Annotated in this window: 34 protein-coding genes, 2 tRNA genes and 1 CRISPR repeat array (1 of these 37 running past the window's edge); of the genes, 31 read left to right on the forward strand and 5 right to left on the reverse strand. The window is 63.5% G+C overall.

The annotated features are described in order from the left end of the window. The 11 genes from V6584_RS01270 to rplA form a co-directional block, all read left to right on the forward strand. Window positions 1–958, forward strand: the 3' end of a protein-coding gene (locus V6584_RS01270; protein WP_340468640.1) for an Rne/Rng family ribonuclease. Its footprint begins 2,030 nt before the window's first position; the window shows 958 of its 2,988 coding nt (coding positions 2,031–2,988); the start codon falls outside the window, past its left edge; the stop codon is at window positions 956–958. A gap of 153 nt (window positions 959–1,111) precedes the next feature. Beyond that, window positions 1,112–1,420 carry a 50S ribosomal protein L21 gene (rplU, locus tag V6584_RS01275; protein ID WP_340468641.1) on the forward strand — a complete coding sequence of 103 codons (309 nt, stop codon included), beginning with the start codon at window positions 1,112–1,114 and terminating at the stop codon, window positions 1,418–1,420. Window positions 1,421–1,454: 34 nt separating this feature from the next. Beyond that, window positions 1,455–1,706, forward strand: coding sequence for a 50S ribosomal protein L27 (rpmA, locus tag V6584_RS01280; RefSeq protein WP_340468642.1), 252 nt, complete (start codon window positions 1,455–1,457; stop codon window positions 1,704–1,706). A 245-nt stretch (window positions 1,707–1,951) separates the two neighbouring features. Next, on the forward strand, window positions 1,952–3,751 hold the full coding sequence (locus V6584_RS01285; RefSeq protein ID WP_340468643.1) for a glycoside hydrolase family 2 protein: 1,800 nt from the start codon (window positions 1,952–1,954) through the stop codon (window positions 3,749–3,751). Window positions 3,752–3,817: 66 nt separating this feature from the next. Continuing rightward, the gene (obgE, locus tag V6584_RS01290) at window positions 3,818–5,491 is read left to right on the forward strand and encodes a GTPase ObgE (protein WP_340468644.1); all 1,674 of its coding nucleotides are present in this window, start codon (window positions 3,818–3,820) and stop codon (window positions 5,489–5,491) included. A gap of 105 nt (window positions 5,492–5,596) precedes the next feature. After that, on the forward strand, window positions 5,597–6,805 hold the full coding sequence (locus tag V6584_RS01295) for a pyridoxal phosphate-dependent aminotransferase (RefSeq protein WP_340468645.1): 1,209 nt from the start codon (window positions 5,597–5,599) through the stop codon (window positions 6,803–6,805). A gap of 159 nt (window positions 6,806–6,964) precedes the next feature. After that, window positions 6,965–7,040 (forward strand) — tRNA-Trp (locus tag V6584_RS01300). A gap of 41 nt (window positions 7,041–7,081) precedes the next feature. Further along, window positions 7,082–7,312, forward strand: coding sequence for a preprotein translocase subunit SecE (secE, locus tag V6584_RS01305; protein WP_340468646.1), 231 nt, complete (start codon window positions 7,082–7,084; stop codon window positions 7,310–7,312). A gap of 95 nt (window positions 7,313–7,407) precedes the next feature. Next, on the forward strand, window positions 7,408–8,253 hold the full coding sequence (nusG, locus tag V6584_RS01310; protein WP_404802615.1) for a transcription termination/antitermination protein NusG: 846 nt from the start codon (window positions 7,408–7,410) through the stop codon (window positions 8,251–8,253). A 134-nt stretch (window positions 8,254–8,387) separates the two neighbouring features. After that, window positions 8,388–8,819: a 50S ribosomal protein L11 gene (gene rplK, locus V6584_RS01315; protein ID WP_340468647.1), complete on the forward strand. Its 432-nt coding sequence runs from the start codon at window positions 8,388–8,390 to the stop codon at window positions 8,817–8,819. Window positions 8,820–8,880: 61 nt separating this feature from the next. After that, complete coding sequence (gene rplA, locus V6584_RS01320) at window positions 8,881–9,570, forward strand: 50S ribosomal protein L1 (protein WP_340468648.1); 690 nt, start codon at window positions 8,881–8,883, stop codon at window positions 9,568–9,570. A 304-nt stretch (window positions 9,571–9,874) separates the two neighbouring features. Here the strand turns inward: rplA and V6584_RS01325 are convergent, their stop codons facing one another. Further along, entirely contained in the window at window positions 9,875–11,371 is a 1,497-nt protein-coding gene (locus V6584_RS01325) for a PucR family transcriptional regulator (RefSeq protein WP_340486118.1), read from the reverse strand. Window positions 11,372–11,381: 10 nt separating this feature from the next. Further along, window positions 11,382–13,460: a DUF6020 family protein gene (locus V6584_RS01330; protein WP_340468650.1), complete on the reverse strand. Its 2,079-nt coding sequence runs from the start codon at window positions 13,458–13,460 to the stop codon at window positions 11,382–11,384. Between the two features lie 208 nt (window positions 13,461–13,668). Between V6584_RS01330 and V6584_RS01335 the strand changes: the two genes are divergently transcribed. From V6584_RS01335 to V6584_RS01360, 6 genes are all read left to right on the forward strand, one after another. After that, complete coding sequence (locus tag V6584_RS01335; RefSeq protein ID WP_340468651.1) at window positions 13,669–14,829, forward strand: biotin--[acetyl-CoA-carboxylase] ligase; 1,161 nt, start codon at window positions 13,669–13,671, stop codon at window positions 14,827–14,829. Between the two features lie 80 nt (window positions 14,830–14,909). Further along, a complete protein-coding gene (locus V6584_RS01340) occupies window positions 14,910–16,853 on the forward strand; it encodes an acetyl/propionyl/methylcrotonyl-CoA carboxylase subunit alpha (RefSeq protein WP_340468652.1) in 1,944 nt (647 codons plus the stop codon). A gap of 8 nt (window positions 16,854–16,861) precedes the next feature. Further along, window positions 16,862–18,448 carry an acyl-CoA carboxylase subunit beta gene (locus V6584_RS01345; protein WP_340469688.1) on the forward strand — a complete coding sequence of 529 codons (1,587 nt, stop codon included), beginning with the start codon at window positions 16,862–16,864 and terminating at the stop codon, window positions 18,446–18,448. A 148-nt stretch (window positions 18,449–18,596) separates the two neighbouring features. Further along, window positions 18,597–27,986, forward strand: coding sequence for a fatty acid synthase subunit beta domain-containing protein (locus tag V6584_RS01350; RefSeq protein WP_340468653.1), 9,390 nt, complete (start codon window positions 18,597–18,599; stop codon window positions 27,984–27,986). Window positions 27,987–28,270: 284 nt separating this feature from the next. Then, window positions 28,271–28,618, forward strand: a complete 348-nt coding sequence (locus tag V6584_RS01355; protein ID WP_340468654.1) for a hypothetical protein — start codon at window positions 28,271–28,273, stop codon at window positions 28,616–28,618. A gap of 333 nt (window positions 28,619–28,951) precedes the next feature. After that, a complete protein-coding gene (locus V6584_RS01360) occupies window positions 28,952–29,245 on the forward strand; it encodes a hypothetical protein (RefSeq protein ID WP_340486120.1) in 294 nt (97 codons plus the stop codon). Window positions 29,246–29,454: 209 nt separating this feature from the next. On the opposite strand, the gene V6584_RS01365 is transcribed toward V6584_RS01360, so the two are convergent. Both V6584_RS01365 and V6584_RS01370 read right to left on the reverse strand, forming a co-directional pair. Next, complete coding sequence (locus tag V6584_RS01365) at window positions 29,455–30,174, reverse strand: response regulator transcription factor (RefSeq protein WP_404802580.1); 720 nt, start codon at window positions 30,172–30,174, stop codon at window positions 29,455–29,457. A 222-nt stretch (window positions 30,175–30,396) separates the two neighbouring features. Then, window positions 30,397–31,752 (reverse strand): sensor histidine kinase, encoded by a 1,356-nt coding sequence (locus V6584_RS01370; protein ID WP_340468656.1) that lies wholly within the window; start codon window positions 31,750–31,752, stop codon window positions 30,397–30,399. 452 nt (window positions 31,753–32,204) lie between these two features. Here V6584_RS01370 and V6584_RS01375 point away from each other — a divergent pair, with 452 nt between their 5' ends. Then, entirely contained in the window at window positions 32,205–33,158 is a 954-nt protein-coding gene (locus tag V6584_RS01375; RefSeq protein WP_340468657.1) for a DUF4190 domain-containing protein, read from the forward strand. 297 nt (window positions 33,159–33,455) lie between these two features. Continuing rightward, window positions 33,456–34,088 carry a 4'-phosphopantetheinyl transferase superfamily protein gene (locus tag V6584_RS01380; RefSeq protein WP_340486121.1) on the forward strand — a complete coding sequence of 211 codons (633 nt, stop codon included), beginning with the start codon at window positions 33,456–33,458 and terminating at the stop codon, window positions 34,086–34,088. A gap of 154 nt (window positions 34,089–34,242) precedes the next feature. After that, window positions 34,243–36,163: direct repeats of the CRISPR family, unit length 29 nt; unit sequence GTGTTCCCCGCGTAGGCGGGGATGATCCC. Window positions 36,164–36,717: 554 nt separating this feature from the next. On the opposite strand, the gene V6584_RS01385 is transcribed toward V6584_RS01380, so the two are convergent. Next, window positions 36,718–36,791, reverse strand: a tRNA-Gly gene (locus tag V6584_RS01385). A gap of 562 nt (window positions 36,792–37,353) precedes the next feature. Here V6584_RS01385 and V6584_RS01390 point away from each other — a divergent pair. The 12 genes from V6584_RS01390 to V6584_RS01445 all read left to right on the forward strand — a co-directional run bounded on the left by V6584_RS01390 (window position 37,354) and on the right by V6584_RS01445 (window position 53,167). Then, window positions 37,354–40,851 (forward strand): CRISPR-associated endonuclease Cas3'', encoded by a 3,498-nt coding sequence (locus tag V6584_RS01390; protein ID WP_340486123.1) that lies wholly within the window; start codon window positions 37,354–37,356, stop codon window positions 40,849–40,851. A gap of 114 nt (window positions 40,852–40,965) precedes the next feature. Beyond that, complete coding sequence (casA, locus tag V6584_RS01395) at window positions 40,966–42,657, forward strand: type I-E CRISPR-associated protein Cse1/CasA (protein ID WP_340468660.1); 1,692 nt, start codon at window positions 40,966–40,968, stop codon at window positions 42,655–42,657. 34 nt (window positions 42,658–42,691) lie between these two features. After that, window positions 42,692–43,447: a type I-E CRISPR-associated protein Cse2/CasB gene (gene casB / locus V6584_RS01400; protein ID WP_340468661.1), complete on the forward strand. Its 756-nt coding sequence runs from the start codon at window positions 42,692–42,694 to the stop codon at window positions 43,445–43,447. 107 nt (window positions 43,448–43,554) lie between these two features. Next, the gene (cas7e, locus tag V6584_RS01405) at window positions 43,555–44,694 is read left to right on the forward strand and encodes a type I-E CRISPR-associated protein Cas7/Cse4/CasC (RefSeq protein WP_340486125.1); all 1,140 of its coding nucleotides are present in this window, start codon (window positions 43,555–43,557) and stop codon (window positions 44,692–44,694) included. Beyond that, entirely contained in the window at window positions 44,691–45,428 is a 738-nt protein-coding gene (cas5e, locus tag V6584_RS01410) for a type I-E CRISPR-associated protein Cas5/CasD (RefSeq protein ID WP_340468663.1), read from the forward strand. Before cas7e ends, cas5e begins: the two co-directional genes overlap by 4 nt. 9 nt (window positions 45,429–45,437) lie before the next feature. Continuing rightward, window positions 45,438–46,127 (forward strand): type I-E CRISPR-associated protein Cas6/Cse3/CasE, encoded by a 690-nt coding sequence (gene cas6e / locus V6584_RS01415; protein ID WP_340468664.1) that lies wholly within the window; start codon window positions 45,438–45,440, stop codon window positions 46,125–46,127. Between the two features lie 27 nt (window positions 46,128–46,154). Then, window positions 46,155–47,378 carry a type I-E CRISPR-associated endonuclease Cas1e gene (gene cas1e / locus V6584_RS01420; protein WP_340468665.1) on the forward strand — a complete coding sequence of 408 codons (1,224 nt, stop codon included), beginning with the start codon at window positions 46,155–46,157 and terminating at the stop codon, window positions 47,376–47,378. After that, entirely contained in the window at window positions 47,372–47,752 is a 381-nt protein-coding gene (gene cas2e, locus V6584_RS01425; RefSeq protein ID WP_340468666.1) for a type I-E CRISPR-associated endoribonuclease Cas2e, read from the forward strand. Before cas1e ends, cas2e begins: the two co-directional genes overlap by 7 nt. A 191-nt stretch (window positions 47,753–47,943) precedes the next feature. Continuing rightward, on the forward strand, window positions 47,944–48,621 hold the full coding sequence (locus V6584_RS01430; protein WP_340468667.1) for a hypothetical protein: 678 nt from the start codon (window positions 47,944–47,946) through the stop codon (window positions 48,619–48,621). Window positions 48,622–48,831: 210 nt separating this feature from the next. Then, window positions 48,832–49,101, forward strand: a complete 270-nt coding sequence (rpsO, locus tag V6584_RS01435; RefSeq protein ID WP_340468668.1) for a 30S ribosomal protein S15 — start codon at window positions 48,832–48,834, stop codon at window positions 49,099–49,101. A gap of 236 nt (window positions 49,102–49,337) precedes the next feature. After that, complete coding sequence (locus V6584_RS01440) at window positions 49,338–52,187, forward strand: polyribonucleotide nucleotidyltransferase (protein ID WP_340468669.1); 2,850 nt, start codon at window positions 49,338–49,340, stop codon at window positions 52,185–52,187. A 377-nt stretch (window positions 52,188–52,564) separates the two neighbouring features. Beyond that, window positions 52,565–53,167 carry a LemA family protein gene (locus V6584_RS01445; protein ID WP_340469691.1) on the forward strand — a complete coding sequence of 201 codons (603 nt, stop codon included), beginning with the start codon at window positions 52,565–52,567 and terminating at the stop codon, window positions 53,165–53,167. The last annotated feature ends 118 nt before the right edge of the window (window positions 53,168–53,285 follow it).

Here is a 53,285-nt window from a genome sequence, read left to right on the forward strand (position 1 = left end):
CCTCCAGAAGCAGTGGGAGCAGATCGAGGCCAAGCACAAGGAGTTCCTGCACGGCAAGCGCCCCAAGCTCCTCCAGGGGGAGCCGGACGTGGCCATCCGGGTGGTCCGCGACATCTTCAACGACGACTTCAGCCAGCTCATGGTCCAGGGCGACAGGGTCTACGACCGGGTGGAGAACTACCTGGACACCATGGCCCCCGACCTGAAGGACAAACTGGTCAAGTGGGACCCTGCCGAGCACCAGGGCAAGGACGTCTTCGACAAGTGGGGGATCGACAGCCAGCTGCGCAAGGGCATGGAGCGTCAGGTCTACCTGCCCTCCGGCGGCTCCCTGGTCATCGACCGCACCGAGGCCATGACCACGATCGACGTCAACACGGGCCGCTTCATCGGCAAGGGCAAGTCCCTGGAGGAAACCGTCACCAGGTGCAACCTGGAGGCCTCCGAGGAGATAGCCCGCCAGCTGCGTCTTCGCGACATCGGAGGGATGATCATGATCGACTATGTCGACATGGTCATGCCGGCCAACCGAGACCTGGTCCTCCGCCGCCTGGTGGAGTGCCTGGCCAGGGACCGCACCAAGCACCAGGTGGCCGAGGTCACCTCGCTGGGCCTGGTCCAGATGACCCGCAAGCGGGTCGGCCAGGGTCTGGTCGAGGCCTTCTCCGAGGAGTGCCCCACCTGCCATGGGCGCGGGTTCATCCTCCATGACGAGCCCACCATCTCCGCCTCCTATGACGATCCCTATGCAGTCAAGGGCGGAGACCCCTTCGTCAAGACCAACAAGCACGGGCACGGCTCGGCCCCCAAGGAGACCGTGGCCAAGGGATCCACCCCGGCGGTCAAGGCCAAACTGGCCCAGATCGCCGCCGCGGCCCAGGCCGCAGCCGATGATGACGGCAAGCCCGACGGGACCTCCCAGGAGGGTGTCGTCGAGGTTGTCTCCGATGAGGCATAGAGTGGTATTCGTTTTGTCGGAGTGCAAACGCATTTGACGCTGCGATGTGTTTGCTTATATACTAAAGAGCTGGTGTCCGGCCGTCCGCCTACCGCAAGGCGGGAACAAGGTTGCCGGATCCTGTCAGCTTCGGACAACAGGCAAGGTAGGACTATGTACGCGATTGTGAAGGCCGGTGGCCATCAGGAGAAGGTCGAGGTCGGTGACCAGATCACGGTCAACCGTCTCGCTGCCAAGAAGGGCGATACGGTGGAATTCCCGGTCGCGTTGGTGGTCGATGGCGCCAAGGTGACCCTGGCGGCCAAGGACCTGGCCAAGGTCACCGTCAAGGGCGAGGTTGTGGACGACGAGGCCAAGGGCCCCAAGATCAACATCCAGAAGTTCAAGAACAAGACCGGCGTGGCGCGCAGGAAGGGCCACCGTCAGCCGCTGTCCGTGGTCAAGATCACGGCCATCGCCTGAGTGGTCCGGCGGGTCTGAAGGAAAGGAACCAGACATGGCACATAAGAAGGGCGCTTCCAGCTCGCGCAACGGGCGCGATTCGAATCCCCAGTACCTGGGCGTCAAGAAGTTCGGCGGCGAGGCCGTCGTGGCGGGCAACATCATCGTCCGCCAGCGCGGCACCAAGTTCCACCCCGGCCAGAACGTGGGCCTGGGCAAGGACCACACCCTGTACGCCCTGGCAGACGGCAGCGTCAGGTTCGGCGTCCGCCGCGACCGCAAGGTCGTCGACGTGGTCACCGACTGAATCTCCGGTCCGATTTTCGAGGCCATCCCCCGGCGGGGATGGCCTCTTTGCTTATGTGCCGGTAGCAGGATGCCCCTCCGTGCCTGGGAGGTGGGGGGACGGAGGTACGGTCCCCGGTGAGGGGGAACGGGGTGCGCCGTCCGCGGCCGGTCGGCTAGAATCGTCCTGGTTACCCCGGTGGGGCCGGGCGGTCATCCGCCTCCCCGCCGACGCTCGGGGGAGAGTCTGAAGGACGGGGGAGGGCAATGACGGCGGAACGCACGTTCACCACACACGAAATACGCAGGCAGACCTGTCTGGACGGGATATGGGACTTCCAGCCCGTGGCTTTCGACGCCTCCGACGCCAACCCACGCGCCCAGGCGGAGCCCTCATGGCTGACCGGCGACAGGGACCCCCGGCAGGCCCCCTCCTGGCAGGCCGAACCCACCGACCCGTCCCACCCCCTGCCGACCCGGTACACCGAGCAGGCCGTGGTCCCCTCCTGCTGGCAGACCGACGGCAGGCACGCCGGCGCCTACAGGGGCCAAGCCGCCTACCGGCGTGAGGTGGTCATCGACCATCCCTGCAACATACGCCTGGTCTTCAAAGGGGTGAGCCACACGGCCAGGGTCTTCTGGGACGGGGCCCCGGTGGCCTTCCACTACAACGCCTACACGGCATTCGACCTCCTCCTGGCCGGGGTGGCCCCTGGACGGCACCGGCTGGAGGTCCTGGTGGACAACCGCTTCAGCGAGGACTCCCTCCTGCACGTCCCCAACGACTACTTCACCTATGGGGGGATCATCCGCCCCGTCTTCATGGAGGAGGTGCCCGACCTCTATCTGGAGGGGGTGGGGTGCCGGATCCGACACGGGCAAGGAGGGTGGACGGCCCGGATCGAGGTCGAGGTGCGTTCATGCTCACCCCTGCCCCGCACGGCCGACCTGGTCTGCGAGTTGGCCGGGCGGCGGGCGGAGGTCCGGGGGCTCGCCCTGCTGGCCGGGGTCAGGCGGAAACTCTGTCTGCGCATGGACTTCACCGACGGCCAGGTCCTGCCGTGGGACCCGGAGAGCCCAGTCCTCTATCCCCTCAAGGTCACACTGGAGGGGCCGGGGGCGGCAGGGGACGATCTGATCGACCGGGTGGGCTTCCGTACCGTGGGCCTGGTCGGGGGCAGGGTGGGCATCAACGGCCGTCCCGTCCTCCTGCGCGGCGTCAACCGTCATGAGGACCACCCCTCCTTCGGTCCGGCCATCCCCCTGTCGGTGATGGACCAGGATCTGAAGCTCATAGCCGACGCGGGCTGCAACGCCGTCCGGACCAGCCACTACCCCAATGACGAGCGCTTTCTCGACCTCTGCGACGAGAGGGGGATCCTGGTCTGGGAGGAGAGCCATGCCAGGGACGGGGACGAGGCCAGGATCACGAACCCCCTTTTCGTCAGGCAGTCCCTGGACTGCGCAGGGCAGATGGTCCGCCAGCACATGAACCACCCCTCCATCGTCATCTGGGGATGCCTGAACGAGGCCGCCTCCAACCGGCCCGGAGCCGTCGGCGTCTTCCGCAGCCACATGGAGCTCTTCGGCCGGGATGACACCCGCCTGCACACTTTCGCCAGCCGGAACCTGGACGACGACCTCTGCCAGAGGATGGTCGACATCTCCGCCTTCAACATCTATCCGGGCTGGTATGACCGGCGCAGCCCCGAGCAGATGGTTGACGCCATAGCCGGCCGCCTTGACGCCTGCGGACCCGAGGGGCGGCCCCTGATCGTCAGCGAGTTCGGCGGGGACGGCCTGTACGGTCTGCACGACCCGGGCCGTGGGCGTTGGAGCGAGGAGTACCAGGGTGACCTGGTGGCCGATGTGGCGGCCCGCCTCATGGCCCTGCCCCGGGTGGCGGGTCTCTTCGTCTGGCAGTTCTGCGACTGCCGGGTGGACCCGGAGTGGGAGACCGGATGGCCGCAGACCAGGCCTGGTCTGAAGAACACCAAGGGGCTGGTGGACGGGTGGCGCAGGCCCAAGGAGGCATACCGGCGTCTCAAGGACCTCTGGGGCCGCTGAAACGCCGGACGGCCGGTTCAGCTCTCAGTGCCCCATGTCAGGCGGCGTTGAGTACCATGGACCCCTATGAGCGCATTTGTGGATCGAGTCACCATCCATGTCAAAGGTGGCGACGGCGGCAACGGGGCATCCTCCATCCGCCGCGAAAAGTACAAGCCCCTGGCCGGGCCCGACGGGGGAGACGGGGGAGACGGGGGGTCCGTCTACCTCCAGGCCGACCCCAACGCCACAAGCCTTCTGGACTTCCGCTACCTGCCCCACCGCAGTGCGGGGTCAGGGACCATGGGCCTGGGCGGCGACAAGGACGGCAGCCAGGGAGACGACCTGGTCCTGTCGGTGCCCGTAGGCACGGTGGTCTTCAAGGCCATCGGGGCCGAAGGGGAGAGCAAGCATCCCGGCCAGCGCCTGGCCGACCTCAACCACGCCGGCGACCGCTTCATGGCCGCCCAAGGGGGAGTCGGGGGCCTGGGCAACCGTCATCTGGCCAACAGGGCCAGGCGGGCTCCCGGTTTCGCCCTCCTCGGCGAGCCGGGCCAGGAGAGGGACCTTATCCTGGAGCTCAAGTCCATAGCGGATGTGGCCCTGGTCGGCTTCCCCAGTGCCGGCAAATCCAGCCTGATCGCCGCCATGAGTTCGGCCAGGCCCAAGATAGCCGACTACCCCTTCACCACCCTTGTCCCCAATCTGGGCGTCGTGGAGGCCGGCGACCGCCGGTTCACGATGGCGGACGTGCCCGGCCTCATCCCCGGGGCTTCTGAGGGCAAGGGCCTGGGGCTGGAGTTCCTGCGCCACATCGAGCGCACCGAGGTCATAGCGCACGTGATCGACTGCGCCACCTTGGAGCCGGACCGCGACCCTGTGGGGGATTACAAGGCCCTGGAGGCAGAGCTGGCCAAGTACGTGGACAACCTGGAGCTCCCCCTGGGCGTCATCCCCATGGACCACAGGCCACGCGTGGTCATCCTCAACAAATGCGACCTGCCCGAGGCCAGGGAGCTGGCCGAATTCGTCCGTCCTGACTTCGAGGCCATGGGTCTCAAGGTCTTCATGGTCTCCACTGCCTCCCACGAGGGGCTCAAAGAGCTGGGCTTCTACCTGGCCTCCCTGGTCTCCGGCCTGCGCGAGCGCCTGCGGGCCCTGGCCCGGCAGAAGGAGGAGGAACGGGTGGTCATCAGACCCCTCCAATCGAAGGGGGGACGTGGTGACGGGCCCGCCTTCACGGTCGAGCGCCGTCAGGACCAGGCGGGCAACCACTGGTATGTGGTCCGTGGTGACAAACCCGAGCGGTGGGTCCGCCAGACCAACTTCGACAACGAGGAGGCCGTGGGGTACCTGGCCGACCGCCTGGCCGGGCTCGGGGTGGAGGACGCCCTGCGACGCGAGGGGGCCCGTCCGGGCGACGAGGTCCGCATCGGACCGGGCGACCAGGCCGTGGCCTTCGACTGGGACCCCACAATCGCGGCCGGGGCCGAGATGCTGGACGGAACCCCGCGGATCGCCCGTGGCAAGGATATCCGCCTGGAGGACGCCGAAGGCCGTACCAGGAGGCGGACCAACAGCCAGCGCCGGGAGGAGTACCACCGCATGATGGATGCCAAGCAGGCCGTCCGCCAGGTCATGGATCAGGAGCGCCGGGCCGGGCATTGGGCCGATCCGGCCGTGGACGACGACCCCCACGACCAGGAGGGCCTCCTGGGTCGCGGGCAGGATCGTCCGGCCTCGGCAGGCGGGGGAGACTGAAGCCGGTTTCTCCGGGCCGGCACGAAGAGGCCGCCGAAACCGGCGGCTCCCTCCGGGCAGGGTTCCGTTCCTGGCAGGCCACTGGATAGGATGAGGGGTATGAGCATGGCAGACTGGCAGACATTGAGCGACCGCGTGCAATCCGTGGCTCCTAGCGTGACCCTGGCGGTGGATGCCAAGGCCAAGGCCATGAAGGCCGAGGGGGTGGATGTGATCAGCTTCGGGGCGGGGGAACCCAATTTCCCCACCCCCGACCGGATAGCCCAGGCGGCTTCCAGGGCCTGCCTGGATCCCCGCAACCACCGTTACACCCCCACGGCCGGCCTCCCCGAGCTCAAACAGGCCATCGCCGACAAGACCAGGCGCGACAGCGGGTTCGACGTGGACCCCGATCAGGTCGTGGTCACCAACGGTGGCAAACAGGCCGTCTACGAGACCCTCCAGGTCCTTCTCAACCCCGGTGACGAGGTGATCATACCCGCCCCCTACTGGACCAGTTACCCCCAAATGGTCATACTGGCCGGGGGTCGCCCGGTTGAGGTCTTCTCAGGTGCAGGCGACGGATATATGCCCACCGTCGAGAAGTTGGAGGCGGCCCGTACCCCGAGGACCAAGGCAGTCATCATCAACGTCCCCTCCAACCCGACCGGGGCCGTCTGGGGGGCGGACCTGATGGAGGCAGTGGGCCGGTGGGCCCTCGACAACCACATCTGGGTGCTCAGCGACGACATATATGAGCACTTGACTTATGACGGGGCCCGTACCCCCTATATCGGCGCCCTGGTCCCCCCGGTGCGCGACCAGCTGATCATGCTCAACGGGGTGGCCAAGACCTACGCGATGACGGGCTGGCGGGTGGGCTGGCTGATAGCCCCCCTCCCGGTGGCCAAGGCCGCCGGCAAGCTCCAGGGGCATATGACCTCCAATGTCGCTGATGTCAGCCAGCGGGCCGCCCTGGCCGCCCTGGAGGGTCCCATGGACCAGGTCGAAACCATGAGGTCGGCCTTCGACCGCCGACGGGGGGCCATAGTCTCAGCCCTGGCGGCCCTGGAGGGGGTCAGCTGCCCCGTCCCCCGGGGGGCCTTCTACGCCTTCTGTGATGTCAGCGGCCTCCTGGGCCGTCCCCTGGGCCCCTCAGGGAGCCTGTCCGAGACCTCCACCCAACTCTCCGAGCGCCTGCTGGACGAGATCCATGTGGCCGCAGTGCCCGGGGAGGCCTTCGGCGCGCCGGGTCACCTGCGCTTCTCCTACGCCCTGTCGGACGAGGACCTGGCGGAGGGCATGAGGCGGCTGTCCGCCTGGATAGCCGCCTGAGGGCCGGCCTATGCGGGCGGCCGCCGGTGCGGCTGCCCAAGTGACAGGGCCGGGCCGGGTGGACGGAATCCAGGGGATAAGCTAAACTGTCGATTTGGCGGTTTTGCCCTATGCAACCGGCGGTATCGGCCGTCCGGAGTAGTATGGGCATATCCCAATAGGGAAGTGGCGCAATTGGTAGCGCAACGGTCTCCAAAACCGTAGGTTGTGGGTTCGAGTCCCGCCTTCCCTGCCAGGTGGTTTCAGCTGACGGGGCAAGTACAGTGAAGGATGCAAATGGCCAAGGCAAAGGATGACGAGAAGAAGGAACCGAAACCTAACTTCTTCATGCGTATAGGCCTGTTCATCAAGCAGGTGATCGACGAATTGCGCAAGGTGGTGACGCCCACCGGCAAGGAACTCCTGTCCTGGTCCGTGGCCGTGTTCATCTTCGTGCTCCTGCTCATGGTGTTCGTGACGATTCTTGACTTCGGTCTGGGCAAGCTGGTCTTCCTGATTTTCGGGTGACCCCGACCGGACCGTGAAAGTAGAAGGTGGATTGATCGATGAGTGATGATCTGATGGCGGAAGGTCCGGGCGAGGACCGGACCGAGTCATCAACCATGCCTGCAGGGGCAGGGGCCGACGACTCGGTGGAGACCCCCATCGACGAGACCGCCGCCGGACGGATCGAGGCTGGGGCGGAGGACCAGGCGCCCGCAGCCGATGCCCCCGCGCAGGGGGACGGTTCCAATCAGGCCGTCGGGCAGGCCGCCGACGCCGGGCAATCCGAAGACCAGGCGGAATCCGGGCAATCCGAGGATTCCGGTGATCAACCCAGCGAGGAGAAGGATGCCGGCCAGCTGGCCGTGGACGAGTTCTCCAAGAAGCTGCGCACCCTCGAGGGCAAGTGGTATGTCCTGCATACCTACTCCGGCTATGAGAAGAGGGTGAAGGCCAACGTGGAGTCCCGCGTGGCATCCTTCGGCCTCGAGGATCAGGTCTTCCAGGTCGAAATCCCCATGGAGGAGGTCGAGAAGCACACCGACAAGGGCAAGAAGGTCGTGACCCGCGTCCGCGTGCCGGGCTATGTCCTCATCCGCATGTGGCCGGATGAGAACGCCCGCCGAATCGTCCGCGACACCGAGGGCGTCACCGGGTTCGTGGGTCCCAGCAAGGAGCCCGCCCCCCTGACTCGCAAGGAGGTCGTCCAGATGATGGCCCCCATGATAGCCTCCGAGGCATTGAAGGCCGCCGGGGACAAGCCGGAAGCCGCCAAGAAGAGGACCGTCGAGGTCTCCTACGCCGTGGGCGACCAGGTCACCGTCACGGACGGCCCCTTCGCCACCATGGCCGCCGTGGTCTCCGACGTGGAGCCTTCCACCCAGAAGCTGACCGTCCTGGTATCCATCTTCGGCAGGGACACCCCCGTGGAACTCGGCTTCGACCAGGTGGAGAAGATCGCCTGACCCTCCCGCCCGTGTCTTTCGGGCGTGTCATAATTAGGAAGCTTGCGCGGCCCCCGGGCCGCACATGGAAATAGAGGTTGCGGGAGGGGGTCCGTCCCCCGACATGACCGCTTCGTAGAAAGAAGAACCATCATATGGCTCCCAAGAAGAAAGTAACGGCACTCATCAAGGTGCAGATCGAGGCCGGCAAGGCCAACCCCGCCCCGCCGCTGGGTCCGGCCCTGGGTTCACACGGCGTGAACATCATGGACTTCTGCAAGCAGTACAACGAGGCCACCAAGGACAAGATGGGCCAGGTCATCCCCTGCGTCATCACCGTCTACGAGGATCGTTCCTTCACCTTCATCACCAAGACCCCGCCCGCAGCGGACCTCCTGCGCAAGGCGGCCGGTGTGGCCAAGGGTGCCGGGAATCCGCTGACCGACAAGGTCGGTTCCGTGACCAAGGCCCAGGTGCGAGAGATCGCCGAGACCAAGATGGATGACCTGTCGGCCCGCGATGTCGAAGCCGGCATGAAGATCATCGAGGGCACCGCCCGTTCCATGGGCATCACCGTCACCGACTGAAATCGATTGTGTGCGGTAGGGCAACGCTTGCCTGCACCGCGACTGCTGATAGGAGAAGCAGATGACTAAGCGTTCCAAGAAGTACCGCGAGGCGGCCGAGAAGGTCGATCGCACCAACCTCTACACCCCGGAAGAGGCCATCGCCCTGCTCAAGGGCATGCCCAAGAGGGGCTTCGACGAGACCGTCGAGGCGACCTACCGCCTCAGCGTCGACCCCCGCAAGGCCGACCAGCTGGTTCGTGGCACCGTAAGCCTGCCCAACGGGACGGGCAAGACCGTCCGGGTCCTGGTCTTCGCCCGTGGACCCCAGGCGACCGCAGCCGCCGAGGCGGGAGCCGACGAGGTCGGTGACGACGAGCTGGTGACCAAGGTGGCCGGCGGCTATCTGGACTTCGATGCAGTGGTGGCCACCCCCGACATGATGGGCAAGGTCGGCCGCCTGGGCCGCGTGCTCGGCCCCCGTGGCCTCATGCCCAACCCCAAGACCGGCACCGTGACCATGGACGTGGCCAAGGCCGTCACCGAGATCAAGGCCGGCCGTATCGAGTTCCGTGTGGACAAGAACGGGAACCTGAGCTTCCCCGTGGGCAAGGTCTCCTTCGACGAGCAGGCCCTGGAGCAGAACTTCCATGCCGTGGCCGAGGAAATCAAGCGCCTCAAGCCCTCCACCGTGAAGGGCCGCTACATCACCAAGGCCACCCTGACCACGACGATGGGCCCCGGCGTCCCGCTGGATGTCGCCGTCCTGTGACCTAGGACGGACCGGGTCCACCCCCTGGGCGGGCCCGGAAGGCGGAAGACCGTAGACAAAAGGGCGGTCCCGGAACCAACGTTCCGGGACCGCCCTTCTTGCACCCTGAGGGTCTGCGACCCCTGGAGTGCGCATGACTTCCGCCTCAGTCCGGCCTGGGGTCCCGCAAGGGGCCCGTCTGCGCGTGGGGGCCGCCGCCCGGAGGGTGGTGTCCGGAAGGGTGGTCCGGAAGGGGCCAGATGAAGGCTTGTCTGCGCGTGGGGGGCCGCCGGGCCGGACCACCCGGTTGCAGGGGCCCGCAGGCTCAGGCCGGACCGGTCGTCTCATCCCTGTTGGATTCCCGTATGCGGCCAATGGTCAGGGCCGTATGCAGGACGTAAGCCTCGCGGGGATCCGTGGGATCCCATCCGGTCGCCTCCACGGAACGTTTGAGCCGGTACCTGACAGTGTTGGGGTGGACGTTGAGTTTCTTGGCGGTCAGCTCCAGCGACCCCCCCGAGCGCAGGAAGGTGTCGAGCGTGGTCAGGAGGGGGTTGCCGGGGTCCTCGCCCCGCAGGTTCCCATAGACCTCCCGGTAGAGCTGGTCGGCCGCCGCCCGGTCCCCGTTCAGCGCCCTCTCGGGCAGTACCTCGTCGGCATGGATCAGATGTCCCGCCGGCCCGTCGTCCACGGCATCCGCCACCTGGGAGGTGCTCAATGCGGCCCTGATCGTCTCGCTGGCCCCCTGGATGTTCTGCCTGATGGGCCCGCAGCAGACCGGCCTCTTCCGGTCGAAGAAGCGGAGGATGTCGGCGCAGATGTCCTCCGGTCTGCCATTGTGGCCGGGGTTGATCAGGACCACGGTCAGCTCGTCACGGTTGGATATGAGGCATTGCCCCCCGGCCGATTCCAGGGCCCCGCGGATATGCTGCTGGACCAGGCCGGAACCCAGCTGGTCGACATGGGCCAACCTGCCGACGAGGGCGAAGGACCGGTAGTCCAAGGGCCAGCCCAGCATGGAGAGCCTGGCCGATACCCGGTGGTCGGTGATGCCGTCGACCAGATCCTCGACGGCCAGCGTCTCGGTGCGGGCGTTCCAATCCTCCCTGGCCTCGGCCAGGTCGGCATATACGGCGGCTGCCGAGAAGGCCACCTCACGGGCGTAGTAGAGCATGGCCTCCTTGGCGTCCTCCTCCCTGCCGGGGCGGGCGAAAGCGGGGACATTGGCCTCAAGGATGCTGACGATGACCCGGGTGACATCCAAGGCCTGGCGGAGGCTGACGATCCGGGTGAAACCGACGGGGGCTATGTGGAAGAGACCATCGACGACCGGCCTGAGGGTCTCCATTTGGGCATGTGATTTGCCTGCGGAGTAGGTTTCCTCCCATGTGAGGAAGTCATGGACCGCCGTGTCGATGATCTGGTTGAGGATCTTCTTGTTGTGGTCGGTCAGGTCCTTGTACCAGGACAGCTGATCGCCCAGCCGGTCTTCCGCCTGGTGGACGATTCCCCTGATGGGGTCGGGGAGCTGCACCACGGTCCGGCCGGCCGGCTTCTTTGGGGTGCCTGGGGTGCTTGGGGTGCCAGGCCAGGCCTCTGCGTCGATCAGCCGGCCCCTCCCCCTCACCTTGTGGGACTTCACTGCATCCTGTTTGTAATCCGGCCGGTTCCCCCCGCCGTCCGTCGTCAGGGATGGCTCTGATCCGCCCTGGTGCCGATGGTCCGGGACATGGCGGACACCTGTGTCATGGCGGCCCCATCCGCCGTCGCCGCCTCCTCCAAGGACCGGCCGGCCCTTGGAGGGGAATCCCGTTTGACTCATGCCCACCAGCTTAGTGCCGGCCGGCCACCCTCCCAAGCGATTCGCAGCCAGCCAGGGTCTTTCTTCCCCGGACAAGGGAGAGGAGGACGAAACCGACCACAAAGGCGACGGGCAGCATGTGGCGTTCGAAGTTGTTGGCCGGTGACAGGATCATGACGCCCATCATCAGAAGGAGGGGGAACTGGCCGACCAGACCCCTCCAACTGCCTGCGGCCATTTGGGCCCCTATGAGAAGGAGGGCGCATACCACCCAGAAGTTCCCCTTGGCCGGCCAACCCAGGACGGGTATGGCGGTCCATGTCCGGACGAATCCGGCCACGGCGTCCCTCCACCCGTGGCACCAGTGGCCGATGTGGTCGGTGTCATCCTGCACGAACCCGTTGTTCAGGTAGTAGGCCACGGGGACGTATGCGGGGTCGCCCACATCGAAGTATCCATAGCTCTCCGCCATGAAGGCGTCCAGGTATGTCAGGGGGGCCCTCCGACCCACCTCGAGCCAGGCCCTGTCGAGCCGCTTCATGTCTGCGGCGGTCACGGTCTTCCACTTGTAGACGGTGGTTTTCGTTTCAAGCCCGGATGATTTGACCCGGTCCGCCTCGTTCGGCGTGTATTCCTCCCCGGCCGCCCGCAGATCCATGATCGGAGACAGGGCCTGCCGAGCATCTTCGGGGATGGCCGAAGCCTGATCACGTGCCGTCCTGGCCACCTGTTGAAGCTGCAAGCTCCTGCCCTCTATGGGGTCGCCGGGAATCACAAGGCCGGAGTATTCCAACCCGGACAGGGCGCCCTGGAAGGCCGCCAGGGGCAGGAGGAGACAAACCACGTAGGTCTTCCAACGCCGGTGGTCGGTCAGCAGGGCCAGGATGAACTGCACCGCGACGATGTAGACCGCGTACTTGGCGCTCATCAGCATGACGAGGGTGCTCAGGGCGAAGCCCGCCAATGTGGTGAGCCTCGGCCGTCGGCGGCCGTCCGGGGCCCCATCCCCCCTGCTTCCGTCCGCCGGTCTTGGGCCGATGCCGAGTTCGTGCCAGATTCCGAACCACCAGACGAAGGCGAAGGCGAAGAGGGTGGATTTCGTCAGGCTGATCGTGCTGAAGACACTCAACGGGCACACCAGGAAGAAAAGCAGTATCAGGCCGCGTGCCAGGGGGCCGCTGCCACCGGGGGACATCCCGTCCGAGCCCGCTGCGGTGTGGTGCCGGACGCCCCGCACCGCAGCGGCCGCCCTCCCGGTGCCTGCGCTGAGCGGCCGGACGGGAGGGGTGGCGGGGGAGTGGGAGTTGAGAAAGCGATCCGCGGCCGTCCCGCAGCAGAAGGCGGCGAAGAGGAGTTGCATGCCGGCCAGGAGGATGATCCCCCAGTCGCCTGACCCCGTCAACCGTTTGGACAGGAAGATGGTGCCCCCGTACAGGAAGGTGAGGGCTATGTTGTGGTGATCGGTCAGGAAGGTGGGTTCGATGGGCCACAGGTAGCGGGCGGTCGGGTAGACATCCATGGGGGTGAAGCCATCCCGGTAGGGAGGGTGGCCCCCCTCCAACTGGCAGATCCAGGTCGCGAATTCCCGGCTCTGGGAGTTGAGGTCGGCCCCGAAGGCCGCCAGGAGGGTCACATAGATCCAGAGCCAGCCTACGACCAGAACCATGGTGATGGCACGCCAGTCGCCGGTGTGCCTGACGAGGAATCCGCCGAGCGCGTCGAGCCATCCTGGACGGCCCGGCCCCGACCGGCCGTAAAGGCCGGAAACCTCATCCCGCCCTTCACCTCTGCGCCTGCCGGTCTGACGGATGCGGCGGGATGCAAGGCCGCGCAGGGGGAAGGAGGCTCCGCGCATCCACCTGGCGGCGACCAGGGTCAGTGCCAGACAGGCTGCGAAGACCAGCAGGAGGATGGCCCAATTGGATGGGCCGAATTGCCTGATGGAGCCCTCGGAGCGGAAGATGGGCCCAACGGCCGTGCACCAGGCGATCCAGGCGCAGACCAGGCCGTCAGCGGCCCAGCCCACGATTCGGCCCGGTTTCCCGGCCCCTGTCAGGGCCTGGCCACCCACTGCCCCCTCCTGGTTTCCTCTCCCTACGGTTGCTGCCAAACGATGACCTCGCTCTCCTCTTGCCCGGTGGTGGCCGGTGCCGGCCCTCTCGTCGGTCTGATTCTAACCTGTCAGCCATGAGGTTTCCCGGCGGTTGGAGGAAACATACAAAACCGGACGATGCGATTTGTAGGCGGCAGGCTTTGAATGAGGCCCGCAGTGAATTACCTTGGTAGACGTGCCTCATCAGAATACGCAGTGGCGGCCGATGACAGCGACGGCCAGTGTGCTGGCTTCGACGATCGCGGTGCTCGGCACCGTCGATTCGACCAACACGCTTGTGGCGCATGCCATCGCGTCATCACGGTATTCGGATGCCCGGGATCGTGTGGAACACCTCTTTGAAGGGGGAGGCTCCGCTGCCGAAGGGGGGACCGGACCCGTTCCGGTTTCCGGCACATTGGGGATAGCCTATGATTCATCCCGAAAGGAGGCCTCGCAGGCCTCCGGCACGGTCGCATCGAACGAGGGAAGGACCGCGAGTAAGGATGATAGGCGGAGGTCCGGCGCTGGGGACTGTCCGGTACCGTTCAGTGTGGCGGTTTCTGATGTGCAGACCCAGTGCCGTGGCCGTCTCGGACGCGCCTGGTACAACCGTCCCGGCCAGTCCCTCCTGGCTTCATGGGCCTTCGCCGTTCCCACCGGCCTGGCCGAGGATGAGGCCCGTGGCGGCTGGCTGACCATGGCGGCCGGCCTGGCCGTGATCGCAGCCCTGCGCGAGGTGCTCGCCGAGGAGGGTTCCTCCCCTGTGAACAACGACCCCGCCGGGCAGGATGCGGATGACGGGCTCAGGCTCAAATGGCCCAACGATGTCTTCTGCCGGGGGCGCAAGCTGGCCGGCATACTCAACGAATACGTCCCGGTCGATGAAGACTGGTCCGCCCTGGTCGTCGGGGTGGGACTCAACCTCTTCGTCCCCGCCGGTGACCTTCCCACGGATCTGTCCACCTCCCTCCAGCTGCTCTTCGCCCCGCTCGCGCCTTACGGCCAGCTCCGCGACCGCCTGGTGGAGGCCGTCGGGGCCCACCTGTCGCAGGAACTGTCCCCCCTGATCGCCCAGACCGCGCCCGGGGGTGCGGGGGCCTCAGGAGGGGAAGATGCCTTCGAGGCCCTGAGGCGGCGCGTGTTGGAAGTCAGTTGGACCCTGGGCCGGGATGTCAGGGTCCGGCCGGTCAGCGGCCCTGAATTCACGGGGCGTGCGCTTGCCATCAACCCGGACGCCTCCCTCCAGGTCCTTCTGCCGGACGGATCGCAACTGGCGGTGACCACGGGTGACGTGGGTGTCCTGCCCTCCGTAGGGCCCGGGGCGGAGTCCCCGGACGGCAAAGGCCAGGTCTGCGACGGGGGGACGGCGAACAGATCCGACTGAGGTCGGGTGACGGCTGACGGCTGACGGCTGACGGCCATGACGTATCGCAGGTCATATGGGGGGACCGAGAGGGGTAGGGGATGAAGAAGCTGCTGATAGCGAACCGGGGTGAGATCGCCCTCAGGGTCGTGCGGACGGCGCAGGAGATGGGGATATCAACGGTGGCCGTCTACGCCGACCAGGACCGTGACGCCCCTTACGCCCAGATGGCCGACGAGGCATACCTCCTGCCCGGGGACACCAACATCGAGACCTACCTGAACGAGGACCTGATCGTCTCCGTGGCCAAGAGGGCCGGAGCCGATGCCCTCCACCCAGGATACGGCTTCCTCTCGGAGTTCTCTTCCTTCGCCTGCAAGGTCATGGACGCGGGCATCACCTGGGTCGGCCCTGCCCCCCAGGTCCTGGACGAGCTGGGTGACAAGATCTCGGCCTGCAGGGTGGCCGAGAGGGCCAAGGTCCCGGTGGTCCCCGGTCTGAGCGAGCCGGTCAGCGACATGCGCTCCCTGCTGGACTTCGCTGACGCCAACGGCTATCCGGTCATGATGAAGAAGGCCGACGGGGGCGGCGGGCGGGGCATCACCCTGATTCACGACGATGACGAGCTGCGTACCTTCTATATGAATCATGACGCCCTTGAGGGGGGAGACCTGGGGGACTACTTCATCGAGAAGTTCGTGGACCGGGCCCGTCACGTGGAGACCCAGTCCGGCAGGGACAGCCATGGCCAGTTCACCGTCTACTCGACCAGGGACTGTTCCGTGCAGCGCCGCAACCAGAAGCTGATCGAAGAGGCCCCGGCCCCCTTCCTGTCGCCGGACGTGGTGGCCCAGCTGGAGGGCTTCTCCCGCAGGCTCTTCGACACGGTGGGGTACGTGGGCCTGGGGACCTGCGAGTTCCTGGTGACCCCCCACGACTCCGTTTACTTCATGGAGGTGAACCCCCGCCTCCAGGTGGAGCACACGGTCAGCGAGCAGGTCTGCGGACTGGACCTGGTCCGTGAGCAGCTGGACATAGCCGCCGGCTCCTCCCTGACCCAGGCCCCATCCCCGAGGGGGCACAGCTTCGAACTGCGTATCACCAGCGAGGACCCGGCCACCAACCTGACCCCGAGTTCGGGCACCATAGAGTCCATCCAATGGCCTTCCGGCCCTGGAATACGTATAGATTCGGGGGTGGAGGTGGGCGACACCGTCTCCCCCCGTGACGATTCCATGATGGGCAAGGTGGTGGTCACCGCCCAGGACAGGCCGGCCGCCGTGGCCAGGGTCCGCCGGGCCCTGCGGGAGATGAGCATCGAGGGGGTGCCCACGCCCGCCTCGCTCTTCCAGAAGATCTTCTCCAACCCCGATTTCACGGCCGAGGGGGGTCATCCCTTCAGTGTCTCCACCAAGTGGCTGGAGCGCAACTACCTGACCGCGGAGCCGCAGACCACGGCCGCCGGACAGCCGGCATCCATGAACGCGGCCCCTCCCGGACGGGAGGGCGCGGCCATGAACACCTTCGAAATCGAGGTGGACGACCGCCGGGTCAAACTGGCCGTCCCCTCAGACATCCTCACCAGCCAGCCCACGGGTGGTGTGCGGGCAGGCTCCCGCCTCCGTCAACCCCTGAGGGGGCACGGTCTGAAGGACATGGCCTCGGGGTCCGACCTCAAGGACGCATCGAGGTCGGGGGTGATCGTGGCCACCATGCAGGCCGTCGTCACCAGGATCAACGTGGCCGAAGGGCAGGAAGTCGACAAGGGTGACCTCCTCATAGTCCTTGAATCCATGAAGATGGAGAACTACGTCTATGCGCCGGCCCCGGGAAGGGTCGACTCGATAGGGGTCGGGGTGGCCGACGGGGTCGACCCGGGTCAGACCCTGGTCACCCTGGACCTTTCACAACAGGGGGCCGAGGGGTCGGTCCAGCCCGATAGGGCAGGGGCCGACACGGCAAGCCCCGGTGATTCCGGACGGACGGTGGGGAATGCCGGTCCTTCCGGCCATGTCGAAGACGGCAGGAAGGAGGGACTCGCATGAGGGGGCAGATGGCCTCGGGGCCGGCCGTCCAACCGCAGGAGGCCGGCCAGGCGCAGCCGGTCCGGCAGGCCATCCGCCGGGCGGCCGAACTGGCCAGGGACGCCGAACAGCACGCCCGGGACCGTCAGCACGCCAAGGGCAAGCAGACCGCCCGGGAGCGTCTGGACCTCCTCTTCGATCCCGGGACCTTCCAGGAGGTGGGCCGCTTCGCCGGGGGGGACATCGCCGGTGGAAGGGCCGCCTCGGCCGTCATCACCGGCTTCGGCCGCATCTGGGGGAGGAAGGTGGGCGTCTACGCCCAGGATTTCTCCGTCAGGGGGGGCACCCTGGGCCGGGCCGAGGGGGAGAAGATCTGCCACCTGATGGACAAGGCCATGGACTTCAAGGTCCCCATCGTGGCCCTGATCGATTCGGGCGGCGCCAGGATCCAGGAGGGCGTGGCCGCCCTGACCCAGTACGGGCGCATCTTCCGCAAGACCAGCCAGGCCAGCGGGTTCGTCCCCCAGATCTCCCTCATCCTGGGCCCATGCGCGGGCGGAGCCGTCTACTGTCCCGCCCTGACCGACCTGATCGTCATGACCAAGGAGAATTCGGACATGTTCGTCACCGGCCCCGACGTGGTCAAAGCGGCCACGGGCGAGACCATCAGCATGGACGAGCTGGGCGGGGGGTATGTGCACAGCACCAGGTCGGGTGTGGCCCACTATCTGGCCCAGGATGAGGCCGACGCCATAGACTACGCCAGGACTGTCCTGGCCTACCTGCCATCGAACAGCGAGCAGGAGGCCCCGGTCTACGCCTATGCCTCCGGCCACGCGGAGCAGGAGGCGGCCAAGCGCCTGCGCACGGTCATTCCTGACAATGACCGGCAGCCCTACGATGTCCTGGATGTCATCCACTCCATCGTGGACTACGGGGAGTTCGTCCAGGTGCAGGAGCTCTTCGCCAGGTCGGCCGTGGTGGGATTCGCCTGCATGGAGGGGCGTCCGGTCGGGATCGTGGCCAACCAGCCCCTGATCGACGCAGGCAGCCTGGATGTGGATTCCTCTGAGAAGGTGGCCCGCTTCGTCCGCCTCTGCGATTCCTTCAACCTCCCGGTCATCACCCTGGTCGACACGCCCGGGTACAAGCCCGGGTCCGACCAGGAGCATGCCGGCATCATCAGAAGGGGGGCCAAGGTCATATATGCATACGCCAACGCCCAGGTCCCCATGGTCACCGTGGTCCTGCGCAAGGCCTTCGGCGGGTCCTACATCGTCATGGGCTCCAAATCCATCGGGGCCGACATGAACTTCGCCTGGCCCAGCTCGCAGATTGCCGTCCTCGGGGCCAAGGGGGCCGTCAACATCATCCACAGGCGGGACCTGCAGAAGGCCAGGGAGGCCGGCCAGGATGTCGAGGCCCTGAGGGGGCGCCTGGCCGCCGAATACGAGGCCACCACCGTCAACGCCAACCTCTCCCTGGAGATGGGGGAGTTGGACGGGATGATCGACCCCGAGGAGACCAGGCAGGTGGTCGTCGACTCCCTGGGCCTCCTGGCCGACAAGAAGCGCATCCATCCAAACCCCCGTCATCACGGGAACCAACCCCTATGAAGGCCACCACACCGGACAGGCTGCAAGGCAGGGGGAGGGGTCGATTCGGCCGGGCATCCGGCCGGCGGCCGCCCGGTCGGCACCGGGCATCCGGCAGACGTGAAACCAGACAGCAGAAACCATCAGACAGCAGAAACGACAGGACATCATGACCGACAGCCCACTTTTCATCAACCGCCTCAGTGAGAGCCCCCACGCCCTCATGTTCGCAGGCCAGTCCACCCCCTGGACCACGGCCCTGGCCGACCTGACCGGAGATCCGGGCATACGTGCCCGCCTGGAGGGGCACATGAAGGCCGTCAGTGACCTTCTGACGCCGGTCAGGCCGGATCTTCTGGCCACCAACGGCCGCAGGGTGGACCTCTTCGGGTACAAGCCCAACCCCGTCAGCCTGGGGGCGGCCGCCGATGCCGCCGCCAGCGTGCCAGGCATAGCCCTGGTCCAGCTTGGGGCCCTGATGGACCTCTCCCAGCTGGGTTATGACCCGGCCCGGACCCGGCCGACGGCCCTTCTGGGTCATTCCCAGGGGATTCTGGGTGTGCACATGGTCCAGGCCATGCAGGAGGCCGGTTCCGTCGAGGCGGCCGCCGAGGGGGTGGACCAGATCCTGGCCATCGCCATGCTGATGGGGACCGCAGGCACCCGCCAGGCCCGCAACCTTTCCATCCACCGCCGGGGCCAGGCCACCCCCATGCTCTCCGTCAAGGGGGCCACCCGCCGCCAGGTCGAGATCCTGATCGACCGGGTGGCCGGCCGGCACGGCCCCATCAGTGTGGCCGTGACCAACTCCCGCCGACACCTGGTCCTTTCCGGCTATCCGGAGGACCTGGCGGCCTTCTGCGTGGAGGCCGACAAGGAGAGCGCCCACCAACGCAAGCTGCGCGAGGAGAAGGTCCGTGGAGGCACCGCCTTTGCCCCCGTCCTGGAGTACCTGGATGTTACCCTCCCCTTCCACTCCCCCCTGATGGAGCGGGCCGTGGAGCAGACCGTGGACTGGGCCGGCCGCTGCGGTCTGGACGCCGGCCGTGCCCGCCTCCTGGCCCAGGAGGTCCTGGTCAACCACGCCGACTGGGCAGGCCAGGTGGGGGCCTTCATGGCCGACAGGGACCCAGCCGACCTGTGGCTGGTCGACATCGGCCCGGGGGAGACCCTGGGCAAGCTGGTCGACACCCTGGTCCAGGGGACCGGTGTGGGCGTGGTCGAGGCGGCCACCCAGGCCCAGAGGGCCGGGCTCTCCACCAGGGAGGACGACCCGGACCGCACCCAGGATTGGAGGGACTTCGAGCCCATCCTCCTCGACACCCCGGCCGGCCCCAAGGTCGCCACAGCCTTCAGCACCCTGACCGGCAAGCCCCCGGTCCTCCTGGCCGGGATGACCCCGACCACGGTGGAGCCGGAGATAGTGGCGGCTGCCGCCAACGCCGGTTACTGGGCGGAACTGGCCGGCGGGGGCCAGGTGACCGCCGAGGTCTTCGACCGCCATGTGGCCAGCCTGGAGGAGGAGCTGGAAGAGGGCCGGACGGTCGAGTTCAATGCCATGTTCATGGACCGTTACCTGTGGAACCTCCAGTTCGGCTCCCAGAGGATCGTCTCCAAAAAGCGCGAATCAGGCACCCCCATCGACGGGGTGGTCATCTCGGCCGGGATCCCAGACCTGGATGAGGCCGTCAGGCTGATAGGCCAGCTCAATTCAGAGGGCTTCCCCTATGTGGCCTTCAAGCCCGGCACCGTGGACCAAATCCGCCAGGTCGTCGCCATAGCCAAGCGGGTGGCCCCCACCCGAATCCTGATGGAGGTGGAGGGCGGGGCCGCCGGCGGCCACCACTCATGGGAGTCCCTGGATGACCTCCTGACGACCACCTATGGGGAGGTCCGCGCCTGCCCCAACATCGTCCTGGTGGCCGGCGGGGGCATCGGAACCCCGGATCGGGCGGCCGACTACATCTCCGGCCAGTGGTCCAAGGTCTACGACCTGCCGGGGATGCCCGTCGACGGCGTCCTGATCGGAACGGCGGCCATGACGGCGAAGGAGGCCCACACCAGTCCCGAGGTCAAGCGGGCCCTGGTCGCCACCCCCGGCATCGACACCGCCCGGCCCGATCCCGACCCCTTCGCCCCCATGGGGGAGACCTGGGTGCCCAGCGGGAAGTCCGTGGGCGGGGTCGGGTCCGGCCTGAGCCATCTGCATGCCGACATCTATGAGATAGAAAACTCCTCCGCCGTCTGCGGCCGTCTCCTGGTGCGGGTCATGAAGCACCCGGAGGAGCTGGAGACCCGGCGTCAGGAGATCATCGCGGCTCTCGACAGGACCGCCAAGCCCTATTTCGGCGACCTGGAGTCCATGACCTACCAGGAGTGGGCCGAGCGCTTCGCCCAGCTTTCCTACCCCTGGGCCGACCCCACCTACATCGACCGCTTCCTCCACCTCCTGCGTCGGATCGAGGCCCGCGTCAGCGTCAGGGAGAGCGGAGAGTTCGAGTCCATCTTCGCCTCCCGTGAGGATGTGGCCGAGCCCGGGCAGGCCCTGGACAGGCTCCGGCAGGCTTACCCCCAGGCGGGCAGGATCAAGGTTGTTCCCACCGACGTGGCCTGGTTCCCGGTCCTGGTGCGTGAGTACGCCAAGCCCATGCCCTTCGTCCCGGCCATCGACAACGACCTCCTGCGCTGGTGGGGGCAGGACCAGCTCTGGCAGTCCGAGGACCCCCGTTACCCCGCAGACACCGTACGCGCCATCCCCGGCCCCATCTCCGTGGCCGGCATCACCACAGTGGACGAACCCGTGGCCTCCATCCTGGGCCGTTTCGAAGGGGCCGTCATCGACCGGGTCCAACGGATGGATCCGGTCCCCAGACAGGCATACAGCCAGCTGGGCCAGGCCGGAACCGCCGAGGAGTTCATCCGTCGCAGTCCGGACATCTCCTGGGTGGGCCACCTGATGGACAACCCCGCTTACGGGACCCCCATGGGCGACCGGGCCTATGAAATACGGGCCACGGGCTGCCGGGACGGTCTTGAGCGGTACGACCTGGACATCCATCTCGACACCTTCTGGGACCAAGAACCCGGTGGTGGCCTTGACAAGCACGCCGTGCGCGACATCGTCGTCCCTCTGACAGTCGACCCCTCCCGCCCCGGACTGGCCCCAGTGGTCGACAGGGAGAGCCTGCCCCGCCACGTCTACGCCATGCTGGCCGACACTGCCGGAATCGGCAACACCGCCATAACAGGTGACCGCCTGGAGGCCATGCCCGAAATCCGACAGGTGGATGACAGGCGGACCTACCCCTTCGGACAGGCCAGGACCTCCTACACCCTGTCCGCCAACCTGGGCCTGGACCATGAAGCCGCCACGGGCGGGGCCCTGCCAGACGGTCTCATCGCCTCGAGGATCGCCCCGGACGCCCTGGTCGGCCCGGCCTGGCCGGCCATATACGCCGCACTGGGATCCGTCTATGTCGAAGGGTTCCCCATCATCGAAGGACTGCTCAACGCAGTCCACCTGGATCACCTGATCGAGCTGGAGGTGACGGAGAAGGAGCTCCTGTCACACACGGGCGAGCGAGTGGACCTGACCTCCTGGGCCGAGGACTACCAGGAATCCGCCTCGGGCCGGGTGGTCACCATCCACGTGGTCCACACTGCCGCCGATGGCCGGGTCCTGGCCCGGGAGGTCGAGCGGTTCGCCATCCGTGGCCGCGCCTACAGCGACCGTCTGCCAGAGGAGGCCCCCGAGTACGGCGGCATCCGGGCGGACATCCTGGACACGCCCCGCCGCCTCCTGCGCAGGGTCAAGGTCAAGGCCCCCACTGACATGACCGCCTTCGCCCGAACCTCGGGCGATTTCAACCCCATCCACACCTCCGTGCGTGGGGCGGCGGTCTCCGGACTGAAGGCCCCACTGGTGCATGGGATGTGGCTGTCTGCCACCGCCCAGTATGCGGCCCAGGCCACCGACGACAGGGGTGCCCATTACGAGCTGGCCGGTTGGACCTACAACATGTACGGGATGGTCCAGCTGGGCGACCAGGTGGAGATCTCCGTCGAAAGAGTGGGCAAGGTCAACCACGGCGGCCTGGTCCTCGAGGTGACCTGCCGCATCGACGGCCAGCTGGTTTCACGTGGAACGGCCCTGGCCCGCCCGCCCAAGGCGGCTTATGTCTACCCGGGCCAGGGGATCCAACAGCAGGGGATGGTCCTGGACGAGAGGGCCAAGTCCCCCGCGGCCCGCCGCACCTGGGAGAGGGCAGACGCCCTGACCCGGGACAAGCTGGGCTTCTCGATCCTGGCAGTGGTGCGTGACAACCCGACCGAGCTGACGGCCAAGGGGGTGACCTACCACCACCCGGACGGCCTGCTCAACCTGACCCAGTTCACCCAGGTGGCCCTGGCCACCGTGGCCTTCGCCCAGACCGAGCGCCTGCGAGAGTCGGGCAGCGACATCTGGCCGGCCTACTTCGCCGGCCACTCCCTGGGGGAGTACAACGCCCTGAGCTCCTTCGCCGGGGTCATGTCCCTGGAGACCGTACTCGAGCTGGTCTTCCACCGGGGCTCGACCATGCACTCCCTGATCGAACGCGACGAGCAGGGCCGCAGCAACTACAGGATGGGGGCCCTGCGCCCCAACCAGTTCGGTCTGGACGACTCGGGCGTAAAGCAGTACGTGGCCTCGGTCTCCCAGGCCTGCGGTGAGTTCCTGGAAATCGTCAACTACAACCTGTCGGGCCAGCAGTATGCCGTGGCGGGCACCATCGCCGGCCTGGAGCACCTGCGCCGGGATGCCGACAGGCGGGCCAAGGAGGCGGGCGGCAAGCTGGCCTTCATGTACGTGCCAGGCATCGACGTCCCCTTCCACTCCTCCCTCCTGCGCAAGGGGGTCCCGGAGTTCCGGGACACCCTCGACGCCCTCCTTCCTGAGCGGATCGACTACTCCCGCCTGGAGGGGCGCTACATCCCCAACCTGGTGGCCCGGCCCTTCGAGATGAACCGTGACTTCGCGGCCTCCATCCTCGAGGTGGTCCCCTCCACCCGGATCAAGGAGGCCCTGGACGATCCGGCCGTGTGGGATGCCTATGCGGCCGACGACCAGAAGCTGGGCCGTCTCCTCCTGACCGAGCTCCTCTCCTGGCAGTTCGCCTCCCCCGTAAGGTGGATCGAGACCCAGGCCCTCATGTTCGGCGACGAGCAGCAGGGCGGCCTGGGCGTTGAGCAAGTGGTCGAGGTGGGGCTTGGGCACTCGCCCACCCTGGCCAACATGGCCTCCCGGACCCTGAAGCTGCCTGATTTCCGCGATCGCCATGTGACGGTCTACAACGTGGGCAGGGATGAGAGCAGGGTCTATCTGACCGACACGGACCCCCTGGTCCAGGATGAGGACGAGGGGGAGGACCAGGCCCAGCCCTCCGCGTCAGATCAGGCCCAGCAGGGTCAGACTGCCCAGCAGGGTCCGTCGGCCCAGGCGGCCGCATCCTCCCCGGATCCCGCCCCCGCATCGGCCATGGCGGAGCCCCCCGCGCCCTCCCCGGCAGCCGGCGGCCCCTCGGGTGCCGACGTGGCCGACCTGCACTTCCGGGCCAGCGATGCCATCACCACCCTCCTGGCCTACTCGACCAAGATCCGGGTGGATCAGATCGGGCAGAGCGACACCACCGACACGCTGACCAACGGCGTCTCCTCCAGGCGCAACCAGCTCCTCATGGACATCAGCTCCGAGCTGGGCGTGGCCAGCGTGGACGGGGCCGCCGAGGCCGACATGGCCGCCCTGGCCGCCCTGGTCGACAAGGTGGCCCCCAACTACCGCCCCTTCGGCCCTGTCCTTTCGGACATCGTGCGTGAACGGGTCCGTGACCTCTTCGGTCCCTCCGGCATGAAACTGCAGCAGGTGGAGAAACGGGTGACCGACACCTGGCAGTTGGGTCCGGGCTGGGCGGCCGCCGTCGTCTCAGCCCTGGTCCTGGACACCCGCCAGGGGGGTTCCTCCCGCGGGGGCGACCTGGCCCTGCTGCCCACCGAGACCGTCTCCTCCCAGGCGGCCGCCAACGCTCTGATCGACCAGGCCGTCCAGGATGTGGCCCAGGCCCATGGGGTCGCCGTTTCTCTCCCGTCCGCATCGGGCGGCACCGGTGGGGCCGTGGTCGATTCTGCGGCCCTGGATGCCTTTGCGGCTTCGGTCACCGGTTCCCAGGGGGTCCTGGCCTCCACCGCCCGCTTCCTTCTGGACCAGCTGGGCGTAAAGAAGCCCCAGGTAGTGCCCGGCCAGGACGAGGATGCCGCCGTCGTGGCCGCTGTCGAGGCCGAACTGGGCAGCGACTGGCCCGAGCAGGTCAGTCCCTGCTTCGACGCCGACAAGGCCGTCCTCCTGGATGACCGGTGGGCCTCCGCACGCGAGGATCTTGCGCACATCTACTACGAACGGGACACCGACAGGCTCTCCGACTCCTTCCTGGGTTCCGGACGGACAATCCACGACCAGGCCGTCTGGTATGCATCCCAGGCCTCCGCCCGGTCCGATATGGAGTTGGCCGGGGCCTTCGCCCGCATAGCCGACGAGGCCATGAAACCGGTGGCCGACGATACCGCAGCCTCCCGCTTCGCCTCGGATGTGGCCGTGGTGACCGGGGCGGCCCCCAACTCCATCGCAGGGGCCCTGGTCGCGGGTCTTCTGGAGGGGGGAGCCACAGTGGTCGCCACCTCCTTCGGCATGAAGCCTGAGACCCTCCAGTGGGCCAAGCGCCTCTACCGGACCCATGCGAGCGGTCGGGCCCGTCTTTGGCTGGTGCAGGCCAACCTGTCCAGTTACAGGGACGTGGATGCCCTGGTCGACTGGGTGGGCACGGTCAGCAAGAAGACCAGCGGGGCCAAGACCACGATTCTGAAACCGGCCTATGAGCCCACCCTCCTCCTGCCCTTTGCGGCTCCCCCCATGCATGGGACCCTGGCCGATTCGGGCAGGTTGTTCGAATCCCAGGCCCGCCTCATGCTCTGGAGCCTGGAGCGTCAGATCGCCGGCTTCTCGGGGATCGGGGCCGACACCGATGTGGAGCACCGCCTCCACGTGGTCCTGCCCGGTTCCCCCAACCGCGGGGTCTTCGGAGGGGACGGCGCCTACGGCGAGGTGAAGTCCGCCTTCGACGCCATCGTCAACCGGGCCCATAGCGAGCGTGACTGGTCCGACCGGGTCACCTTCGCCCACCCCCGGATCGGCTGGGTCAGGGGGACCGGCCTCATGGGTGGCAACGACCCCCTGGTCGACGTGGTCGAATCCCATGGGATCCGCACCTACTCCACGCAGGAGATAGCCTCCGAACTGCTGGACCTGTGCACTGTGCAGGCCCGTCGGGAGGCCGCCGTGGCCCCCATCAACGTCGACCTGACCGGTGGATTGGGCAGGGAACCCCTGGACCTCAAGGCCCTGAAGTCCGAGGCCGCGGCCCGTTCCCAGGCTGCCCAGACAGACCAGGACGGTTCGCAGGCGGCCGGCAGGCCCGCCGGCACCACAGGTGGGCAGAAGGACGAACCCGACAGGATGATCAAGGCCCTGCCCACCCCGGATGAACCTGTCCAGGCCCCCGTCGATCTGGCAGACTGGGAGGGGGTCACCGCCAGGCCGGAAGACGAGATCGTCATCGTCTCCATCGGGGAGATGGGTCCATGGGGTTCAGGCCGCACCCGGTTCGAAGCCGAGATGGGGATCCATCCGGACGGGCGTGTCGACCTGTCGGCCGCCGCCGTGCTCGAGCTGGCCTGGAACATGGGTCTGGTCGAGTGGCAGGACAGCCCCAAGCCCGGTTGGTATGACACCGAGGGCGACCTGGTTCCGGAGGAGGAGATCGCCGAGCGCTACCACGACCAGGTCGTGGCCCGTTCCGGCATCCGCCCCTTCGAAGAGGGGATGGGTTCCGACTACCGCGACGGGACCGACCAGGAGGAGGCCGAGGTCTTCCTGGACCATGACGTGGCCTTCTCCGTACCCACCGAGGACCTGGCCAGGGAGTACGTGGACCAGGATGCGGACCACACCGACATGGTCCGTGAGGAGGAGACCGGGGAGTGGACGGTGACCAGGCACGCGGGTTCCATGATCCGAGTGCCCCGCAGGGCCACCATGAGCAGGACCGTGGGCGGCCAGTTCCCCAAGGGGTTCGACCCGGTCAGGTGGGGGATACCCGCCTCCATGGTCGGGGATGTGGACGAAATCGCCCTGTGGAACATCGTGACCACGGTTGACGCTTACCTGTCGGCCGGATTCACGCCCACGGAGATCCTCCAGGCGGTCCACCCCTCCAAGGTGGCCTCCACCCAGGGGACCGGGTTCGGAGGCATGGCCTCCATGCGCAAGCTCTACCTGGACCGTTTCCTGGGCAGGGAGATTCCCACCGACATCCTCCAGGAGGCCCTGCCCAACGTGGTCGCCGCCCATGTCATGCAGTCCTACATCGGCGGCTACGGCAACATGGTCCAGCCGGTCTCGGCCTGCGCCACGGCCGCCGTCTCGCTTGAGGAGGGGGCTGACAAGATCGCCCTGGGCAAGGCGGACTTCGTGGTCACGGGGGCCATCGACGACATCGGGGTGGAATCGGTCATCGGCTTCGGCAACATGAACGCCACGGCCGACTCCGCCGAGATGTACGCCAAGGGGATCCAGCCCCGCTTCTTCTCCAGGGCCAACGACCGCCGTCGCGGCGGCTTCCTGGAGTCCCAGGGGGGAGGCACGATCCTGCTGACACGCGGTGACATAGCCCTGAAGATGGGTCTGCCGGTGGCCGGCGTGGTCGCCTACATCCACTCCTTCGCTGACGGCGCCCACACCTCCATCCCCGCACCCGGCCTGGGAGCCCTGGCCGCCGGAATGGGAGGGAGGGACTCCGACCTGGTCCGGTCCCTGGCCCGGTTGGGTGTCAGTCCGGACGAGATCGCCGTCGTCTCCAAGCACGACACCTCCACGGGGGCCAACGACCCCAACGAGTCCGAACTGCACAACACCCTGGCCCACGCCATCGGGCGGACGGACGGCAACCCCCTCTACGTCATCTCCCAGAAGAGCCTGACCGGCCACGCCAAGGGAGGGGCCTGCGTCTTCCAGATCAACGGGCTGACCCAGCTCTTCCGGTCGGGTGTGGTCCCCGCCAACGCCTCCCTGGACTGCGTGGACCCCGAACTCATGGAGGACGACCACATGGTCTGGTTGGAAGAGCCCCTGAAGGTGGGGCGGATCAAGGCCGGCCTGGTCACCTCCCTCGGTTTCGGCCACGTCTCGGGGATAGGGGCCATCGTCAGCCCGGGCGCCTTCGAGGCGGCCGTGGCCAGGAGCAGTGGGGAAGAGGCCCTGGAAGACTGGCGGCGGCGGGCCAATGCCCGTCTGTCCGCCGGTCAGCACCACCTCCTCAAGGGGAGGATGGGGCGGGCCGCCCTTTACGAGCCGATCGACAACCGCCGCTTCCATGAGGACGGGCACGGATACAGGGCTCATGATGTCGAGAAGGCCATGCTGCTGGACCCCGATGCCCGTCTGGGAGCCGATGGGTGCTACGGGTCTGACTGAGCCGTCCGTCGTCCGGCTCTGAGAGAGGGGTGGGGACCTGCCAGGCAGGCCCCCACCCCCTCTCTCATGTGGTCTGCCTGCCTGCAGGCAGGCAGTATGTAAGGCTTGACCCGGGCAGGCCGTGACGGTGACCGGTCCCGTCGGAGGCCGGGCGGTGGCGATGCCCCGCCCGGCCTGGCGCGCCGGTGGCCCATATGGGTCGGTTCCCGGCCGGCCGGGCATACGATTGGCAGGTGGACCCGGATGCATACTGCGGTCCATGGGCACGAAGAGAGGGGAACATGATGAGTGAATACAAGGACGGGGAGAACAAGGACACCGCTGGCGACGACGGCTCGGATGGCGAGGACAGGCGCCCGATCAGCTCCATGGCCATCGTCAGCCTGGTCATCGGCATCATCAGCCTGATAGCGTCCTTCTTCAAAAGCATCGACCTGGTGGCCATCTGCCTGGGTGCGATAGGTGTGATCTGCTCTCTTCTGGGCTTCTTCTTCGCCAGGAGCGGCGGCAGGCACAAGGGCAAGGTCATGGTCGTCTTCGGCCTGGTCATGAGCCTCCTGGCCATCGTCGTGGCCTTCTTCATGCACGGGGGGATCAACGAACCCTTCGTCATGCCGACTTTCCGGTTCTGACCGGTTCCGTCGGCGGTCTAAGGCGAGGCAACCTTGAACCCAGATTTGGATGGTCTTCGAAGAAGCGGATGACTCGGGTGGTTCCGGACTCCAAACGAGCTGCCAAGAGTCTCTGGTGCTGAGAAGGAATGTCTGGTAGTATTTGCCCCAACTTGGCAATACCCGTAGTGCGCTGGGCATTGCATGGTTCGATTCTGATAGGGGGAAGCCTTGAAGACAAGACTGCCAGCACTGGTTCTGTCGATTATGCTCGGGGTTGTTTCCCTCGCCGGATGCCGGGGTTCCACCCGCTCGGAGCCGAGTCTGGAAGATGTCAGCAGCAGATTCGCCGCAATGAAGAAATACGACCTGACCGGGGACGGCGATAAGGTGACCATTTCCGCCAAGAAGAAGGGTACCGTCTACCTCCTTGCGATGAGGCCGGACCTGCGCAAGGTGGATGCAGGGCGGTGCACCGTCGATGGCAAAGCCATGCGGTCCTCATCCTCTGACCTCAATTACCCGGCAGGACAGGGGAAGAACTTCTTTGCCTTTGCTGAGTCCTCAATCGTCGGCGGTGATCACGAGCTCGCCTGCACCCAGAGCGAGGGGACAAGGCTGTTGGTCCTGTTCGCGCCAGCTTCCTGATGGAATCTGCCCACAGTTGCTGATCAGGGGGTTGGTTTGCTCGGCCTCCTTCAATCCGACTTCCTGATGGGAGCGCCGTGTCCGTTGATATGGCATGGCAGTCATGCAACAGGACTGAAAACCGGCCGCCGCACGGGGCCAAGCCCGCACAAGCTTCTCGGGAGGGCCTGGTTCCAGCCGGCCAGGACCCGCACCGGCCCCCGCGCCCTTCAGTTGTCCAGATCGGCGCGTTCGACCAGACGGGCCAGTTGCACCCTTCCCATAGAGAGGGTCTCGCAGGCTGAGGAGAGGTGGGCCTTCACCGTCCGCTCGCTGATGTACATGTGGTCGGCGATCTCCTGGTTGGTCATTCCCCGGGCTGCCAAGAGGGCGGCCTGGCGCTCGCGCTCGCTGAGGGTGTCCAGGAGGGCGCGGGCTTCGTCACGTCTTGTCATGGGCTGACTGCCCGAGAGCCGGTGGATCAGCTGGCGGGTGCTGGCGGCATTGAACTGGGGCTCGCCGTGGCAGGCTCCGATGATCCTCTGGATGATTTCCTTGGGCGGATCGGTCTTCGATATGAAACCCTCTGCGCCTGCCTCCACGGCCTTTTCAATGGTCTGCGAGGGGCTCAGAGAGGTCAGGACCAGCACGTGCGGCGGCTGGTCCAGGCGGCGAAGGAGGCGGGTGGCCTCTATTCCGTCGCAACCGGGCATGGCCAGGTCCATGAGGACGACATCGGGTTTCTCCTGCTTGGCCTGTTCCACCGCGTCGGCGGCGTTCAAGGCCGTTGAGACCACCTTCACCCGGCCCTGGGAGTAATCATCGATGATGACTTGCATGGTCTGGCAGATCATCGGGTCGTCATCCACGACGCTGACTGCTATGGTCCTCTTACCGCCATTCTCGTCCACGTCCATGTGCGGGTCCCTGCCCGGCTGATCCTGCTTCATGCCCCCTATGTTACCCAGGCGGGCCGGAATGGGCGGCAGGCGGGGCGGTTCATCGGCAGACGGTCCGTCCGTTTTGTCGGCCCAGGAAGGGTCATCGGACCGGCGGGGGGGGGGAGCGGGGCGGAAATCATCCTGAGCGCCTTGAGCGGATGGGGCTCGATTCGGCGGGGCCCGGCCCGGTGTTGAATCCGGTGCGGCCCTATCTTCCGGTTGCCCCTCCGGTCACTCCTGGCGGGCGGCGATCTTGCGGAAGGGGAGGACCACGTCCAGATTGAACTGGCCATGACCATCCAGACCGAATGCGCACTGGCCCGAGCAGGCGGCCACCCTGGCCGTCAGGCCCTTGAGCCCATTGCCTCCGACGTGTTCCTGGCCCTGCGCCGGGGCGGTCCTGGGCATCGGGTTGGTCAGATGGACATGGACCCCCTGGTCCGGCAGGGCGGTCACCTCCAGGGAGACCGGCATCCCGGGCGCATGCCTGCGGGCGTTGGTCAGTCCCTCCTGGATGGTCCTGTAGGCCACCTTGCTCACGGCCGGGTCCAGGTCGCTCAGATTCTGCACGTCTATCCAGGTGTTCAGGGACATGCCGGTGTCCCGGCTCTCCCGGCAGATGTCATCCAGGGACTGCCTGGTCAGTGACGTCTGCGGGTCGGGCTGTATCTCCCGTATGACCTGGTCGGGGTGACGCAACATGTCGATCACGCTGTGGGTCTCGTCCAGGGCTCCGGCCGCCTGCTGACGTATGTCGTCGGCCCTCTGGGAGATGGCCTCCAGCGCCTTCCTGTGCCAGTCGTCAGGGCCGGCGGGCGATTGTGCCTGGGCCAGCTTGTCCGCCTCCACCTTGAGAGCGCTGGCGTTGAGGGCGATCAGGGAGAGGCTGTGCGCCAGGGTGTCGTGTGTCTCCACGGCGATGGCGTCGGCCACACGTTGGTCCCCCAGGCTGGCCTCCAGTTCGCTGCTACGCTCCCTGGCGGCGCTGGCCTGTGCTGATGCCTGTTCTGTGGCCGTGTGCATGTGTATGTAGATGCCGACGGCCAGTGCCAGGGCGAACATGACCGTCCACAGGGCCAGGCCGATAGGCAGGTGGTTGGGGGAAGGAGACCCTTTTACCGTGAAGAAGATCATGATGAAGGAGGTCCTGCCCGGCATCGACAGGTCGCGCCAGAAGGCGATGACGGTGGCCAGCGCCGACCATGAGCAGCACAGGGTCAACCTGTCCAGCCGTTTGCGCCGGGCCACCATGGAGGTCATCGTCATGAGGGCCGTCAGGGAGTCGAAGGCGAGCAGGGCTGAGGCCAGGCCGGCCACCAGGCAGGCGGCGTAGGGCTGCCGGTCCCGTCTGATGATGATCAGGGTGGGCAGGCAGGTGGAAACGATGAAGGAGACCACGCTCCAGAAGATGGGTATTTCGGCCTTGCGCTCCATCTGATAGCTGGCGATGCAGGCAGATTGGCCCAGGGCCGTCAGGGTGGCGCAGACGGACATGACGACCGTGCACCACAGGCGTGTGCGCACAGGCACCAGATCATCCGGGTCGGCCTGAACAAGTCTATGGGCGAAGGCGCGCAACCAGGTCATTCTCCACCCCTGTCTCTTCTCTCATCAGAACCGGTCCGGCGATGACACCCTGTCAGGACGTCTACCATGTCGGAGGTCGGGTCTTGCCATCGACATCTTCCAAGATTAAACGCATGTCCTCCCGCGCGTCACTGTCCCATCGGGTCCGTGTCCTCCTGCCCTCCTGCCCGAAAGGGCAGGTCGTTCGTCCCCTTCGTACACTTTCTTTCTGTGGTATCCTTCCTTAGGCTCGTATCCGTCGGCTGATGGGATTGTCGCTCAGCGGATGAGCGGTGAGTGAAGGAGTGCCTCCCCTCGAATCAGCTCGGTCCGGAAGGCAGTCAGACCGGGCTGTGCCCGACTGGGAGGTATTCACAGAGGCCCTCATACGACGACGGAGCGATGTCGCGTGCCATGAAGGCATGTGGCGGAGACCACGAAGTCAAGTGACAGAGAGATGAAGGAGTCATGTTATGAGTGATGATTACCAGGGCGGCAATGGCGGTTCTGACGTGAACGGGTCTGACGGTCCCGGCCGGTATCAAGACCCTGCTCAGGCGGGCGGATACGAGCGCTTCCAGGCCGGACAGCCTGCCCAGCCCGGCCAGGATGGCGGAACGCGGCAGTTCGCCACCGGCCAGCCCATTCAGTCCGGCCAGCCCATTCCACCTGCCCAGCCCGGTGGGCCCACTGGTCCTCGGCAGTATCCATCGCACGGGGAGCCGAACCGCCCGCAGGGGACGAGCGCCCTCGCAGTGAGCTCCTTGGTGCTGGCCATCGTGGCGTTCATCTTCTCCTTCATCCCCCTCATCAACATCGTGACATACATCCTGGGCGCCATCGCACTGGTGCTGGCCGTTGTCGGACTGTTCGTCACTGGGAAGAACCATGGCAAGAAGGGCAAGGGGATGGCGATTGCCGGGGTGGTTCTCTCCATCCTGGCCCTGATCATTCCTCTGGCCATGGGAGGCGGGTTGTCCAACAATTCGGATTCGCACTCCAAGAGCGGGTCCCCCTCGACATCCCAATCGGCTAAAAAGGACGCCTCCAAGGATACGGCCAAGGAGGACGATGCCGCGAAGAATGACGATGCGGCCAAGACCGATGACACGGCCAAGACCGACACGGACAAGCCCAAGGAGAAGACGATAACCCTCAAGGCCACCGCCACAGGCAATGCCACAGCCACCTATGGTCCTGCAGGGTCCTCCAGCCAGGACAAGTTCGAGAAGACCTGGCAGAAGGACATCACCGGGGACCAGGCCAATGAGATGCACAGCCTCATTGTCATGGGAGATGTGATGAACCAGGACCCCAACCAGAAGGTGACCTGCGACGTCCTGGTCAACGGTGAGTCCAAGGATCACAAGGAGGCCACCGGCTCCGCTGCCACTGTGACCTGCATGTCCCCCTTCACCCTGGGGTGACCCATGTCAGCCTGCATACCCCGCCGCTGTCGGGTAATTCCCACGGCAGCGTCGGGGTAGTGGGGTCGGCGGATGCTTCGGGATGATTCATGATCGCCTGTTCCGGAAGAATCCGGACGCTTCCTGGATAAGCGCCGTCGGAGGACCAGAGAATTTTCAGAGCCGGCCATTGATCGCCCCGCAGGCAGGTTCCGGCTTCCGATTTCCCGCAGCAATCAGCTTTTCCCCGGTTCCTCCACCCCATCTGTGCGAACCCGTGCACGATGGTGGAGGACCGGGGATGTCTATACTCGAATCATGCGATTGCCGTATGGGATGACAGAGGTGCTGGGCCTGGGCCACGACGTGGTGGATCTGGACGGCTTCTCCGAACAGCTGGCCCTGCCCGGGTCCCGCATGCACTCCCTTTTCTCTCCTCGTGAGCTCCGCCAGGCCGCCATGAGGGCTGAACTCAAGCATGACAGTGAAACAGCCCACCTGGCCGTGCGTTGGGCCGGCAAGGAGGCAGTGCTCAAGGCCTGGTCCCAGGCACTGGGTGACAGGCCCGCCCCCTATACCGTCGATGACTTCCCCTGGGCCGGCGTGGAGATACTGGACGACAGCCGCGGGCGGCCCGGGGTCCACCTGCGGGAGGATGTCCAGTCGGAGCTGATGGCGTCCGTGCGGTCCGGCATGGGGGAGCGGGCTTGCTTCGAGACGGACCGTAATGAGGAAATTGCGGGTGGATACTCCAATAATGAAGAGAACTGTCTCGATACAGGTTCTCACCATACGGTTTCTCGGCTTTCCCCGAATGAGTGGCAGTCTGAACAGTCGAAAGGGAATGCTGATGATATCGCTATGATTTGGCATCTATCAGTCAGCCATGACGGGCCTGTCGCTTCGGCCGTCGCCCTATTGTGCATAGAGCTGTTCAATGGACAAGAATGATCAGGTGCGCAGTCCTGTTGACACCGTGCTGGCAGAAACACTCGTGCAAGCGGATACGAAGATAATTACGGTAGCGGACACGCGATAACGCAAACTGAATAAGAACGGTGTTCGTGCCAATACCAAGGCCTTGCTATCATTGGGATTCGCAAGTGTGTTCCCCGCGTAGGCGGGGATGATCCCGATGTTGGGCTGCTCGATGTATCCGTAGATGAGTGTTCCCCGCGTAGGCGGGGATGATCCCGAGAATTCGCATTCGGACCTCCATGCGGCGGAGTGTTCCCCGCGTAGGCGGGGATGATCCCAGTCCACCGTGGCCGCCATCGACGCGGCCGGCGTGTTCCCCGCGTAGGCGGGGATGATCCTACTACCCGGCCGAGAACAGGGCTTTGCAGGAGGTGTTCCCCGCGTAGGCGGGGATGATCCCTCCCGTGATGCGAAGACCCTGGATGAGGCGAAGTGTTCCCCGCGTAGGCGGGGATGATCCCACGGCCAGGGACGGGACCGGCACGGCGTACGTGTGTTCCCCGCGTAGGCGGGGATGATCCCGGACGCGGACGCGGGGGGAAGGGGAGGCCGTGGTGTTCCCCGCGTAGGCGGGGATGATCCTGCCTTGCCGATTTTCTTGCCGAAGGAGTCGGCGTGTTCCCCGCGTAGGCGGGGATGATCCCGACAGAATCATAAACTCCACTTTCCTCGGCATGTGTTCCCCGCGTAGGCGGGGATGATCCCAACGAACCTATACCCAACCTGTTCTGCCTGGCGTGTTCCCCGCGTAGGCGGGGATGATCCCCACCTGGGCCAAGAGGCCCAGTGGAACGACGAGTGTTCCCCGCGTAGGCGGGGATGATCCTCAAAAACATGTGCCGGAACAATCATTCTTTTGGTGTTCCCCGCGTAGGCGGGGATGATCCCCGTATGGAGCTGTCACTGTTCCCTATGGATGTGTGTTCCCCGCGTAGGCGGGGATGATCCCTCGGCCGTCACGCTATGACGGCCGGCGTCCCAGTGTTCCCCGCGTAGGCGGGGATGATCCCTCGGCCGTCACGCTATGACGGCCGGCGTCCCAGTGTTCCCCGCGTAGGCGGGGATGATCCTGGTATAGACAGCACAGCAATGTTGGAAAACCGGTGTTCCCCGCGTAGGCGGGGATGATCCCTGGTCGGGGCATCTGACGGCCCAGTACCTGGGGTGTTCCCCGCGTAGGCGGGGATGATCCTTTCGCGGCTATGCCCGACAACGTGTCACCATTGTGTTCCCCGCGTAGGCGGGGATGATCCTTTCGCGGCTATGCCCGACAACGTGTCACCATTGTGTTCCCCGCGTAGGCGGGGATGATCCTTGAAAATCCCGTTTTCCAAAGCGTCCATGAATGTGTTCCCCGCGTAGGCGGGGATGATTCCAGGTTGTTGTGCCAACCCTTCTGGATTGCGGTGTGTTCCCCGCGTAGGCGGGGATGATCCCGGCCGGACCTTCCTGCTGGGCGACCGGTTCGAGTGTTCCCCGCGTAGGCGGGGATGATCCCTTTCTAGGAAATGGTTCATATGATATGATGTCGTGTTCCCCGCGTAGGCGGGGATGATCCCCCGGAACTCGAATCAACCATCCTCGAAGGGCTGTGTTCCCCGCGTAGGCGGGGATGATCCCTCGGCCGTCACGCTATGACGGCCGGCGTCCCAGTGTTCCCCGCGTAGGCGGGGATGATCCTTTCGCGGCTATGCCCGACAACGTGTCACCATTGTGTTCCCCGCGTAGGCGGGGATGATCCCGGGACTGAAGTGGGCAGGAAGACGGTGTTCAAGTGTTCCCCGCGTAGGCGGGGATGATCCCGCAATCGGGCGGCTGAGGCTCAGGGGGGATGTCGTGTTCCCCGCGTAGGCGGGGATGATCCCTTCGCCGGGCAGCTCAAGGACAAGCTCTCCAAGTGTTCCCCGCGTAGGCGGGGATGATCCCGACGCGTTCCCCTCCGCGGTGCTGGCGGCCCGGTGTTCCCCGCGTAGGCGGGGATGATCCCAGTTCCAGGAACTTCTTCGGGAACCGGTGGGAGTGTTCCCCGCGTAGGCGGGGATGACTCGACGGATAGGCTGTACTCGTCGCACGTCGACGAGGGTCCCCTCGCAAGGTCAGACCGACGTGGGGTGCCTATGCGGTTGTACCAGGATGTATGCTCTGCATATTGAAGTTGGACCAGAGGCGTTTTACTAATAGGTCCGTATGAAACGTAGCTTTTGATGTGGGCACAGGCCTTGCTCGGTTCCTCGGCCTCCCTGTTCTGGCTGCAAAGTAATTAAAGACGCAGGGCCTATCGCAACGCAGCGTATCGTATTTGAACAAGTCCATATCTCTTCATTTGCATATACAGGATGCGCCTGAGACCAGCATGACGATCACAGCTGGTATAGCTGCGTTCTTCAGCCTGTCCCGGATTCTATGATATGCAGATTCAGCCAGTTGTCGTTGATCTGACTGTCTTCATTCTCGTGTTCTGGGCACACGTATGCTCGCTTATTCACATGTCCTTTTATGTATCGATCTGGAATCTGAAAGTTGCGATACATAAGTGAATTGGCCTGGTTGTGAAATAAAAAAATGTATAATCCCCGAATCGGTTCCCAAAGCGTCCGATTTGTGGAGCGGGCGACGGGAATCGAACCCGCGTAATCAGTTTGGAAGACTGAGGCTCTACCATTGAGCTACGCCCGCAAAGCCGTTGGCTCGTTACAGAGCATACCACAAGGGTCGACTGGAAGGTCTGAGAGATGCCTGCCCATGCTTCACAGTTGGGTTTCGGCCCCTGCGAATCCGACGACCCGCCTGATATAGATAAGCTACGAAGGAGGGGAGGGGCAGTGCCATCATTCTCAGTTCGTTCAATCTTGCTGGTTGCTTTCCCGGCTTGCCTGTGTGACATTCATAGTCGTATCCCGGTCGATTGACTTTGCTTGGGCTGCATCAAGCTTGCACAAGAACCCATGTGATTGGAAGTGTTTACGCGTATGAGGCCGCCAACAGGCTCAGATTCTCAGTTTGAGGGGGGGGGTGAGGGTTCTTTAACGTAGAGCAGTCTGTGGAGCACTATGGTAAAGTCAGTATGAGCGACATGCCGTTTTCGTTATGCCGATTGTGCTCCCTGCATGACAGGGATGGTTTCTTTTCAGCTTGCGCAGCTTTCTTGATGACTCAGCCAAGCAATGTGATTTTTGACAGCATTCGACTGATTAATTTATATTTATATTTATGATGTAACTATACTTGATAAAGACGTATGGCAATGGCGGCAGAGATGGGTGGCATCGGATTGACGGATTCCCATAGTGACAAGGGCACGGATGATATCGTGCGAGAAGTCAGCGGAGTGGGGGATTTGGGCTTGTCCAAGCAGGCCATGTCAATCTGGGGCAAGACCAACCGGATCGACGAAACCGAGTGGCTTCCCCTCTACGTGCATATGAGCGATTCCGCTTCAGTGGCTGCCCGCCTTTGGGACGAATGGGCACCTGAGGGAACGCATGACGTGATCAGCCGGAATCTTCACGGTGATTCCGACCTGGCACGCAGGATCTTTATTTTCCTGGCCGGCGTTCATGACATAGGCAAGGCCACCCCCTTCTTCCAGATCACGCCGCTGACACACGCTTATGGCATGGGAGAGCTGTCTCTGAAGTGGAAGCCCGAAAGGGCTGGCCTCATCTTCCCCTTTGAAACGGTCAGCGGTGGCAACTTCCCCACCCATCCGGTTGCCGGACACCTCATCCTTCGCAAATACTTGGAGAATCGTCATCATTGGAAGGAGTCGGTGGCTGACTCATACGCTTGCATCGTCGGAGGCCATCATGGGCAGCCGCCAACCTACAGAGCACTTGGGAGAGAGGACCAAAACGAACGTTTGGGCTGGTTCGCAGGTCAAACCCGGACGACAAGCTGGGAAGACGTCCAAAATGAGCTCCTTGCTTTCGTGGCCGGACAAGCAGCCTTGACGGAAGCGGATTTTGCAAAACTGCGCACCGCACCGCTGGATATATACGCAGAAACCGTCCTGACGGGTTTGGTCATTATGGCGGATTGGATCGCCAGCAACTCCGACGACGACCTGTTCCCGCTCGTTCCTCTGAATGTGATGCAGCGTGACGATTCGACCCTGGCGCTGATCGACTCGGTCAAGACGAAAAAAGGGTTGGAAACCCGCCAAAAACGAGGGTGGAGCAATCTGAACCTTCTCCCCAAGTGGCAGCCTGACCATAAAAGGGTGGATGCGGATGAGCTCTTCGCCTCTAGATTCCATCTTCCCGAAGGCGCGACCGTGCGTCCGGTGCAGGCGGAGGCAGTCCGCCTGGCTCGTGATTCAAAAGCCCCAGGCATCATGGTCATCGAGGCTCCGATGGGGGAGGGGAAGACAGAGGCGGCCTTGGCCGCGGCAGAGGTGCTTGCCGAGAAAACAGGCAGGGGTGGTGTCTGCATAGCCCTACCCACCATGGCCACCACGGATGCCATGTTCGACCGTTTCATGGATTGGGTGAACAAGCTTCCGCAGTCTGACGAACGAGCGCAGAAGTCAATCGCCCTACGGCATGGCAAGGCGGCTCTCAACGAACACTTCAACCAATTAATACGGTCATCGAAGATTAGCCGAACTTCATCGGTATACGGCGAGGATGACGTTGAAGATCCACAGTCACTTGGGCTGCATTCAGGAAGATCTGGGCACACGCCTGAAGCTGTGGTCTCTGACTGGCTTCAGGGGCGTAAAAAGGGTGTTCTGGCCAACTTCTTGGTCTGCACCGTGGACCAGGTGCTCATGTCGGCCTTGGAGATGAAGCATGTCGTCCTGCGACAGCTCGCCCTGGTCAACAAGGTGGTCATCATCGATGAATGCCATGCCTATGACACGTATATGTTGGAGTATCTGATGCGTTCTCTGGAATGGTTGGGTGGTTTCCATACACCTGTCATTCTTCTGTCGGCCACCCTGCCGTCGATGCTGCATGACCAGTTGGTTGAAGCTTATATGAAAGGCTACCGGGCTTCCGCAGGGCCGAATGACAATATGGCCGACATTTCCGACTGTGACCGGGAAAGGGCGGAACTGGCTGAAAAACTCACTCACAAGGACTCGCCAAAGACCGAGGAAGATTTCTTAAGACTGGCGCAATTGAACTCATCTTCATCACAGGGACGGCTCGCTGAAACCCCTCCTGAGAGGGTCCTTGAGGTGGATTGTGATGGACTTGGACCTGACCCAATCCGCAGACGGGAACCTGACAAGGAGGGCGTAAAGACCCCCGGACCGGTCGACAATGATCTGGACAGGTACCCCCTGATCACCTATACGGATGGCCCGACGGTAAAGACAAGCCAGATCCCGCCCTCCGGGCGGAAGACAACCGTGGAATGTCATGTCATGGCCGATGATGATGAATCCCTCGTCGCCCTTATCCAGAAGCAACTGGGTGGAGGGGGTTGCGCCGGCGTCATCTGCGATACGGTAGGCCGTGCCCAGCATGTGGCGGATACCCTGTCCGAGGTCTTCGGCGGGGAGAGGGTCAGGCTCACGCACTCCCGCTTCATCGACGTGGATCGAATGGACAATGAGGTAAATCTACGCGAAAAACTCGGTCCCTCTTCCACTGTGGCTGACGGTTCTAGACCAGATTTCATGATTGTAGTAGGCACGCAGGTGCTTGAACAATCATTGGACATTGATTTCGACATTATGGTCACTGATGTTGCTCCTATTGATCTTCTGCTTCAACGCATGGGCAGGCTCCACCGCCACCAGCGTGGTGTCGGTGAAGTCGACAGGCCGGTATGTCTACACAAGGCCAAGTGCTATATACGCGGTATAGAGTCCTGGCAGGAAGACGGTCCGATGTTCTCGAAGGGCATCGATTACGTCTATCAACCCGCAACGCTCTTGGAAGCCCTGTCGGTTCTCTCGTTGGTGTCGGCTGATGCCTTCTTGACGCTTCGGCTCCCTGGGGATATAGCCCATTTGGTCAGGACGGCTTACGAGAAGGATAGGGTAAGACCACTTATTCCTCGTCCCTGGCTGCGACGTCATGAGGTTCTTTCGGAGAAAAAAACAAAACATGACCAAGATGAAAAAGATAAGGCGCATGGTTACCTTATGCGGGATTCGGCGTTCTGCCTGAATAATAAATGCACCACGATCGATCTCTTCGACCGGACCATGAAGAGCGGCGACGAGGCAAAGGCCAGACAGGCCGTCCGGGACACTCAGGATTCTGTTGAGGTCCTCCTGCTGCGTCGGTGCGGTGACGATTGCCGCCTCCTGCCCTGGGTTGGCGGAAAGGGGGTTCCGTATGGGGCGAAGGTGCCGATGAAAGATGTCCCTTCCAGCCCTCTGGCCCAGGAGGTGCTCAGATCCGCTGTCAACCTTCCTTATTCAATGAGCCTTCCCAAAGACATTGACGGGTTGATTGCGGAGTTGGAGGATAATTCCGCCGAATGCGCCCAGGCATGGCACCAATCAGCCTGGCTTGATGGGTGCCTTCCGATTCTGATGCATGAGCAGGGGGCAGAAGAGGGCGAAAACGGTGTTGACGGTAATGGGAATTGCGGTGGACAGGCTGGAATGCCGGGGAAGGCCGGTGCTTCTCCGCCCTCGGCCGCCGATGAAGGGGCGGAATGGGAGAAGGTCTTCGTTGCGGACATTCACGGCTTCCATCTCACCTACTCACGTAGACGGGGTCTGGAGGCGACCGCAGACAGGATGACTGAGGATGGGGAACATGGTGGGAAATAAGCGGGGAGACAGGGGAGAAAGACATCGACAGACGGATGTGTGTCTCCTGATCAAATGCTATGGTAAACGTTGGAACCTTGTAAACAGCGATGTTTTCCAGGGGGAAGGATATCGATGATCAACACTGGCGGAGAAGCGACGAAGGAGGACGACTACAACCTTCTGGACAGGCCCTGGGTGAACGTCACCTACACTGATGGCCATGTCTGCGAGGTGTCGTTAAAGACCCTTCTTCTTGATGCGCATCTCATACGTGAGATTTCCGGAGATATGCCCCAGCAGACCCTGCCCATACTGCGTACGGCCCTGGCCGTGCTCTACAGGGCTTACGGAAAGGATCACCACGGGCTGGCGGAGAAGGGTGACAACAGTGTCCTCATGAGTTATTGGAAATTCATCTGGGACTCCGGGCGGTTCGATCAGGGAATCCTGAAGGAATATCTCGATGAGTTCCATGACCGTTTTTACCTGTTCGACAGTGAAAACCCCTTCTACCAGACACCAGGTCTGGAGTATTACGCAGGGAAAGGGGAGTACGAGGGCATTGGAGAGCTGATTGCTGATGTGCCCAAGCCCGAGAAATTTCTCTTTTCTATGCGCGCGAAGAATGAACTGGACTCGGTCTCTTCGGCTGAAGCTGCTCGCTGGCTTCTCTTTTTCCAGGCTTACGACATTGCGGGTAACAAGCCAGCGGTAGTAGGTGAGACCCATAGTCATAAAAATAAAGTTGCTGCTCCTCATTCCAGGGTGGGCACAGGATGGCTTGGGGCATTAGGCGGCATTTATCTCGAAGGGCCGTCTCTTTTCCATACGCTCATGCTGAATTGGGCACTGGTCAATCCCCAAGCCAAGGAGGAAAGCGATCGCTGGTTCGGGAATTCCAAGGACCTGGCTCCCTGGGAGAGGAAGGCCCCTGGTCCGGATATGAATCTTGACTACCGACCAACTGGCGTGGTTGACATGCTCACCCTCCAGTCCAGGCGTGTACGTTTGATTCCCGATAGGTCGAAGACTCGTGTGGTGGGAATAATCAAATGCTATGGAGACTGCATCACGGCCGAAAACATGGATGGCATGGAACCTATGACCGCGTGGCGAAAAGGAAGCCGGCGGCGGGCAACACCTCCTTATTTACCGGCCACATTCACCTCTGGTAGGGCCATCTGGCGTCAGCTACAGTCAATCATCAGCACAGGTGACGATAACGATGTCGACGACTTGAGACCCGGGGTAATTAAATGGGTGGAGAAGTTGCAGAAGGCGGACCAGCTGAGCGGTTCCCAAATCGGTGATATGTTGCAGGTCGCCCGTATCCACGTACAAGGGATGACTTATGGGAAAATGAACGGTTGTTATGAAGACGCAATCGACGACTCTATTGATGCGAACCTTCAGCTTTTGCATCACGATGCCTCTGCAGTAGTCGCAGTAGTTAAGGTGGTAAAAGGAACCGAGAAAGCGGTTGGAAGCCTGGCTGATTTTGCCAAAAAGGTCGAGGAATGCTCAGGAATGTCTAGCAAGAAGGGGAAGGCAAACACAATTTCGAACCGTACCAAGGAAGAAGCATACTCGGTTTTGGATGATTTCTTCAGGCAAAAGATTGCTGATATTACTTCTGATACTCCTGTCGAGGAATATCGGGAAGACTGGATATTGGCGATATTCAGCATTCTATGGAATCTGGCTCGGGGCATTGTGGAACAGTCGAATGCTCCCTCTTTTGTGGTCAAGAGACAGGGCACGAAACAGCCCCAGCTGCTTCTGAATGATTTACATTCTGATTTGAAAACGGATTTGAAGTTATGAGCAAGTTTTGTCCTTCGGGACAGGAGGTTCAATAATGGTCCGGCCCACGGAAACAATAGCTACCAAAGCAATGCCATCTTTTGCTACTAAAAGGAAGGCAGTTGGCCGGTTTGTAGAAAAGAAGATTGAAAAACTGCAAGATGATTATACTGCGAACACCCCCGCGGGTTCGCAGGCAAAGGCTCATTTGGCTATACTGCGTCATGGCTTTCTTGATCAGCGTCTTGGTTGGCTCAACGTCGGGTATGACCTATTTGAAGGCTGGCCGACTGCTGAGTTGGGAGTGCTGGTGGATGAAGATAATCAAGTGACAACCGCCGCAGTGAAAGCGGTTAGCATAGCATTGCAAATGTATGCTATTCATCAGCAGTCGAAATCGACTGGCATGGCATGGTTCGCTGAAGTGGGGAATCAGTCTGGTGCAGATATGTCAGAGGACCAGTTCGGCCGTGAAATCACCAAGGAGAGAGGTGCCGCGTACGGGGCATGCACTCATAGTTTCGGCTATGACTGTCATGTTGTAGATAGTATTTTAGATAAGAAGGTCAACCATTATTGTTTGAAGATGCTCCAGCGCATCGAAGACATGCCCAGTTTCACCGGGATTGAGCATAACCTGTGGTCTCTGATCAAGCTAATGCGATCACATGATGTGGAGCTGGACTACAACCAATTCTCCCAGGACCTTTTCGACCTTCAGTTTCCGTCGGTCCGTTCCTCTGTTTTCAGCCGGTGGTCTCGGCAATATTTCGGGACTTCCATCGATGAATCTGATGGTGGAAAGCAGTAAATCGCGCAGGGGCGGCCAATAGCCGTTGAGGACTCAGCAGGTCAACAAGAGCGGATCCACCTTGTGACCAAGAATTCAGAGAGCCATTCTTAGAAGGAGGAATGACAATGTTCATCGATGTGTATGCAGTGCAGAATGTCCCACCAAGCAATATCAACCGAGATGAGACGGGCAACCCTAAAACGGCCCAGTACGGTGGAGTTCTGCGTTCCCGCGTTTCCAGCCAGGCATGGAAACGTGCCATGCGGGATGAATTCAAAAAACTGATGTCGGAGGGGGAGCTGGGCATCAGGACCAAGATGGCCGTCCAGCTCATCACCGAGGCAATGGTGGACGAAAGGCCTGAATCAGCTGACGAAGCCGAGAAGTATGCAATCGGCGTTCTCACGGCGACAGGCGTAAAGATCTCTCCCTCCTCCCGCGCAGGTGCCGCCCAAGGCAAGCAGGAGACCCAATACCTGATTTTCATCACAAAAGGCGAAATCGATAAACTCGCCCATATAGCACTGGAGTGGATGGACCGGGGCCATGCTCTCAAGAAGGTTGATGCTGCCATGAAGACGGAAGTGGCAGCAGTCTTCCATGGCGTACAGGCCCTGGATATCGCTCTTTTCGGCCGTATGCTCGCTAACGCCCCTGATTTGAACACGGATGCCAGTGCCCAGGTGGCCCACTCCATCTCGGTCGATGCAATCAAACCTGAATATGATTATTTTACTGCTCTTGACGATTGTGCTGAAGGCGACAATGCGGGCGCAGCCATGATCGATTCGGCCGGTTTCAACTCATCAACGCTCTACCGCTACGCCAACGTCAACCTTGACTCTTTGAAAGAGCAGTTGGGCGACACACAGGCCGCCGCCAAGGCAGCGTCCCTCTTCGTCGAATCCTTTATCCGGTCCATGCCCACCGGCAAGCAGAATTCCTATGCGAACAGGACCCTGCCTGAAACTTGCATCGTTGCTTTCAGAAAGGAGCAGCCGATCAACGCGGTTGCAGCCTTCGAACAGCCTGTAGAGGCCCAGGATGGTCGGTCCATATCCGACGTGGCCAGCAGGAGGCTGGTGGAGGAGCTCAAGAAGATTCAGGATGCCTATGACCAAGAACCCCAGGCGGCTTTCGTCGTCTCCACGAATCTGTCGGAGGATGATATAGACGGCGTGGCGCGGCCGGTTGACCTGCGTGAGCTCAAGACGCTTGTGGAGCAGGAAGCAAAAAGTGAATTGGGCGGTCAGGAGGGAGCATGAGCGTACTCCTCTTGAAACTGGCGGGCCCCCTGCAGTCATGGGGGAGTTCGTCCCGTTATGTGCGCCGGAGCACCCAGAAGGAACCCACCAAGAGTGCCGTCATAGGTCTCCTCGCTTCAGCTCAAGGCCGCCTGCGAGGGGATGGCATCGAAGACCTCCTCGATTTGAGTTTCGGCGTCCGGATCGACCAGCCAGGCACCCTTGTCAACGACTTCCAGACTGAGCATCCGAGTAAAGGTAAGCCCATGCCTACAACGAACCGCTACTATATGTCTGACGCGAAATATCTGGTCGGTCTGGGTGCCGACGATGCACTGCTTACAGGTCTGGATGACGCACTCAGACATCCTCGCTGGCCCCTCTTCTTGGGCAGGCGGTCCTGCCCCCCTGAGTATCCGGTCTCACTGGGACTGCAACCAGGCGATTCCGTGATTGAGGTTCTCGAGAAGCACGGATGGATCGCCGCCCCGTGGTACAAGCGCAGACATCCAGGGTGTCAGTTGGAGGTCGTGTGCGATGCGGGGCTCGGTTCTGATGCGGAGCAGGGGGTCCCGGAAGGCGTCATCTCCTCCCAGGCTGATATTCCTCTGAGTTTCGGAGCCAGCCGCAAGTATGCATTCAGGGCGGTGAACAGGTACAGAATACCTAATCCGGATGGGGCAGCCCCTGATGGTGGTTCCAGACCGGGCAGAGACCGCCCGGACTTTGACCACGATCCGATGTCTTTCTTTTAGGAGCGAAGCATGTATATATCCCGTGTGCCGTTGAACATGGCACGGTATGAGACTCGGAGGTTGATTGCCTCGCCGTACAAGACCCACGCCGCCGTGGAGAAGTCCTTCCCCCCTGCCGCCGTGAGGCGGGGCGAGGATGGCCGTATCTTATGGCGGCTTGACTTTTCAGCCGACGGCAAGTCCACCTGGCTCTATGTGGTCAGTCCCGAGAAGCCTGACTTCACCCACATCGCCGAGCAGGCTGGGTGGCCCACCAGGCCCAGCTGGGAGGTCAAAGACTATGAGCCCTTATTGACGCACCTGGTCAAGGGGCAGGAGTGGGCTTTCAGGCTCAGGGCCAATCCGGTCAGGCAGGTATCTGAGGATAAGGGGCGTAGGCCCAGGCCAGAGGTCATAGGCAAGTTGGAGGGCCATGTAACAGTCGGCCAACAACTGGAGTGGATGGTCAGGAAGAGTTCGATGAGCGGTTTCGAAATCATCGGGCAGGGCGATGAAGGAAGCCAGTTGTCCTGCACCGTTTCACAGCGCCGGACCGAACGTTTCGACCATGGTTCGGCTCCCGTGACCCTGGTGACCGCACAGTTCGATGGTCTACTGCGTGTGGTCGATGCGGAAGCCTTCCAGAGGAGTCTGAGGCAGGGCATCGGCAGGGCCAAGAGCTTTGGCTGCGGTCTGCTTACAATAGCCCCGATTCGCTGAAGGCCATGGTTCAGTATGGTTGACGGGATGCCGAAGCCCGGATCTGAATTCGGAGACGGTCCTTTTCCTGAAACCGGGAGCGCCGCGGAGAGGGGGAGAGGGGTCGACGACCAGGTCAATCCTCAAACCGTCTCCTCGCAGGCCCCGGATGGGTCTGACGCGGCGCGCAAGCCCGGACGGGCCGGGATATCCGGCAGCCCTCCTCCTGAACTGGGCGAGTTGGTCAGGGTGGAGGACAGGCTTTCCTTCGTCTACTTCGAGCACTGCATAATCAACCGGGAAGACAACGCCATCACAGTGATGGACGATTCCGGGACCATCCACCTCCCAGCCGCGAATCTGGGAGTTCTCATGTTGGGTCCTGGCACCAACATAACCCATCAGGCCATGGTGGTGGCGGGCGAGAACGGAGCCACCGTGGTCTGGGTGGGGGAACGTGGCGTAAGGATGTACGCATTCGGCCGCCCATTGACCCATTCTTCTGCCCTTCTGCAGCGACAGGCTGCCCTTGTTTCGAACACCCGGAAACGTCTTGGGGTGGCGAGGGCCATGTACCAGATGAGGTTCCTGCACGAGGATGTCAGCGCTTGCACCATGCAACAGCTAAGAGGGCGTGAGGGAGCGAGAATCAGGCAGGTTTACAGGCACTGGTCAACGTTGACCGGGGTCCCCTGGGATAAAAGGACATACGACCATGAGGATTTCGACGCCGGGTCGGAAATAAACAAGGCCCTGTCTGCGGCCCACACCTGTCTGTATGCGATTGCCCACTCGGTGATCGTGGCCTTGGGATGCTCCCCGGGTCTCGGTTTTGTGCATGTGGGTCACGAGAGGTCTTTCGTCTACGACGTCGCCGACCTCTACAAGGCGGAGATCTCCATTCCCGTCGCCTTCCGGACGGCGGCGCAGGAGCCCGATGACATCGGCTCGGCCACCCGTCGTGCCATGCGTGATGCCGTCTACGACCTTTCACTTATGAAGCGCATGTCCAGGGACATCCCAAGCCTTTTGGGGGCGGCCACAGTCACGGATACAGCTGGGGGTGACGGTGACATGGACCATGTCGGACTGTGGGACGAAAAAGTCGGTGAGGTCCCCGCCGGCCGTTCATATGCGGGAGCCGATGCAGGTCCTGATGGTGTCATGGGCCATGGTTCTCGCCATGATTTCCCCAACGGGGCGGATGCATATGCAGGCCCGGATGTCAATGAAGACGACTTGGACGATCAAGGCTGGGATGACCAATGGTAGTTATAGTGCTGACGGCTTGTCCGGCAGGGCTCAGAGGGGATTTGACCAGGTGGCTCTTGGAGATTTCCGCAGGCGTCTTCGTGGGCCATATCAGCGCCCGGGTCCGCGATCGTCTGTGGGAGCGTGTCAAGGGGCAAATCAAAAACGGCAGGGCCATCATGGTCTACTCGGCCCGCAATGAGCAGTACCTTGCCTTCAAGGTTCATCGGGCCGACTGGGACCCTGTGGATTGCGAGGGCCTGGAGCTCATGAAACGCCCTCCATCCGGCCACGTGCATGGGGCCGGGAGCGAGCGTGGGGGCAGCAGATACAGGGGCTGGAGCAAGGCCAGCAAGTATCGAAGGGCTCGGAAATTCACTGCACGGCATGGATGAATGCCCGCCGATGACGTTGTGCTCGCTTCCTCAATCCTTCAGTGGATATAAACTTGGCTGGGTACGTCAAGCGGGAAAAGGTCGGGTGATGAAGAACTATGTCGGGTTATGGCAAGGAGGTTCCCTCCTCGTTTTCAACAGATGTAGCCAGTGATTCATCTGACGAGATAGGTGCTTCGAAAAGCACTGACATGGCTTCCGATTTCAGGACCGGAAGACCGGAAGAGCCGTCGGCCTCGAGGGAAACCGACAAACAGGTTTCCGCCCACCCCGAAGCGACGATCGCGGATTCCCGTTACTCCTTGGCGGACATAGAGCGCAGACGAGCGAGGCCGGTCCGGTGGGTGGTCTTCCTGATTGCGGTCCTGGCCGCCATCGTCATACCGTACGGGTACGGGCGCTCGCTGGCCATCAACCACACCCAGGAGGTCCTGCGTTACGTCAGCCCCCTGGACCCGCGCGGCATCGCGGTGATCGCCTGGTCGGTCACCCTCCTGGCCTTCGTCGGGATCGGCATGTCCGTCATCGAGTCCCGCTCGTGGTTCTGGAGGGTGGTCTTCGTGGTCGGGCTGGCCGCCGAGCAGATGATAGCCGGTCTCTGCCTGCTCAAGTTCAACTTCTGGTACGGCACCTTCGTCGTCTACCATCATCAGGCCATACTGGCCAACGCCGCCAACCTGGGCATCATAGCGGCCGGTCTGGGCGTGGCGGTCTTCGCGGTCCTCTTCGTGGCCATCCTGGTCTGCGTCAAGAAGGACTCCCGTTGGAACTCCCTGACCCACAGCTGGTCAGCCCTGACCATGTTCTTCCTGATCGAGCTGGCCGCCATCGCCATCGTCCTCTTCGGCGGCCTGATCAACGCGGTCTGAAGGCCTCTTCCCCATCTGGGGTGGACGGGGGCAACCGGGGCCCCACCGCCGTGCGGATCCGGCCTGTGCCTCCGGCGTCTTCCATATCGCATGCTTCCATCTGCGTCCACGGGCGGTGTATACTTGATGTTTGGCGTATTTCGCCCGCGGATTGAGAGCGCTTCAGCATTGGGCTGGTGCACCGCGAAACGAAGAGAAATCGGAGGAGCCGTGGCACTCACGAGTGAGCAGAAGCAGGCCATCGTCAAGGAATATGCGACCCATGAGGGCGATACGGGTTCCCCCGAGGTTCAGGTTGCCCTGCTGAGCAAGAGGATTTCCGACCTGACCGAGCACCTGAAGGTCCACCAGCACGACCACCACTCACGTCGCGGCCTGCTGCTGATGGTCGGTCACCGTCGCCGGCTGCTGGACTACCTCAAGAAGGTGGACATCAACCGTTACCGCTCCCTGGTCGAGCGTCTTGGACTACGCCACTGAAAGAATGCTTCCGCCCGGGCCTTTGCGCTCGGGCGCTTTTGCATGCCGGGATTGAAGTCAGATGATGATCGGATAGGTAAAGAACGGTCGGAGGGGTCCGGAATGGGGAAACCGGTCAGGGGACCGGGTCCGAAAGCTTGGGCCTCTCCCAGCACGCGGTCAGGTAAACCGCGAACGGCATGCATGAGAATGATGAAGTGAATAGGAAATTAAGAAGTCAACAAAGGAGGAACCCTATGGAGGGTCCCGAAATACAGGCTGTAGAAGCCACCATTGACAATGGTTCATACGGCAGGCGCACGGTGCGCTTCGAGACGGGTCGTCTCGCCCAGCAGGCGGATGGGGCAGTAGCCGCCTATCTTGATGATGATTCGATGGTCCTTTCGACCACCACCGCCGGATCCAGCCCCAAGGAGAATTACGACTTCTTCCCGCTGACTGTCGACGTCGAAGAGAAGATGTACGCCGCGGGCAAGATCCCGGGTTCCTTCTTCCGCCGTGAAGGCCGCCCCTCGAACGAGGCCATCCTGGCCTGCCGTCTGATCGACCGCCCCCTGCGTCCCCTCTTCCCCCACACCCTGCGCAACGAGGTCCAGGTCGTCGAAACCATCCTGGCTGTGAACCCGGACGATGCTTACGATGTGCTGGCCCTGAACGCCGCCTCCGCCTCCACCCTGATCTCCGGACTGCCCTTCGAGGGGCCGGTCTCGGGTCTGCGCCTGGCCCTGATCGATGGCCAGTGGGTCGCCTTCCCGCGCTGGAGCGAGCGGGAGCGCGCCGTCTTCGAGCTGGTCGTGGCCGGCCGTGTGGTCGCTGACGGGGATGTCGCCATCGCCATGATCGAGGCAGGTGCCGGCGCCAATGCCTGGAACCTCATCTACGACGAGGGCCAGATCAAGCCTGATGAAGAGGTGGTGGCCCAGGGTCTGGAGGCCGCCAAGCCCTTCATCAAGGTCCTGTGCGAGGCCCAGGAGGAGCTCAAGGCCAAGGCCGCCAAGCCGACCAAGGAGTTCCAGCTCTTCCCCGAATACACGGACGCCCTTTATGACCGCATCGACCAGGTGGCCCATGCCGACCTGGACGAGGCCCTCTCCATCGCCGAAAAGCTGCCCCGTCAGGAGCGCATCCACGAAATCAAGGAGAAGGTCCGCGAGGCCCTGACCTATGAATTCACGGACATGGATGATGCCGAGAAGGACAAGGAACTGGGCAATGCCTTCAAGGAGCTCCAGCGCCGGATCGTCCGCCGCCGGATCCTGACCCAGGATTACCGCATCGACGGACGCGGCCTGCGCGACATCCGCACCCTGTCCGCCGAGGTCGACGTGGTCCCCCGCGTGCATGGTTCCGCCCTCTTCCAGCGTGGCGAGACCCAGGTTCTGGGCGTGACCACGCTGAACATGCTGAAGATGGAGCAGACCATCGACGCCCTGTCCGGTCCGTCGACCAAGCGTTACATGCACAATTACGAGATGCCCCCGTATTCGACCGGTGAGACCGGCCGCGTGGGCTCCCCCAAGCGCCGTGAGGTAGGCCATGGGAACCTGGCGGAGCGTGCCCTGGTTCCGGTCCTGCCCAGCCGTGAGGAGTTCCCCTACGCCATCCGTCAGGTCTCCGAGGCCATCGGTTCCAACGGGTCCACCTCGATGGGTTCGGTCTGTGCCTCCACCCTCTCCCTCCTGGCCGCCGGCGTGCCCCTGAAGGCCCCGGTCGCGGGCATCGCCATGGGCCTGGTCACCGGCGAGGTGGACGGCAGGCCCACCTACAAGACCCTGACCGACATCCTTGGCGCCGAGGATGCCTTCGGTGACATGGACTTCAAGGTGGCGGGAACCTCCGAGTTCATCACCTCCCTCCAATTGGACACCAAGCTGGACGGCATCCCCGCCAGCATCCTGTCCGCCGCGCTGCAGCAGGCCAAGGAGGCCAGGAACACCATCCTGGAGGTCATCGACGAGTGCATCGACGGCCCGGCCGAGATGAGCCCCTATGCACCGCGCATCATCACCACCAAGGTCCCCGTGGACAAGATCGGCGAGGTCATCGGGCCCAAGGGCAAGATGATCAACCAGATCCAGGAGGAGACCGGGGCCGATGTCTCCATCGAGGACGACGGCACCGTCTACATCGCCTCCGAGGGGGGCGAGGCCGCCAACAAGGCCAAGGAGATCATCGACCAGATCGCCAACCCGCACATCCCCGAGGCCGGTGAGACCTATACGGGCAAGGTGGTGAAGACGACCAGCTTCGGCGCCTTCATCAACCTGACCCCCGGCACGGACGGCCTCCTGCACATCTCCCAGATCCGCAACCTGGCCGATGGCGAGCGTATCGACGCCGTCGAGGACGTCCTCCAGGAGGGCGACACCGTCGAGGTGGTCGTCCAGGGCGTGGACGACAGGGGCAAGATCTCCCTGGCGGTGCCCGGGTTCGAGGATCAGGAGGCGGCCGGCGGCCGCGGCGGCCGTGACCATGGTGACCGGCACGAGCGTTCCGAGCGTCGTGACCGTGGCGACAGGCACGAACGTGGGGAGCGCCGTGAGCGTTCCGAGCGCACGGACAGGCCCAGCCGCAGGCATGACGACAGCGGCGACGGCCCCGTCCGCGAGGACGACGACTATCGTCCGCGCAGGGCATCCAGGGGCGGACGTTACGAGGACGATGGGGCCGAGGAGCGCGATGAGCGCCCCCGCCACCGCCGTGAGCGTGACAGCCGGGTGAGCGAGGACCTGGAGGAGGACGATCGGTTCGAGGAGGATCCTCGTGGCGGCCGTCGGCTCCAGCATTCCGCCCGCCGTCCCCGCATAGAGGATGAGGACCGTCCGGTCCGCTCCACCCGCCGGGAGGATGACGACCGTCCGGTCCGTTCCGAGCGCCGCCGTTCCGACAGGACCGAGCACGCCGACAGGTCCGGCCGTTCCGAGCGCCGTTCCGGTGGTCGGGGAGGCTACCGGGGCCGTCGGGAGAACCCGCGCTATGCCGCCGATGAACATTACGACGAGTACCGCGCCGACCGTGAGGAACGCTCCGAGCGCCCCCGCCGTCGTGTCCGCCGGGACTTCGACCCCTTCGACAGCGAGGACTGACGCCGGTCGGCAGGTTTCCACAATGCGGACTTCATCTGTGAAGATTCCCAAGTGGGCTCCCTGCTGATACCTGCTTTCCGGGCCCTGCACGCTCCTGCGTGCAGGGCCTTCGCCTTTTCCGGAAAGGATCCACGTGGAGGCGACGGAAGCCAGCCGTCCCGGCCTGGGGGAGCTTGTGCACGAGGGATTCGGCCATCCGCTCGGCGCCTTCCGGCCTCAAGGCCTGGCCGCACTCTTCTGCGCATCCACCTGCATGCATGTCGGGCATCTGGGAAAAATAATGTGAATTGTCCACGGTATATGGATGTGTGCATAAAAAATGACCGGTAGGTTGTTGGTTGCACTATTTTCATGAGACAATTAAGTTCATGGAACATATGAATCCTTGGGTGGTCGCACTCATCATCGTCCTCGTCGTAATCGTCCTTCTGATCCTGTGGGGCATTGCCACTTACAACACCTTGGTCTCCCTGCGCAACAGGGTGGCCAACGGGTGGTCCCAGATCGACGTCCAGCTCAAGCAGAGGTCCGACCTGGTCCCCAATCTGGTCCAGACCGTCAAGGGGTACGCAAGCCATGAGTCATCGGTCTTCGAGGAGGTGGCCCGTGCCAGGGCCGGTGCCACCCAGGCGGCTGCCGCCTCCAACGCCGATCCGGGCGATCGGCAGGCCATGGTTCAGCGGATCCAGGCCGAGAACAAGCTGGGACAGTCCCTGGTCAACCTGATGGCAACTGCTGAGGCCTACCCAGAGCTCAAGGCCAACCAGAACTTCCTCGACCTTCAGGCACAGTTGAAGGAACTCGAGCAGAAGATCGCCTACGCCCGCCAGTTCTACAACGACGTGGCGCAGAAGTTCAACATCAAGATCGAGTCCGTGCCCAGCAACATCATCGCCGGCCTCTTCAATTTCCAACAGGTTCAATTCTTCCAGGCGGACGAGGCCAGCCGTCAGGCCCCCCAGGTCAACTTCGGCGGCTGATCGGGGAGGTCCACTGGCAGGCGGCCAGTCATGTCGTGTCGGATTCGCCGGGTGGTGCAGGGCCGGGTCGTGGCCCTGCACCACCCCGGCATGAGGAGGGTGTATGGACGGGGAGTAC

Origin of the sequence: Bifidobacterium favimelis (genome assembly GCF_037963085.1) — a bacterium.
GTDB lineage: Bacteria > Actinomycetota > Actinomycetes > Actinomycetales > Bifidobacteriaceae > Bombiscardovia > Bombiscardovia favimelis.

Coding starts and splice junctions, on each gene's coding strand:
- rplU (WP_340468641.1), top strand. CDS start 1,112: ATGTACGCGATTGTGAAGGCCGGTGGCCATCAGGAGAAGGTCGAGGTC.
- rpmA (WP_340468642.1), top strand. CDS start 1,455: ATGGCACATAAGAAGGGCGCTTCCAGCTCGCGCAACGGGCGCGATTCG.
- V6584_RS01285 (WP_340468643.1), top strand. CDS start 1,952: ATGACGGCGGAACGCACGTTCACCACACACGAAATACGCAGGCAGACC.
- obgE (WP_340468644.1), top strand. CDS start 3,818: ATGAGCGCATTTGTGGATCGAGTCACCATCCATGTCAAAGGTGGCGAC.
- V6584_RS01295 (WP_340468645.1), top strand. CDS start 5,597: ATGGCAGACTGGCAGACATTGAGCGACCGCGTGCAATCCGTGGCTCCT.
- secE (WP_340468646.1), top strand. CDS start 7,082: ATGGCCAAGGCAAAGGATGACGAGAAGAAGGAACCGAAACCTAACTTC.
- nusG (WP_404802615.1), top strand. CDS start 7,408: ATGCCTGCAGGGGCAGGGGCCGACGACTCGGTGGAGACCCCCATCGAC.
- rplK (WP_340468647.1), top strand. CDS start 8,388: ATGGCTCCCAAGAAGAAAGTAACGGCACTCATCAAGGTGCAGATCGAG.
- rplA (WP_340468648.1), top strand. CDS start 8,881: ATGACTAAGCGTTCCAAGAAGTACCGCGAGGCGGCCGAGAAGGTCGAT.
- V6584_RS01325 (WP_340486118.1), bottom strand. CDS start 11,371: ATGAGTCAAACGGGATTCCCCTCCAAGGGCCGGCCGGTCCTTGGAGGA.
- V6584_RS01335 (WP_340468651.1), top strand. CDS start 13,669: ATGACAGCGACGGCCAGTGTGCTGGCTTCGACGATCGCGGTGCTCGGC.
- V6584_RS01340 (WP_340468652.1), top strand. CDS start 14,910: ATGAAGAAGCTGCTGATAGCGAACCGGGGTGAGATCGCCCTCAGGGTC.
- V6584_RS01345 (WP_340469688.1), top strand. CDS start 16,862: ATGGCCTCGGGGCCGGCCGTCCAACCGCAGGAGGCCGGCCAGGCGCAG.
- V6584_RS01350 (WP_340468653.1), top strand. CDS start 18,597: ATGACCGACAGCCCACTTTTCATCAACCGCCTCAGTGAGAGCCCCCAC.
- V6584_RS01355 (WP_340468654.1), top strand. CDS start 28,271: ATGAGTGAATACAAGGACGGGGAGAACAAGGACACCGCTGGCGACGAC.
- V6584_RS01360 (WP_340486120.1), top strand. CDS start 28,952: ATGAAGAAATACGACCTGACCGGGGACGGCGATAAGGTGACCATTTCC.
- V6584_RS01365 (WP_404802580.1), bottom strand. CDS start 30,174: ATGAAGCAGGATCAGCCGGGCAGGGACCCGCACATGGACGTGGACGAG.
- V6584_RS01370 (WP_340468656.1), bottom strand. CDS start 31,752: ATGACCTGGTTGCGCGCCTTCGCCCATAGACTTGTTCAGGCCGACCCG.
- V6584_RS01375 (WP_340468657.1), top strand. CDS start 32,205: ATGAGTGATGATTACCAGGGCGGCAATGGCGGTTCTGACGTGAACGGG.
- V6584_RS01380 (WP_340486121.1), top strand. CDS start 33,456: ATGCGATTGCCGTATGGGATGACAGAGGTGCTGGGCCTGGGCCACGAC.
- V6584_RS01390 (WP_340486123.1), top strand. CDS start 37,354: ATGGCAATGGCGGCAGAGATGGGTGGCATCGGATTGACGGATTCCCAT.
- casA (WP_340468660.1), top strand. CDS start 40,966: ATGATCAACACTGGCGGAGAAGCGACGAAGGAGGACGACTACAACCTT.
- casB (WP_340468661.1), top strand. CDS start 42,692: ATGGTCCGGCCCACGGAAACAATAGCTACCAAAGCAATGCCATCTTTT.
- cas7e (WP_340486125.1), top strand. CDS start 43,555: ATGTTCATCGATGTGTATGCAGTGCAGAATGTCCCACCAAGCAATATC.
- cas5e (WP_340468663.1), top strand. CDS start 44,691: ATGAGCGTACTCCTCTTGAAACTGGCGGGCCCCCTGCAGTCATGGGGG.
- cas6e (WP_340468664.1), top strand. CDS start 45,438: ATGTATATATCCCGTGTGCCGTTGAACATGGCACGGTATGAGACTCGG.
- cas1e (WP_340468665.1), top strand. CDS start 46,155: ATGCCGAAGCCCGGATCTGAATTCGGAGACGGTCCTTTTCCTGAAACC.
- cas2e (WP_340468666.1), top strand. CDS start 47,372: ATGGTAGTTATAGTGCTGACGGCTTGTCCGGCAGGGCTCAGAGGGGAT.
- V6584_RS01430 (WP_340468667.1), top strand. CDS start 47,944: ATGGCTTCCGATTTCAGGACCGGAAGACCGGAAGAGCCGTCGGCCTCG.
- V6584_RS01440 (WP_340468669.1), top strand. CDS start 49,338: ATGGAGGGTCCCGAAATACAGGCTGTAGAAGCCACCATTGACAATGGT.
- V6584_RS01445 (WP_340469691.1), top strand. CDS start 52,565: ATGAATCCTTGGGTGGTCGCACTCATCATCGTCCTCGTCGTAATCGTC.